General features: G+C 74.6%; 43 protein-coding genes. 14 read left to right on the forward strand and 29 right to left on the reverse strand.

The features are described from left to right. Window positions 1-167: 167 nt before the first annotated feature. Both ACJOT3_RS06575 and ACJOT3_RS06580 read right to left on the reverse strand, forming a co-directional pair. On the reverse strand, window positions 168-1,034 hold the full coding sequence (locus ACJOT3_RS06575; protein WP_406969864.1) for a DMT family transporter: 867 nt from the start codon (window positions 1,032-1,034) through the stop codon (window positions 168-170). A gap of 156 nt (window positions 1,035-1,190) precedes the next feature. Then, the gene (locus ACJOT3_RS06580) at window positions 1,191-2,057 is read right to left on the reverse strand and encodes an LLM class F420-dependent oxidoreductase (protein WP_406969866.1); all 867 of its coding nucleotides are present in this window, start codon (window positions 2,055-2,057) and stop codon (window positions 1,191-1,193) included. A 177-nt stretch (window positions 2,058-2,234) separates the two neighbouring features. Between ACJOT3_RS06580 and ACJOT3_RS06585 the strand changes: the two genes are divergently transcribed. Next, window positions 2,235-2,435: a hypothetical protein gene (locus ACJOT3_RS06585; protein WP_406969868.1), complete on the forward strand. Its 201-nt coding sequence runs from the start codon at window positions 2,235-2,237 to the stop codon at window positions 2,433-2,435. A 34-nt stretch (window positions 2,436-2,469) separates the two neighbouring features. Here the strand turns inward: ACJOT3_RS06585 and ACJOT3_RS06590 are convergent, their stop codons facing one another. After that, window positions 2,470-3,918, reverse strand: coding sequence for a glycoside hydrolase family 30 protein (locus ACJOT3_RS06590; RefSeq protein ID WP_406969870.1), 1,449 nt, complete (start codon window positions 3,916-3,918; stop codon window positions 2,470-2,472). 213 nt (window positions 3,919-4,131) lie between these two features. On the opposite strand from ACJOT3_RS06590, the gene ACJOT3_RS06595 reads away from it, so the two are divergent. Together ACJOT3_RS06595 and ACJOT3_RS06600 are read left to right on the forward strand one after the other, a co-directional pair. Continuing rightward, entirely contained in the window at window positions 4,132-4,761 is a 630-nt protein-coding gene (locus ACJOT3_RS06595) for a TetR family transcriptional regulator (protein WP_406969872.1), read from the forward strand. Beyond that, window positions 4,758-5,456, forward strand: coding sequence for a hypothetical protein (locus ACJOT3_RS06600; RefSeq protein ID WP_406969874.1), 699 nt, complete (start codon window positions 4,758-4,760; stop codon window positions 5,454-5,456). Before ACJOT3_RS06595 ends, ACJOT3_RS06600 begins: the two co-directional genes overlap by 4 nt. Before the next feature lie 62 nt (window positions 5,457-5,518). Here the strand turns inward: ACJOT3_RS06600 and fusA are convergent, their stop codons facing one another. From fusA to ACJOT3_RS06680, 16 genes are all read right to left on the reverse strand, one after another. Next, window positions 5,519-7,624, reverse strand: a complete 2,106-nt coding sequence (fusA, locus tag ACJOT3_RS06605; protein ID WP_406969876.1) for an elongation factor G — start codon at window positions 7,622-7,624, stop codon at window positions 5,519-5,521. A 168-nt stretch (window positions 7,625-7,792) separates the two neighbouring features. Then, entirely contained in the window at window positions 7,793-9,139 is a 1,347-nt protein-coding gene (gene accC, locus ACJOT3_RS06610; protein WP_406969878.1) for an acetyl-CoA carboxylase biotin carboxylase subunit, read from the reverse strand. A 2-nt stretch (window positions 9,140-9,141) separates the two neighbouring features. Then, entirely contained in the window at window positions 9,142-9,690 is a 549-nt protein-coding gene (locus ACJOT3_RS06615; RefSeq protein WP_406969880.1) for an acetyl-CoA carboxylase biotin carboxyl carrier protein, read from the reverse strand. Then, a complete protein-coding gene (locus tag ACJOT3_RS06620; RefSeq protein ID WP_406969882.1) occupies window positions 9,687-11,432 on the reverse strand; it encodes an acetyl-CoA carboxylase carboxyltransferase subunit alpha in 1,746 nt (581 codons plus the stop codon). The genes ACJOT3_RS06615 and ACJOT3_RS06620 overlap by 4 nt, the downstream gene beginning before the upstream one ends. A gap of 82 nt (window positions 11,433-11,514) precedes the next feature. Further along, complete coding sequence (locus tag ACJOT3_RS06625; RefSeq protein ID WP_406969884.1) at window positions 11,515-12,252, reverse strand: 2-hydroxychromene-2-carboxylate isomerase; 738 nt, start codon at window positions 12,250-12,252, stop codon at window positions 11,515-11,517. After that, window positions 12,249-13,373: a beta-ketoacyl synthase N-terminal-like domain-containing protein gene (locus tag ACJOT3_RS06630; protein ID WP_406969886.1), complete on the reverse strand. Its 1,125-nt coding sequence runs from the start codon at window positions 13,371-13,373 to the stop codon at window positions 12,249-12,251. The genes ACJOT3_RS06625 and ACJOT3_RS06630 overlap by 4 nt, the downstream gene beginning before the upstream one ends. After that, entirely contained in the window at window positions 13,370-14,575 is a 1,206-nt protein-coding gene (locus ACJOT3_RS06635; protein WP_406969888.1) for a beta-ketoacyl-[acyl-carrier-protein] synthase family protein, read from the reverse strand. The genes ACJOT3_RS06630 and ACJOT3_RS06635 overlap by 4 nt, the downstream gene beginning before the upstream one ends. Further along, entirely contained in the window at window positions 14,575-14,832 is a 258-nt protein-coding gene (locus ACJOT3_RS06640; protein ID WP_406969890.1) for an acyl carrier protein, read from the reverse strand. Before ACJOT3_RS06640 ends, ACJOT3_RS06635 begins: the two co-directional genes overlap by 1 nt. Window positions 14,833-14,927: 95 nt before the next feature. Then, complete coding sequence (gene fabG / locus ACJOT3_RS06645; RefSeq protein ID WP_406969892.1) at window positions 14,928-15,668, reverse strand: 3-oxoacyl-[acyl-carrier-protein] reductase; 741 nt, start codon at window positions 15,666-15,668, stop codon at window positions 14,928-14,930. After that, window positions 15,665-17,086 (reverse strand): MFS transporter, encoded by a 1,422-nt coding sequence (locus tag ACJOT3_RS06650; RefSeq protein ID WP_406969894.1) that lies wholly within the window; start codon window positions 17,084-17,086, stop codon window positions 15,665-15,667. The genes fabG and ACJOT3_RS06650 overlap by 4 nt, the downstream gene beginning before the upstream one ends. Continuing rightward, complete coding sequence (locus ACJOT3_RS06655) at window positions 17,083-17,865, reverse strand: thioesterase II family protein (protein ID WP_406969896.1); 783 nt, start codon at window positions 17,863-17,865, stop codon at window positions 17,083-17,085. Before ACJOT3_RS06655 ends, ACJOT3_RS06650 begins: the two co-directional genes overlap by 4 nt. Further along, a complete protein-coding gene (locus tag ACJOT3_RS06660; protein WP_406969898.1) occupies window positions 17,862-18,314 on the reverse strand; it encodes a MaoC/PaaZ C-terminal domain-containing protein in 453 nt (150 codons plus the stop codon). The genes ACJOT3_RS06655 and ACJOT3_RS06660 overlap by 4 nt, the downstream gene beginning before the upstream one ends. Next, window positions 18,311-18,715 carry an FAS1-like dehydratase domain-containing protein gene (locus tag ACJOT3_RS06665; RefSeq protein WP_406969900.1) on the reverse strand — a complete coding sequence of 135 codons (405 nt, stop codon included), beginning with the start codon at window positions 18,713-18,715 and terminating at the stop codon, window positions 18,311-18,313. The genes ACJOT3_RS06660 and ACJOT3_RS06665 overlap by 4 nt, the downstream gene beginning before the upstream one ends. 40 nt (window positions 18,716-18,755) lie before the next feature. After that, entirely contained in the window at window positions 18,756-19,898 is a 1,143-nt protein-coding gene (locus tag ACJOT3_RS06670; RefSeq protein ID WP_406969902.1) for a beta-ketoacyl synthase N-terminal-like domain-containing protein, read from the reverse strand. Then, window positions 19,895-21,112, reverse strand: a complete 1,218-nt coding sequence (locus ACJOT3_RS06675) for a beta-ketoacyl-[acyl-carrier-protein] synthase family protein (protein ID WP_406969904.1) — start codon at window positions 21,110-21,112, stop codon at window positions 19,895-19,897. The genes ACJOT3_RS06670 and ACJOT3_RS06675 overlap by 4 nt, the downstream gene beginning before the upstream one ends. After that, entirely contained in the window at window positions 21,105-21,374 is a 270-nt protein-coding gene (locus ACJOT3_RS06680) for an acyl carrier protein (RefSeq protein ID WP_406969906.1), read from the reverse strand. The genes ACJOT3_RS06675 and ACJOT3_RS06680 overlap by 8 nt, the downstream gene beginning before the upstream one ends. Before the next feature lie 216 nt (window positions 21,375-21,590). On the opposite strand from ACJOT3_RS06680, the gene ACJOT3_RS06685 reads away from it, so the two are divergent. From ACJOT3_RS06685 to ACJOT3_RS06715, 7 genes are all read left to right on the forward strand, one after another. Beyond that, window positions 21,591-22,571, forward strand: coding sequence for an AfsA-related hotdog domain-containing protein (locus ACJOT3_RS06685; RefSeq protein WP_406969908.1), 981 nt, complete (start codon window positions 21,591-21,593; stop codon window positions 22,569-22,571). Then, window positions 22,568-23,233, forward strand: a complete 666-nt coding sequence (locus ACJOT3_RS06690) for an HAD family hydrolase (protein WP_406969910.1) — start codon at window positions 22,568-22,570, stop codon at window positions 23,231-23,233. Before ACJOT3_RS06685 ends, ACJOT3_RS06690 begins: the two co-directional genes overlap by 4 nt. A 35-nt stretch (window positions 23,234-23,268) precedes the next feature. Further along, window positions 23,269-23,739 (forward strand): ester cyclase, encoded by a 471-nt coding sequence (locus tag ACJOT3_RS06695; protein ID WP_406969912.1) that lies wholly within the window; start codon window positions 23,269-23,271, stop codon window positions 23,737-23,739. A gap of 92 nt (window positions 23,740-23,831) precedes the next feature. Then, on the forward strand, window positions 23,832-24,818 hold the full coding sequence (locus ACJOT3_RS06700; protein WP_406969914.1) for an ACP S-malonyltransferase: 987 nt from the start codon (window positions 23,832-23,834) through the stop codon (window positions 24,816-24,818). 52 nt (window positions 24,819-24,870) lie between these two features. Beyond that, a complete protein-coding gene (locus ACJOT3_RS06705) occupies window positions 24,871-27,033 on the forward strand; it encodes an MMPL family transporter (protein ID WP_406969916.1) in 2,163 nt (720 codons plus the stop codon). A gap of 77 nt (window positions 27,034-27,110) precedes the next feature. Then, the gene (locus ACJOT3_RS06710; RefSeq protein ID WP_406969918.1) at window positions 27,111-27,890 is read left to right on the forward strand and encodes a hypothetical protein; all 780 of its coding nucleotides are present in this window, start codon (window positions 27,111-27,113) and stop codon (window positions 27,888-27,890) included. A 22-nt stretch (window positions 27,891-27,912) separates the two neighbouring features. Next, complete coding sequence (locus ACJOT3_RS06715) at window positions 27,913-29,124, forward strand: lactonase family protein (protein WP_406969920.1); 1,212 nt, start codon at window positions 27,913-27,915, stop codon at window positions 29,122-29,124. A 58-nt stretch (window positions 29,125-29,182) separates the two neighbouring features. Here the strand turns inward: ACJOT3_RS06715 and ACJOT3_RS06720 are convergent, their stop codons facing one another. The 5 genes from ACJOT3_RS06720 to ACJOT3_RS06740 form a co-directional block, all read right to left on the reverse strand. Then, window positions 29,183-29,839, reverse strand: a complete 657-nt coding sequence (locus tag ACJOT3_RS06720; protein ID WP_406969922.1) for a MerR family transcriptional regulator — start codon at window positions 29,837-29,839, stop codon at window positions 29,183-29,185. A 55-nt stretch (window positions 29,840-29,894) separates the two neighbouring features. Next, window positions 29,895-30,650 carry an AfsR/SARP family transcriptional regulator gene (locus ACJOT3_RS06725; RefSeq protein ID WP_406969924.1) on the reverse strand — a complete coding sequence of 252 codons (756 nt, stop codon included), beginning with the start codon at window positions 30,648-30,650 and terminating at the stop codon, window positions 29,895-29,897. Between the two features lie 149 nt (window positions 30,651-30,799). Continuing rightward, window positions 30,800-31,441, reverse strand: coding sequence for a response regulator transcription factor (locus ACJOT3_RS06730; RefSeq protein WP_406969926.1), 642 nt, complete (start codon window positions 31,439-31,441; stop codon window positions 30,800-30,802). Beyond that, window positions 31,438-32,601 (reverse strand): sensor histidine kinase, encoded by a 1,164-nt coding sequence (locus ACJOT3_RS06735; RefSeq protein ID WP_406969928.1) that lies wholly within the window; start codon window positions 32,599-32,601, stop codon window positions 31,438-31,440. The genes ACJOT3_RS06730 and ACJOT3_RS06735 overlap by 4 nt, the downstream gene beginning before the upstream one ends. A 543-nt stretch (window positions 32,602-33,144) precedes the next feature. Then, entirely contained in the window at window positions 33,145-33,339 is a 195-nt protein-coding gene (locus ACJOT3_RS06740; protein WP_406969930.1) for a DUF1918 domain-containing protein, read from the reverse strand. A gap of 190 nt (window positions 33,340-33,529) precedes the next feature. On the opposite strand from ACJOT3_RS06740, the gene ACJOT3_RS06745 reads away from it, so the two are divergent. Continuing rightward, window positions 33,530-34,447 carry an ATP-binding cassette domain-containing protein gene (locus ACJOT3_RS06745; protein ID WP_406969932.1) on the forward strand — a complete coding sequence of 306 codons (918 nt, stop codon included), beginning with the start codon at window positions 33,530-33,532 and terminating at the stop codon, window positions 34,445-34,447. After that, window positions 34,444-35,244 carry an ABC transporter permease gene (locus tag ACJOT3_RS06750; protein WP_406969934.1) on the forward strand — a complete coding sequence of 267 codons (801 nt, stop codon included), beginning with the start codon at window positions 34,444-34,446 and terminating at the stop codon, window positions 35,242-35,244. The genes ACJOT3_RS06745 and ACJOT3_RS06750 overlap by 4 nt, the downstream gene beginning before the upstream one ends. A 42-nt stretch (window positions 35,245-35,286) precedes the next feature. Here the strand turns inward: ACJOT3_RS06750 and ACJOT3_RS06755 are convergent, their stop codons facing one another. From ACJOT3_RS06755 to ACJOT3_RS06770, 4 genes are all read right to left on the reverse strand, one after another. Beyond that, a complete protein-coding gene (locus tag ACJOT3_RS06755; protein WP_406969936.1) occupies window positions 35,287-36,555 on the reverse strand; it encodes an alpha/beta hydrolase family protein in 1,269 nt (422 codons plus the stop codon). A gap of 89 nt (window positions 36,556-36,644) precedes the next feature. After that, on the reverse strand, window positions 36,645-37,322 hold the full coding sequence (locus tag ACJOT3_RS06760) for a response regulator (protein ID WP_406969938.1): 678 nt from the start codon (window positions 37,320-37,322) through the stop codon (window positions 36,645-36,647). A 10-nt stretch (window positions 37,323-37,332) separates the two neighbouring features. Then, window positions 37,333-38,937 (reverse strand): sensor histidine kinase, encoded by a 1,605-nt coding sequence (locus ACJOT3_RS06765; RefSeq protein ID WP_406969940.1) that lies wholly within the window; start codon window positions 38,935-38,937, stop codon window positions 37,333-37,335. 10 nt (window positions 38,938-38,947) lie between these two features. Beyond that, window positions 38,948-39,409, reverse strand: a complete 462-nt coding sequence (locus tag ACJOT3_RS06770) for a MarR family transcriptional regulator (RefSeq protein ID WP_406969942.1) — start codon at window positions 39,407-39,409, stop codon at window positions 38,948-38,950. Between the two features lie 72 nt (window positions 39,410-39,481). Between ACJOT3_RS06770 and ACJOT3_RS06775 the strand changes: the two genes are divergently transcribed. Continuing rightward, entirely contained in the window at window positions 39,482-40,030 is a 549-nt protein-coding gene (locus tag ACJOT3_RS06775) for a hypothetical protein (RefSeq protein WP_406969944.1), read from the forward strand. Here ACJOT3_RS06775 and ACJOT3_RS06780 read toward each other — a convergent pair. Beyond that, window positions 40,011-40,844, reverse strand: a complete 834-nt coding sequence (locus ACJOT3_RS06780; RefSeq protein WP_406969946.1) for a class I SAM-dependent methyltransferase — start codon at window positions 40,842-40,844, stop codon at window positions 40,011-40,013. The two genes, ACJOT3_RS06775 and ACJOT3_RS06780, sit on opposite strands and share 20 nt — an antisense overlap. A gap of 60 nt (window positions 40,845-40,904) precedes the next feature. Between ACJOT3_RS06780 and ACJOT3_RS06785 the strand changes: the two genes are divergently transcribed. Beyond that, window positions 40,905-41,564 carry a TetR/AcrR family transcriptional regulator gene (locus tag ACJOT3_RS06785; RefSeq protein ID WP_406969948.1) on the forward strand — a complete coding sequence of 220 codons (660 nt, stop codon included), beginning with the start codon at window positions 40,905-40,907 and terminating at the stop codon, window positions 41,562-41,564. The last annotated feature ends 233 nt before the right edge of the window (window positions 41,565-41,797 follow it).

Consider the following 41,797-nt stretch of genomic DNA (forward strand, 5'->3'; position numbering starts at 1 on the left):
CCGCGCGCGAACGCGCGGGCCGCGGCGGCGTGTGCCATGGCGGCGGGCGCCCCGGCGGCGGCGTGTGCCGCGGTGGTGTGCACGGCGGCGAGGTCCAGCGGCCCCGGCCCTGCCGTGTGCGGCGGATCTCCCCGCGGACCTCCGAGCGGAGCACTCGGACGGAGCACTCAGGCGGGCCGCGGGGCGGTCAGGTGGAGGCGGGCGGTCAGGAGGGCGATGCCGTAGGCGCAGCCCGCGGCGGCCAGCACCGCCGGGACGAGGCCGACCGGCCCGCCGAGGAAGGACTCGCCCATGAAGGCGATGGCGACCACGGACGCCGCGACCGGGTTGACGACCGTCGTCACCCCCAGCGGCGAGCCCAGCTCCATGCCCTGGTAGGCGGCCTGGGCGAGGAACACCCCGAGGACGGCGATGACCGCGGTGCCCGCGGTCGCCGGGTGGGCGAACGCGGCGGCGCCGTCGGTGCCGAAGACGGTGACCGTGGTCTTGGCCAGCGCGGAGGAGACACCGAAGGCGACGCCCGCCACCGCGGCGAGCAGGTGGCTGCGCCAGGTGGCCGGGCAGCGGCCCGCCGCCCAGGCACCGGCGACGAGCAGGGCCAGGGTGCCCAGGGTGACGGTCGACCCGTCGGCGACGGTGAGGGGTTCGCTGCGGCCGTCGGTCACGGACAGGCCGAGCAGCACCGCCACCGAGGCCACGACGAGGACGGCGCCCCAGGTCTGCCGCCGGGTCAGGCGCAGCCCGCCGAGCCGGGTCGCCCAGGGGATCGCGAAGACCAGGGCGAGGACACCCAGCGGCTGCACCACGGTGAGCGGGGCGAAGGCCAGGGCGGCGACCTGGAGGACGGCCCGTCCCCCGTTGAGGAGGACCGAGGACCACCACAGGGGGCGTGCCAACAGGGCGGCGAGGGGGCCGCGCTCGACCAGCGGTTCGGGGACCAGGACCGCCAATCGCCACTGGGACACCGCGGCCGCCGCGTAGGCGACGCAGGACAGGGTGCCCAGCAGGGCACCGAGCCACACGTAGGGATCCATATCAGGGATCCTTGCGCGGTCGCGGGGTCCGTGTCGTCCTACCGAGGGATGACGGTGGGTGACTTCGGTCTCGGGACATCCGGTGGGCACGGGGAGCGGACACGGGCCTCCTCGGTGAGGTGCGGGCGGGTCGCCGCGGCGGCACCCGGCGGCGGGTCAGGCGTCGACGACCTCCGGGAGGATCGAGGCCAGGTGGTCCACCGCCGCGCGTGGGTCGGAGAAGCCCTGGCCGAACGCGTAGACCGCGGTGATGCCCGCCCCGCGCAGCTCCAGCGCCCGCTTGACCAGGTCGTCGCGGTCGCTGCCGGCGTCGAACGAGATCGTCGCGGTCTTCTCGACCTCCGCGTAGTCCCGCCCGACGTCCTCGCAGTGGCGCTTGAGCACGTCGAGCTTGTGCGGCACCTCCGGCCCGCCGAACAGGTTGCAGGCGTCCGCGTACCGCGCCACCAGCCGCAGGGTGCGCTTTTCGCCCATCCCGCCGATCAGCAGGTACGGGTGCGGCTCGGACGGCCCGCGCGGGTTGTCGAGCATGCGCTCCAGCCGGTAGTGCTCGCCCTCGAAGGAGCCCTCCTCACCGCTCCACATGCCCAGGCAGATCCGCAGGGTCTCCTCCAGCCGGTCGAACCGCTCGGCCACCGGCGGGAACGGCAGCCCCAGCCCGCGCGCCTCCTCCTCGTACCAGGCGGCGCCCAGGCCCAGCCCGGCACGGCCGCCGGAGAGCGTGTCCAGGGTGCTGATCTGCTTGGCCAGCACCCCGGGCGGGTGGTACACGACCCCGGTGACCAGGGTGTGCAGCAGCACCCGCTCGGTGTGCGCGGCCAGGAAGCCGAGGGTGGTGTAGGCCTCCAGCATGGCGTTCTCGGGCGGCCCGATGGCGCCGCCCAGCTGCCAGTAGTGGTCCATCACGGTGATCCGGGAGATCCCCGACGCCTCGGCGTGCCGGGCGGTGTCGGCCAGGCGGCCGCCGATCTCGGGGTCGCCCCCGTCCCAGGTGAAGTCGGCGATGTGCAGCCCGAGTTCCATGTGCCCTCCCACGGACGACGAATGTGCCGGGAATCCCGACCAGAACCCAGTTTCGTCGCCGGGCCGGGCCGACGCCAGCACCTTTCCGAACCTGTGGAAAACCCACCGGGAGGGACCGGCCGGGGGTTCGGTTAGGATGCGCGGGATGTCCCGCACCGCACCCCTGGGAGCCCGCCGATGAACGCCTCCACGATCGTCTCCTGGGTGCTCTTCGTCGCCGTGTTCGCGCTGACGCGCGCGCTCACGCGGGCCCCGTACGCCGACCTGCTCGGGCCCGGTGTCGTGGCGTCGCTCGCCTCCTTCGGGACCGCCGCCGCGCTGGGCCTGCTGGTCCTGTGGGCGGTGCAGCGGTTCGCCGGGCGGTCGCACCCGGAGTGAACCGGGGCGCCCGGCCGGGCGCCCCGGTCGCGGCTCAGCCCTGCGGGGTCCACACGAACGTGGCCACCGCGCCCGCCGGCAGCGTGTACGGCAGGTACGCGCCACCGTCGCCCAGCGAGAACGTCCGCTGGGAGTCGGCCGTGTTGACCACGTACGCGGTGCGGGTGCCGTCCGGGTTGTCGAACACCACGTTCTGCACCCCGTCGGCCACCTCGGACCCGATCCGCCGCGCACCGGCGTCCACGAACCCGGTCAGGTGCCCGAGCAGGTAGTACTCGGCGTTGTAGGCGACCCGGCCGCCGTCGATCTCCACGACCCCGTTGCACCGGTCCTGGCAGTTGCCCTGGTGCGGGCCGCCGCCGGCGTCCAGCGCCAGGTTCCACAGGATGACGGTCTCACCGCCGCTGCGCAGGTTGCGCACCACCAGGTTCTCGGCCTGCCAGCGCAGCGTGTCCCGGAAGGTCGCCTCGGGGGTGTCGGAGTCGGTCCCGGAGCACTCGGTGAAGAACACGTGCGCCCCGGTGTCGGCGACCTGCTGCTGCGCCTCGGGCCGCCCGCCGTAGCAGTGGAACGCGGCGCCCCGCACCCGGTCCAGGTCGGCGGTGGCGGCCAGCACCTCCAGCGGGTAGTCGGGGCGGTCCCAGTTGTGGTCGTAGGTGTACAGGCCGGTGTCGAGCCCGGCCGCGCCCAGCGCCCCGTCGAGTTCGCGCAGGAACGCGGCCTGGTCGGCGGCGGACATGTACATGGACGGGTAGATGGTCTCGAACAGCGGCTCGTTCTGGACGGTCAGCTCGCTGAGCACGATGCCCTCGCCCGCGTACTCCTGTACGGCGCGCACCAGGTAGTCGGCGTAGTCGCCGTGGTTCTCGGCGCGCAGCGAGCCGCCGTTGAGCGAGCCGTTGTCCTTCATCCACGCGGGCGCCGACCAGGGGCTGCCCATGAACCGGATGTCGGGGTTGTGGTCCAGCGCCCGCCGGACGACGGGGATGATCTGCTCCCGGTCGCGGTCTATGGAGAACTCGCCCGGGGTGTCTTCGTAGGTGTAGAAGCCGCCGCTGTTGAAGTCGGTGCTGCCCAGCGGCTGGCGCAGGTAGTTGAGGCCGATGCCGTCCTCGGGCGAGAACAGGTCGCGCAGCAGCTCCTCGCGCTGCCCGGCGGGCAGCCCGGAGATCAGGTGCGCGGACGCCTCGGTGACCGAGGCCCCGGCGCCGACGAACTCCTGGCCGCGCCATCCGGGGTCGACGGCCAGCCGGGTGCCCTGCGGGTCGGGGGTGAAGGCGACGTCCTCGCGCTGTTCGAGGGTGCTGGACCGGTCGGGGGTGGTCACCCACACCCGGGCCACGGGGGCGGCGGTGTCGGCGGCGGCGGTCGCCTGGCGGGGGCCGGCGTCCGGGGCCAGCAGGCCGGCGCCCAGGGCGAGGGCGCCCGCCCCGGCCAGCAGGGGGACGGCTCGGGTCCGTCGTCGGGGGGCGGTGTGTCTCATGGTTCTCCTCCACGCGTGAGCGGGTGCGTTCGGGGAAGGTCCGCCGCCGACGGCCGTGTCGGTGGCGTTACGGCGGCATGAAAACACACTTAACGACCATTCAGCCAGACCCCTTGGCGGATTTATCTACCAAGTACTCGGTAGGTAACGGAAAAGCCGCAGCCCCAGGGGTTGTGGATCTTTCCGCGGCCGAAGGACCGTAGACTCCTGCGGGTGAGCAGAACGAGCCCGGGTCGGCGCCGGGCACCGCGGGGCGATCGCGACCGGCGGCGGGAGGAGATCCTGCGGATCGCGATGGAGACCTTCGCCACGCGCGGCTACAACAAGGCGTCCCTCGCCGAGATCTCCGACCGGGTCGGACTCACCCAGGCGGGCGTCCTGCACTACTTCCCGTCCAAGGTCGACCTGCTCACCGGGGTCCTGGACCTGCGCGACGCCACCGCCGAACACGGCGGCGCCGACCGCCCGCGCGGACTGGCCTTCCTGCGCCACCTCGTCGACACGATCCGGCACAACACCGGGACCGCGGGCATCGTCCGCCTCTACGCGGTGCTGTCGGCGGAGAGCGTCACCGAGGGCCACCCCGCCCAGGAGTACTTCCGGGGGCGCTACGACGGACTGCGCGAGATGGTCGCCGCCGCCCTGGCCGAGGCCCGCGAGGACGGGGAGATCACCCTCGACCTCGACCCGGGGACGACCGCCGCCGCCATCGTCGCGGTCATGGACGGACTCCAGGTGCAGTGGCTGCTGCGGCCGGACGCCGTCGACATGGCGGCCGCCACCGCCCACACCATCGGCCGCCTGACCGGCGTCGAGCCGTTCACCGGGGAGGGGGAGCGGTGAGGGAGGCGGTCGAGCGGCTGTACGCGGTGTTCGCGCGCCATCGCCTGGCGGCCCGCATCAACGGCTGCCCGCACTGCGTCACGGACGAGGACCAGCGCCTGCTGCGCCGCTCGCCGCTGCGCGAACTCGGCGAGGACGACCTGCGCCGGTTCGTCGCCAAGGCCCTCACCACCTGGGGCGGCGTCGACGACCTGCGCCACTTCCTGCCGCGCATCCTCGACCTGGCCCTGCCCGGCGACGGGGTCATCGACATCGACACGGTGGCCTCCAAACTGGACCTTGCCCGCTGGTCGCAGTGGCCCTCCGACGAACGCGCCGCCGTCCGCGCCTGCTTCGTCGCCCTGTGGCTGCGCACCCTGGACCGCGAACCCGAGGACCGCCCCGCCGTCCTGATCCTGGACACGCTGGCCACCGCCTTCGACGACCTGTCCCCGTTCCTGGACACCTGGGCCGACCGGTTGCGGCACTGGGCCGACCACCCCCGCGCCCTGCACCAGTTCGCCGACACGGCGGGCACCGTGGTCGCCACCTCGCCGGCCGTGCGCCACCCCCAGGTGGTGATCTGGCTGCTCGACCTGATCCCCCTGATGGAGACGCTCTTCAAGGAGCTGGAGGACGTGGACATCGGCCTGGCCGAGGCCATCCTGGACACCCACGACCAGCTCGTCCTGCTGCGCGCCACCTTCACACCCTGACGCGCCCTGCCCGACGGCCCCCCGCGCGCGAAGGCCCCGCCCCCCGAGGGGACGGGGCCCGCCTACCGGCCGATCACCGCCGCGGCCACCGCGTCAGGCGCCTGCGCGTAGGAGTCGAACTCCATCGCGAACGTCGCCCGGCCCGAGGTCCGGCCGCGCAGGTCGCCCACGTAGCCGAACATCTCCGCCAGCGGCACCGCCGCCGAGACCACCCGGGCCCCGCGCCGCTCCGCCAGCGACCGCACCCGGCCGCGCCGGGCGTTGAGGTCGCCGATGACGTCGCCCATGCAGTCCTCGGGCGTCGTCACCTCCACCGCCATCACCGGTTCCAGCAGCGCCGGGTCGGCCTGCGCCAGGGCGTCCCTGACCGCCTCCAGCGCCACCGCCCGGAACGCCAGGTCCGAGGAGTCCTCGGTGTGGAACGCCCCGTCCAGCAGGCGCACCCGCACCCCGGTCACCTCGTACCCGGCCAGGACGCCGAGCCGCAGCGCGTCCCGGCATCCCTTGTCCACCGCGGGGACGAACTCCCGCGGCACCCGGCCGCCGGTCACCTCGTCCACGAACTCGTACCCGCCCTCGAACGGCTCGACGGCGATCCGCACCCGGGCGAACTGCCCCCGGCCGCCGTTCTGCTTGCGGTACGTGCGGTCCAGCGCCGCGACCGCCCGCCGGATGGTCTCCCGGTAGGCGACGCGCGGCCGCCCCACCCGGGCGTCCACGCCGAACTCGCGCAGCAGCCGGGCGATCTGGATCTCCAGATGCAGCTCGCCCATGCCGCCCAGGATGGTCTGGCCGCTCTCGGCGTCGGTGTGCACCCGCAGCGACGGGTCCTCCTCCGACAGCCGCACGACCGCCGACGACAGCCGGTCCCGGTCGGACCGGGACCGCGGCTCCACCGCGACCTCGATGACGGGGTCAGGGAAGTCCATGGCGTCCAGCACGACCGGGTCCGCCGCATCGCACAGGGTCTCCCCGGTGCCGGTGCGGCGCAGCCCCATGACGGCGACGATGTCGCCGGCGACCGCCGCGGGGATCTCCTCGCGGGTCGCGGCGTGCACGCGGTAGATCTTGCCGATCCTCTCCTTCTCTCCCCGGAGCGGGTTGTACACCCGCTCACCGGTGGTCAGCCGGCCGGAGTACAGCCGGACGAACGTCAGGCGGCCCAGGTGCGGGTCGCCCGTGATCTTGAAGGCCAGCGCCGCCAGCGGCGCGTCCTCGGACGGAGGGCGTGCGACCGCGGCGCCCGCGTCCCCGGGGCGGACCCCGGCCACCTCCCCGGCGTCCAGCGGGGAGGGCAGATAGCGGACGACGGCGTCCAGCAGCGGCTGCACCCCCTTGTTCTTGAACGCGGTGCCGCACAGCACCGGCGTCACCGTGACGGGGCCGTCCACCGATCCGACGGTCAACCGCCGGATCGCCGCGTGCAGCTCCGCCTCGCCGGGTTCCTCGCCCCGGACGTACAGCTCCATCAGCGCTTCGTCGTGCTCGGCGACCGACTCCAGCAGGCGGGCGCGCCGGCGCCGCGCCTCCTCGACCAGTGCGTCGGGGACGGCGGCGACCTCGTACTCCTCGCCCAGGTCGGCGTCGGCCGACCACACCAGGGCGCGCATGCCGACCAGGTCGACCACGCGCCGGAAGCCCGCCTCGGCGCCGATCGGCAGGTGCAGCACCAGCGGCACCGCGCCCAGCCGGTCGCGGATCATCTCGACGCACCGCGCCATGTCCGCGCCGACCCGGTCCATCTTGTTGACGAAGCAGATGCGCGGAACGCCGTAGCGGTCGGCCTGGCGCCACACCGTCTCGGACTGGGGCTCCACCCCGGCGACCGCGTCGAACACCGCGACCGCGCCGTCCAGGACGCGCAGGCACCGCTCCACCTCGACGGTGAAGTCGATGTGGCCGGGGGTGTCGATGAGGTTGAGGGTGTGGACCGCGCCGTCGACCGTCCACCGGCAGGTGACCGCCGCCGAGGCGATGGTGATGCCGTGTTCGCGCTCCTCGGGGAGGAAGTCGGTGGCGGTGGTGCCGTCGTGCACCTCGCCGACCTTGTGGGAGGTGCCGGTGTAGTACAGGATGCGCTCGGTGGTGGTGGTCTTGCCCGCGTCGATGTGGGCCATGATCCCGATGTTGCGGACCGAGGCCCGTCCCATCCTTGTGGTGGTGGCCATGTGTCCGTTCCTCTCCGGCTCGTCGGGGCGACCATCGGGCGGTGCGCGCATGCCTTGTGCGGCCGTGGGTACGGCCTGCCGCCTGCCGGGAGAGTACGGGGCGGGAGAGCCCGCGGGCCAACGGTTTTCGTGCGTCGGACCGTGTTCCGGGCCGGGGGAGCCCGCCGGTCAGACCGTGTGCCGGGCCAGGAAGTCCGTGGTGGTGTCCCCGGCCCGGAACACCTCGTGGCCGATCAGCCTCCGGTGGAACCCCAGGGTGGTCCGGGTGCCCGGGCCCTCCACGCGGAACTCCTCCAGGGCCCGGCCCATCCGGTTCAGGGCGGCCTCCCGGTCCTCGCCCCACACGATGACCTTGGCGATCAGCGAGTCGTAGTGGGGCGGCACCCGGGTCCCGGCCGTGCAGTGGGTGTCCACCCGCACCCAGGGGCCGCCGGGCTGGTCGAACCGTTCGAGCAGCCCGGGGGCGGGGGCGAAGTCCCGCTCCGGGTCCTCGGCGTTGATCCGGCACTCGATGGCGTGCCCGGTCATGCGCACGTCCTCGGCGGAGAACGACAGCGGGGCCCCGGCGGCCACCCGGATCTGCTCGACGACCAGGTCCACCCCGGTCACCATCTCGGTCACGGGGTGCTCCACCTGGATGCGCGTGTTCATCTCCATGAACCAGTGGCGGCCCTCGGAGTCCAGGAGGAACTCCATGGTCCCCACGCCCCGGTACCCGACGGCCTCGCAGGCGCGTACGGCGTCCCGGCCGATGCGCTCGCGCAGCTCCGCCCCGACCACGGGGGAGGGCGACTCCTCCACCAGCTTCTGGTTGCGGCGCTGCACCGAGCAGTCCCGCTCGCCCAGGTGGACGACGTTCCCGTGGTCGTCGGCGATGACCTGCACCTCGATGTGGCGGGCGCCCTCCAGGTACCGCTCCACGTACACCGACGGGTCGCGGAACAGGGCCTGGGCGTCGGCCCGCGTCGTGCGCAGCGCGCGGGGCAGGTCGGCGGGGTCGCGGACCACGGTGATGCCCCGCCCGCCGCCGCCCGCGACCGCCTTGAGGACGACCGGGTAGCCGATGCCGTCCGCGACGCGGGCGGCCTCCTCGGCCGAGGCGACCGGTTCGACCGTGCCCGGCAGCAGGGGCAGCCCGGCCGCGGCCATGATCCGCCGGGCGCTGGACTTGTCCCCCAGGTCGGCCATGACGTCGGGCGGCGGGCCGATGAAGGACAGCCCCTCATCGGCGCAGATCCGCGCGAAGTCGGGGTCCTCCGACAGGAACCCGTACCCGGGGTGGACCGCGTCCGCCCCGGTCATGAGCGCCGCCCCGATGATGTTGGGGATATCGAGGTAGCTGCGCGACGGCGCGGCGGGACCGATGCACACGGCCTCGTCGGCGGCGCGTACGGCCGCCGAGTCGGCGTCCGCAGCCGAGTACACCGCCACGGAGGGGACACCCAGCTCGCGGCAGGCGCGGATCACGCGCAGGGCGATCTCGCCCCGGTTCGCGACGAGGATCTTGCGGAACACGGTCACTCCACCTCCAGCTCGAAGAGCACGGCGTCGAACTCGACCATGGCCGCGTCCTCGGCGACGATCCGCGCGATCGTGCCGTCCCGGTCGGCGACGATGGGGTTCATCAGCTTCATGGCCTCCACGATGGCGAGCTGCTGCCCTTGGGAGACCCGGTCGCCCACCGCCACGAAGGGCTCCGCGCCGGGCTCCGGCGCCAGGTAGACGGTGCCGACCAGCGGCGCTCGCACGGTGGGGCCGGCGGGGGCCTCCGGTCCGGCGGGCGGGGGCGCCACAGCCGCGGCGGCCGGGACCACCGCCGGAGCGGCCGGACCGCTGGCGGGGACCGCCGGGGCGGCTGTGTCTTCGGGGGAGGCCAGGTCGATCTCCACCGCGTTCACACCCGCGCGCAGGCTCACCCGGCGCACCGGGGAGCCCAGCCCCGAGATCAGCAGCTCGGCCTCCTCGCGCAGTTCGGACAGGGTCAGCTGCCGGTTGCCCGGCGCCGGATCGGGCAGGACCCGTCCCAGGACCCGGTCGGTGCCGTTGTGCTCGATCGCCGATGTCATCTCTGTACCTTCGTCGGGTTTCCGAAACGGGCGAAGCGTTCGTGCCTCAGGGCGACGACACGGTCGGCCGGGACGCCGTCGAACTCCGCCAGGGCCGAGCGCAGGGCGGCGCCCAGGGCCTCGGCGGTGACGGCCCGGTCGGTGTGCGCACCCCCGGGCGGCTCGGGGACGATGCCGTCCACGATCCCCAGGCACAGCAGCTCGGTGGAGCCGATCCGGAGCTGTTCGGCCGCCTTGGCCGACTCCGCGGCGGACCCGAAGAGGATGGTGGAGCACCCCTCGGGGCTGATCACCGAGTAGTAGGCGTTCTCCAGGATCAGGACGCGGTTGCCGACCCCCAGCGCCAGGGCCCCGCCGCTGCCGCCCTCGCCGGTGACGATCGCGACGGTGGGCACGGTCAGCCGGGCCATGCCGAGGATGCACTCGGCGATGGCGGCGCCCTGGCCGCGCTCCTCCGCCTCGATGCCGGGGTGGGCGCCGGGTGTGTCGATGAACGCGACCACCGGCATCCGGTGCCGTTCGGCGTGCTCCATCAGCCGCCGGGCCTTGTGGTAGCCCGAGGGCTGGGGCATCCCGAAGTTGCGCCGGACGAGCTCGGCGGTGTCGTGCCCCTTCTGGTGGCCCAGGACCACGACCGGGCGCCCGTCCAGGGAGGCGACCCCGGCGACGATCGCGAGGTCGTCCCCGCTCACCCGGTCGCCGTGGAACTCCAGGAAGTCCTCGAAGACCAGCCCGCAGTAGTCCAGGGTGGTCGGCCGCCCGATGTCCCGGGCCAGGGCCACGGACTCGGCCGCCGTGCGCGCGGACGACCCGGACGGCCCTGACAGCGCGGACGGCGCGGCCCGGGCGACCCGTCCCCGCGCTCCTCCCGCTTCCCCTGGCGCCACCGCTTCCTCCGGTGCCGCCGGGGCGGCGGATCCGCCGCCCCCGGAGCGGTCGGTGTGCAGGGCCAGCAGCCGGGTCAGCGTCGACCGCAGCTCGTGGCGGGGCACCACCAGGTCGAGCAGCCCGTGGGAGCGCAGGAACTCCGCGGTCTGGAACCCCTTGGGCAGCTCCTGCCGGATGGTCTGGCGGATCACCTGCGGCCCGGCGAAGCCCACACGCGCCCCGGGCTCGGCGATCACCACGTCCCCGAGGACGGAGAAGGACGCCGTCGCCCCGCCGTAGGTCGGGTCGGTGTTGACGTTGACGCTCAGCACGCCCTCCTCGCGCAGCCGCCCCAGCTCCTGCGCGGTCTTGGCCAGCTGCATGAGCGAGAGCGTCCCCTCCTGCATGCGGGCGCCGCCCGACGCCGACACCAGGATCAGCGGTGTGCGGGTCTCCAGCGCGTGCCGGGCGGCCCGGGCGATCAGCTCGCCGGTGACGGCGCCCACGCTGCCGCCCATGAAGGTGAAGTCCAGGCAGGCCAGGACGACGGGGTACCCGCCGATGGCGCCGGTGCCCCACACCGCGGCCTCCGCGCGCCCGGTCGCCTCCCGCGCCGCCGCCAGCCGCTCGGTGTAGGGCTTGCGGTCGACGAAGCCCAGGGGGTCGTGGGTCGTGAGGTCGGCGTCGTACCGGCGCAGGCCGCCCGGGTCGAGCAGGGTCTCCAGCCGCTCGTCGATCCCCAGCCGCAGGTGGTGCGAGCACTCCTGGCAGACGCCGAGGTTGCGGCGCAGTTTGGGCAGGTACAGGTGGCGGTTGCAGGAGGGGCACAACGACCACTGCGCCGGTGCGTCCCTCTCCGCGGGTCGGGTGGTCAAGGTCGGTCCTTTCGCTCGGTGGTGGGGGACCGGACCGCACGGTTCCGGGTCCGTGCGGTCCGGGGTCCGCCGGGGGCGGGCGTCAGCCGCATCCCCCGGCGGAGTCGGAGTCGAGCGGGACCGCCTCCGGGACCCCGGCCCCGGCGGGGACGGGCACCCGGGCCAGGGCGGGCAGCTCCCGAGCGTCCCCGTCCCGCGCCGCGTCCCCCTCCCGCGGATCGAGCACGTCGAGGAACGCCGCCAGCCGGTCCAGCCCCCAGAAACGGTGGCGGCCGACCCGGAAGTAGGGGACCCCGAACACGTCGTCCTGGTACAGGTCGTGCAGCGCGGCCAGGGCCTCCTCGCGCAGGTCCGGGTCGGACGCGGCGGACGCCGCGGCGTCGCCGTCCAGCCCGGCCTCCGCGGCCAGCTCCCGCACCAGGGCGGGGTCGCAGACGTTCTCGCCCCGCTCCCACCGGGCCTCGGTGACGAGGCGGTAGAACTCCCGCTCCCGCCCCTGCCGCCGCGCGTACAGCCACGCCAGGTGCGGCACCTCCCACCACGGGTCGACGTCCACGGGCCACGACATCGTGTACCCGAGGGAGGCCGCCAGCCGCTTGGTGTCGTAGAGGATGTACAGGTGCTTGGCCTTGCTCATCGGCGTGTAGGGGAACTCCCCGCCGCCCGCCCGCAGCCGGGCCAGCAGGTCCTCGTCCGGCTCCCAGAAGGGGCGGAACTCCACGGTGTCCGCCGCCTGCGGGTACAACTCCTCCAGCCGGCGCAGGGCCATCCACGAGAACGGGCTGCGGAACGCGAAGTACAGGCGCGGCGGTCGTTTCACGACTCCCCCTCCGCCCCGGCCCGGTGGTACCCGCGGACGACGGCCGCACCGGCCGCGCCGTCGGACGACACCGAGGTCAGTACGGACACCCGGCCGTCCAGCGCGGGCTCGATCCGGTGCCGGGCCAGGAGCGCGGCCAGCTGGAAGGGGCCGGAGGAGCTGTTGCACTCGCCGACCAGGGGCTTGATCCGCACCCGGACCGGCCCCTCGCCCAGGGCCGTCCGGATCCCCTCGTCCTCGGCCGTGTCCGTCCCGTCGACGCCGTGCTCGCCGCTGGAGACCCCCCACACCTCGTCGGCGCCGACCCCGGCCAGGGCCAGCGCCCGGCCGATCGCCGACTCCAGGGTGCGCGCGGTCTCCTCCGCGGGCCCGGTGCCGAACGCCGAGGCCAGGACCTCCGCCTCCGGCAGGCGGCCCTGCTCGCGGACCCGGGCGGCGTCCTCCAGGGCGAACACCCCGGCGCCCTCGCCCAGCGGCACGTCGCGGCCGCCGGTCACGGCCCGGTGCCCCCAGGCCATGTGCGGGCTGAACTCCTCGACGCCCCCGGCCAGCAGCACGTCGGAGTGCCCGCCGCCGATGAGGACGGACCCGTAGCGCAGGACGTTGAGCCCGGCCATGCCGCCCCCGGCCACGGTCGCGTTCACCCCGCGCAGCCCGTGCCAGATGGCGCTGCGCCCGGCCGGGCAGTTGATCGTCGCGCTGGGGAACTTCACGGGGTTGACCAGGTAGGGCTTCTCCTGGACGAGGGTGTCCCGGCTGAACTCGCTGGTGGTGCGGATGCTCCCGGCCATGGTGCCGAGCACGATCCCCACCCGGTCCTCGTCCCGGTCGCCCGCCCCGGACTCGGCCAGCGCGAGGGCGGTCCCCACGACGGCCAGCGCCGTGCTGCGGTCCAGGTGGCGGGTGCCCTTGCGGCCCAGGTGCGCGGCCGGGTCGAACCCGGTGATGGCGTGCGCCCGCATCGGGGGCAGCGGCGCCTCGAACATCCCGGCCGGGTCCGACTCCCCGGACCTGCCCTCGCGCACCGCCTCGGTGAACTCCCGGGCCCCGGTGCCGATCGGCGACACCACCGACCAGCCCGTGATCGCCAGGGCCGGGGCCCCGGTCGCCGCGCCGCTCATGACAGCCTCCCGAAGACGGTGATGGCGTTGTTGCCGCCGAAGGCGAACCCGTTGTTCTGCACGATCCGGGGGTCGGCCGGTCGGGCCCGGTTGGGGACCGGGTCGATGCCGCCCAGCTCCGGGTCGTGTTCGGTGAAGTTGACCGTGGGCGGCAGGAACCCCTCCCGCATCCCGATCAGCGAGGCGATGGCGCCGAACGCGCTGGAGGCCCCCATGGTGTGTCCGAGCATCGACTTGATGGAGCTGATCGGCGGGGGAGTGTCCCCGAACACCTCCCGGGTCGCGGTCGCCTCCGCCAGGTCGTTGGCCGGGGTCCCGGTGCCGTGGGCGCAGATGTAGTCGACGTCCGCGGCGCTGATCCCGGCGTTGGCGTGGGCCCGGCGCATGCACGCGGCGATGCCCTTCGGGTCGGGGGAGACCATGTGGTCGGCGTCGCAGTTCAGCCCGTACCCCAGGACCTCGGCGTAGATCCGGGCCCCGCGCGCCACCGCGTCGTCCAGGGACTCCAGGACCAGGGCGGCCCCGCCCTCGGCGGTGATGATCCCCGAACGGTCGCGGTCGAACGGCGAGCTGACGTGCTCGGCGACGGCGCCCAGCCGGAAGAACCCGGCGTGCGCCCAGCGCAGCACCGAGTCGGCTCCGCCGGCGATCATCACGTCGGCCGCGCCGGTGCGCACCAGGTCGTAGGCGTAGCCGATGGCGTAGTTGCCCGCGGAGCAGGCGGTCGCCAGGGTCATGGCCTCACCGGTCAGCCCCAGCTCCCGGTTGACCGCGTAGGCCAGCCGGGAGGCGGGCACCTGGCCGGGCAGGTGGGGGCTGAGGCTCTCCCAGCCCCCGGCGACCTCCTCCTCGGTGAGCCGCTCGATGATCTGCGACTCGCCGCTGGTGGTGCCCATGACCGACCCGGCCCGGCCGGGCGCGAGCGCCTCCGGGTCCAGGTCGGCGTCGGCCACCGCCAGCCGCGCCGCGGCCGCTGCGAACAGGCTCGCCCGGCCCCACTCGGCGGGGTCCAGCCGCTCCACCGCCTTCTCCGGCACGAAGTCGTGCACCTCGCCCGCGTTGCGGTGCGGGAACCCGGAGGCGTCGAAGGAGGTGATGGGGGAGACCCCGGACCTCCCCTCGCGGACGGCGGCGCCGAACTCCGACGCCCCCGTCCCCACGTTGGACACGGGCCCCAGGCCCGTCACGACGACCCGGCGCATCAGGCGTTCGCCTCCGCGTACCGGGAGACGACGCGGTGGACACCGGAGAGGCTGCCCATCTCGGGCAGCTCCGACTGGGGGACGGCGATCCGCAGGTTCTTCTCGATGCGGGCCAGGACCTCGATGGCCTGGAGGGAGTCGGCCTCGTGCTCCTCGGAGAACAGGCCCTCGTCGGTGATCTCCTCGGGCTCGACCTCAAGGACGTCGGCGACGATCTCGCGCAGGGCGTTGACGAGGTCGGTGTCGGTCAGGGACATGGCGGTGCTCCTCTTCTCGGTGTCCCGGATGTTCCGGGTGCTCGGGGTGTTCGGGGGGTTCAAGGGGTTCGGGGCGGTGCCCGCGGACGCGGGGGTCACAGGACGACGCCGCCGTCGACCTGGAGGATCTGGCCGGTGATGTAGGAGGCCCGGTCCGAGGCCAGGAACGACACGAGGTCGGCCACGTCCTCGGGGGTGCCCAGCCGGCGCAGGGGGACCTTGGCCAGGGCGCCGTCGCGCACCTTGGGCGGCAGGTCGCGGGTCATGTCGGTCTCGATGAAGCCGGGGGCGACCGCGTTGACGCGGATGCCGTACCGGGCCACCTCCTTGGCCAGGGACTTGCTCAGGGCGTTGATCCCGGCCTTTGCGGCGGCGTAGTTGGCCTGCCCGGCGTTGCCGTACACCCCCATGACGGAGGAGATGTTGACGATGCCGCCCCGGCGGTTCTTGATGAAGTCGAAGACGGTGGCGTTGCAGAAGTTGAACGTGCCGGTCAGGTTCGTGTCGATGACCGCGCGCCACGCCTCGTCGGCCATCGTCGCGACCGAGGCGTCGCGCAGGATCCCGGCGGAGTTGACGAGCAGGGCGGGGTCGCCCAGCTCCTCCTTGACCCCGGCGGTGAAGGCGCGCACCGCGTCGGGGTCGGAGACGTCGCAGACGGCGTGGTGGCAGCGGGCCCCGGTGCCGCGGATCTTCTCGGCGCTCTCCGCGGCGGCCCCGCCCGCGCTCTGGTAGCAGAACGCGATGTCGTGGCCGTCCTCGGCGAGCCGCAGGGCGACGGCGCGGCCGATGCCGCGCGATCCGCCGGTCACGATCGCCACGGGTCGGTCGTTCATGGGATGTCCTTCCGTTCGTGGGTGGGGATGGGTACACGGGCGCGCGCCGCGGCGGGGCGTCCGATGAACAGGGCCGCGACGGCGCCCAGCGCGGTGACGGCGGCCCCCAGCAGGACCGCGGGCCGCAACGCCGCGACGAAGGCGGCGTCCGGGTCGCCGACCTGCGGGTGCATGACCACGAAGATCGCGCTGATCGCCGCGATGCCCAGGGAGCCGCCGAACTCGCGGACCGTGTTGTTGACACCGGAGGCGGTGCCGTGCCGGTCCTCGGGCACGGAGGCGATGACCATGACGGGGTTCGCGGCGAAGACGATCCCCATGCCGACCCCGGCGGCCAGCAGGGCCGGGAGCATCGCCGGGTAGGGCAGGTCCGTGGTGGCGGCCAGGGCCAGCCAGCCCAGCGCCCCGGCCTGGAGGGCGCACCCCAGGGCCTGGAGCGGGCCGCCGCCGACGCGGTCGACGAGCGCGCCGACCAGCGGGACGACGAGCATGGGCGCGGCCGTCCACGGCAGGGTGAGCAGTCCGGCGGTCAGGGGGTCGTGGCCGAGCGGCCCCTGCATGTACTGGGCGAGCAGGAAGACCGACCCGAACACCCCGAAGTACATGGCCAGCGACACCACCAGGCTCAGCGTGAACCCGCGCTCGCGGAACAGCCCCAGGGGCACCAGGGGCGCGGCCGCCCGCCGCTGCCAGAGCACGAACCCGGTCAGCGCGGCCGCCGCCACCGCGAACAGCACGAGCGTGCGCGGTTGCGACCAGCCGTGGTCCGCCGCGGTCACCACGCCCCACACGGCCGCGACCAGGGCGCCGGCCGCCAGGACCGCGCCGGGCAGGTCGAAGGACCCCGAGCCGCCCCGGCTCTCCCGCACGCACCACAGCACCACGGGCAGGAGCAGCAGTCCGACGGGCACGTTGACCCAGAACACCCAGTGCCAGCTCAGGGCCTCCGAGATCGCCCCGCCCACCAGCGGGCCCAGGGCGATGCCCAGCCCGTTGATCCCGCCCCAGAGGCCGATGGCCGCGCCGCGCCGCTCGGGCGGGACGGCGGCCGCGGTCAGGGTCAGCGAGAGCGGCAGGATCGCGGCGGCCCCGGCCCCCTGGAGGGCGCGCGCGGCCGTCAGCTCCGCGATCGACGAGGCCGTGGCGCACCAGACGGAGGCGAGGGTGAACAGCACCATCCCCCCGGCGAACACCCGGCGGCGGCCGAACCGGTCGCCCAGCGCCGTCGCGGTCATCAGCAGCCCGGCGAACGCCAGGATGTAGGAGTTGGCCACCCACTGGAGCCGGGTCTGGTCGCCCCCGAACTCCATCCGGATCTGCGGCAGGACGTGGGTGACGATCAGGTTGTCCAACGCGACCATGAACATCGGCGCCGCGACGGCGGCGACGGCCGCGAACCCTCCGGTGCGCCGGTTCATCGGACCGCCTCCCGCCCGGCCGCCGCGGCGACCTCGCCGGTGATGGCCGCGATGATCCGCTCCCGGTTCCCGGCCGGGTAGAAGTGGCCGCCGGGGAAGACCCGCAACCCCCGGGGGCGCTGTGCGAGGCCGGCCCACCCGGCCACGTGTCCGGGGCCCGCCACCGGGTCGTCCTCCCCGGCGAACAGGGTGAGCGGCACCGGCTGCGGGGCGGGCGGGCCCTGCGCCCGCCAGGCCCGGACCAGGGAGAGGTCCGCGCGCAGGCGCGGTTCGAACAGGGACCACAGCGCGTCGTCGGCGGTGATCGCGTCGGGGAGTCCGCCCAGCGCGCCCACACGCGCCCGCAGTTCGTGGGACGACAGCCGGTCGAGGCGGGCGTCGGGGACGTCCGCGACGGGCGCCGGGTGGCCGGACATGCCGAGCCAGACCGCCCGGGCGGCACCGGAGGCCGCCAGGGAGCGGGCCGTCTCGTAGGCGACGGCCGCGCCCATGCTGTGGCCGAAGAGGCCGACGGGGACGTCGGACAGCGGCGCGACGGCCGCCGTGATCCTCCCGACCAGCGGGTCCATCGCCGTCGCGAAGGGCTCCTCCGCCAGGTGCCCCCGCCCCGGGGACTCGACCGAGTACACCTCCCAGCCCTCGGGGAAGCGGCGGCCCCAGCCGCGGAACGCGGTGTGCGCCCCGCCCGCGTGGTGGAACAGGAACACCCGCGCGACGGGGGAGCCGACCGGGCGGACCCGGACCAGGGGGGAGGCGTGGACGACGCCGTGTGCGCTCATCGGACCGCGGTCACCACCGCTCGGGCCCGCGCCAGCACACGCTCGCCGCCGCACACGGCGGTGAGCACGACCCGGCTGCGGTCCCCGTCCGGGACCGCGTCCACGCGTCCGGAGACGACCAGTTCCACACCCTCCCCGGGCGGGACGACCACGGGGCGGGAGAACCGGGTCTCGTACTCGGCGACGTGCGCGGCGGGGCCGAACCAGTCGGTGAGCGCCGTCGCCGCCAGCCCCATGGTGAGCATGCCGTGGGCGATGACGCCGGGCAGCCCGATCCGCAGGGCGGTGTGCTCGTCGTAGTGGATGGGGTTGAGGTCGCCCGAGGCCCCGGCGTACCGGACCAGGGCGGTCCGGGTCAGCGGGAACCGCCGCTCGGGCAGCTCCAGGCCGACCGGGCCCGCTCCGGGCACGGCCACCGGCGCGGGGGCCGGGTCATGGGTGAGGGTCATGGGGATTCCGCCCAGGTGATGAGGGTGGTGGTGGCGACGCACACGACCTCTCCGTCGGCCGCGCGCAGGTCGCTGCGCAGGGCCACCAGGTCGTTGCCGCCGAGGGTCTCGATCCGGGTGATGACGACCTCGGTGGTGAGCACGTCGCCCGGTCGCAGGGGTCGGACGCTGCGGAAGGACTGGTCCCGGTGGATCACCCGGGAGAAGTCGAAGCCCAGCTCCGGGTCGAGCACCGCCGCCTCCTGCGCGCTCATCGCGAGCACGATGGGGAAGGTGGGCGGGGCCTGGTCGCCGTCGGGGGCGGCCACGGCGGCGCGGAACTCGCGCACCTTCTCGCGGCCCACCTCGTAGGTGTCCGCGCCCCGGTACACCCGGCCGACCAGGGCGTCGTTCAGAGCCATCCCCCGCACCTCCCCGGCATCCCGGTCGCTTCGGCGGGCACTAGCGGCCACCGCCCTCGCGCAGCACCAGCGCGCCGAGGCCGCCGTCGTGGCCCAGCGCGGTGACCAGGGCGGTCCGGGGGCGGTCGGCGGGTTCCCGGCGCCACCGCGCCAGCGTCCCGGCGACCTGCATGGCGCCCGCCGCGCTGTAGCACTGGCCCACCGCGCCCGACACCTCGTGCGCGGCGGGGACCCGCCCCAGGGCGGCGGCGACGCCGCGGCGCTCGGCCCGCTCCAGGCCCACCAGGCCGGTGGAGCCGTACGACACCTCGGTGACGTCGTCGGGCGAGAGCCCGGCGGCCTCCAGGGCGCGCGCCGCGTACCCGGCCAGGGCGCCGGCCCGGTCACCGCGCGCGGCCGGGTGCAGGCCCGTCTCCACGGACGCCACCTCGGCGTGGACCCGGGCCCCGGCGGCGACCGCGGCCTCGGTGGTCATGACGGTGAAGGCGACGCCGCCCTCACCGACCGCGGTGCCCCCGGCCAGGGCGCCGGCGGCGTGCCAGCCCCAGGCGAGCGCGGCGCTCAGCTCCTCCACGCCGCCGACCACCAGCCGGTCGGCGCGGCCCAGGGACAGCGGCAGCCGGGCGTGCCGGAAGGCGTTCAGCCCCGAGACCTGGCCCGCGGCCAGGGTGATGTTGGGGCCGCGCAGCCCGTTCCAGATGGCGATCTGCCCGGCACAGCAGTTCAGCACCGTGTTGGGGAACCGCGACGGGTTGACGAGGTAGGGGCGGTCCTGGAGCAGGGTGTCGCCCGCCAGGTCCACCAGGCTCTGCGTGCTGCCGGTGCTGGTGGTCATCACCACCCCGGTGCGGTCGGGGTCGGTCTCCTCGACGGCCTCCGCCAGGGCGGCCTTGGCGGCCACCAGCCCGAACCCGGTCAGCCGGTCCAGGTTGCGGGTGCCCTTGCGGCCCACGTGGTCGCGCAGCCGGAAGTCCGCCACGGACCGGACCGCGATGGGCGGGTACCGGTCGGCGTCGTCCCCCTGCGGGGCCGCGTGCCCGGCGCCGCCGGACGAGAGCAGCCCGCCCAGGGCGTCCAGTCCCTGCCCGGCGGCGGAGACGACGCCCACGGACGTGATGGCCAGGGGCTGCGCCGGGCGGACGGACGCGCGCGCCGGTCCCGGCTCCGTGGTCAGGGCGGTCATTCCGGCCTCCCGAAGATGGTGATGACGTTGTTGCCGCCGAAGGCGAAGCCGTGGTTCTGCACGATCCGCGGGCTCGCGTCGCGGCCGCGGCCCGGGACGACGTCCAGGCCCGGGCCCAGCAGCGGGTCGACCTCGGAGACGTTGGCGGTGGGCGGCAGGAAGCCCTCGTGCAGGGCCTTGCAGCACATGACCGCGCCGAACCCGCTGGCCGCGCCCATGGTGTGGCCGATCATCGATTTGATGGAGCTGATCGGCGGGAGGTCGTCGCCGAAGACCTCGCGCACGGCCTGGACCTCGGTGGCGTCGTTGGTCGGCGTCCCGGTGCCGTGGGCGCAGATGTAGTCGACCTGGTCGGGGGTGATCCCCGCGGAGGCGTGGGCGTCGCGGATGCAGGCGGCGATGGTCTCCGGGTCCGGGTGCACCATGTGCCGGGCGTCGCAGTTGACGCCGTAGCCCAGCACCTCGGCGTAGATCCGGGCACCGCGCGCCACCGCCGACTCCAGCGGCTCCAGCAGCAGGGACACGCCCCCCTCGCCGGTGAGGATGCCCGCGCGGTCCTTGTCGAAGGGGCGGCACACGTCCGGGGCGAGCGCCCCCAGCGCGTGGAAGCCCGCGTGCGTGAACCGGTTGACGGCGTCGGCGCCGCCCGCGAACATCAGGTCGGCCTCGCCGGTGCGCACCAGGTCGAAGGCGTGCCCCAGCGCGTAGTTGCTGGCCGAGCAGGCGGTCGGGATGGTCTGGACGTCCCCGCTCAGCTCCAGTTCGACGCCGACCGCGGCCGCGATCTGGCTGGCCGGGGCCTGGGCGACCAGGCGCGGGGAGAACTCCTTCATCCGCCCCGACACCCACTGCTCGCCGAGCACCGAGGACACGGTGGCCTCACCGCTGGTGGTGCCCATGACCGCGCCCGAGCGCAGCCGGGAGACCAGCTCCGGGTCGAGTCCGGCGTCCTCCAGGGCCAGCCGCGAGGCGGAGGCGGCCAGCTGGCCGCTGCGCCCCCAGTGGTCGGGGTCGGCCCGGCGCAGGATGTCGCGGGGGGAGAAGTCCCGGACCTCGCCGGCCGTCCGGAAGGGGAACCGGGAGGCGTCGAACGAGGTGATCTCGGAGGTGCCGAGGCTCCCCTCGCGGATCGCCGACGCGAAGGCGCCGGCGCCGATGCCGACGCTGCTCACCGCCCCCAGGCCGGTGATCACCACTCTGCGGGGCTCAGGCACCGTCCACCTCGCCGTATTCGCGCACGGCGGCGGCCAGGCGCTCGAAGTCGAGCAGGTCGTGCAGCTCGGACTTGGGGATGACCACGCCCATTTCCTTCTCGATCCGCGCCACCACGGTGATCAGGGAAAGTGAATCCCCCTCGTATTCCTCGATGAAGTGCCCGGTCGGGGTGAGCTCCCCCTCCTCCAGCTCCAGTTCCTGGGAGACGATCTCTTCGAGTTTGTCGATATCGATATCTGCGACGGTGGTCCTCTCGGCCATGCCAGTGGCCCCTTTCGGTCCGGCGGTCCCATCGTTCGGGTCGTTCAGGATCCACCTTGGGCGGGCAGGAAGAGGAAAGCAACGAAATTGCCTCTTTGTGCTCCCCGTCTTCTACCAAAGTGGTATGCGCCCTCGTTTTATCGAGGATTGATCGCCTTTTTAGCCGACCGCGCAAGGCTGGAGCCGGAAAGAAATGAGCGAGCGAGAGGAGGCGCGATGACTTCCGTTATGGAAACAGGGGGTCCCCCGGCGGACCTGGGCTTCGAGACGACGCTCGACCGGACACTCGTCCACCGCAGGGCGGTCTCGGAGGTCTTCGTCACCGACCTGCGGCCGCGGTCGGAGACCGACGTGACGGCCGCCGCCCAGCTTCCCCTGAACCACGGCTACTTCAGCGACCACACGGTGCACCCACCGGTCTTCGACACCCTCCTGGTCCTGGAGGCCGGCCGGCAGGCCGCCATCGCCGGGACCCACGCCCACCTGGGCGCGCGTCCGGGCACCCAGATGATCGTGGACCGGTTCTCCATCGAGACCGACCCGGAGGCCCTGCGCTGCGGCGACCGCCCCGGGGAACTGGTCATCGACAACCGCTTCACCATCGTGCGCCGCAAGCGCGACCGGGTGCGGGCCGGACGTGTGGACCAGGTCTTCTACCGCGACGGGGCCCGGGCGGGGAGCCACACCATGGACGTCCTGTTCCTGACCCCGGGCGAGTACGAGGCGGTCCGGCGGGCCCAGCTCGACGGGACCGTCCCCGACACCGCGGGCCGGGCGACCGAGCCCACCGACGTCGTGCCCGCCGACGTGGGCCGGACCCACCCGCTCAACGTGGTGCTGTCCGGTCCGGCGACCTCCGGCGGGGAGTTCACGGCGACGGTCCGTCCGCCGTGGGACAACCCGTCCCTGTTCGACCACTCCTACGACCACCTGCCGGCCGCGGTCCTCACCGAGGCGGCCCGGCAGCTCGTCCTGGCCGCACCGGTCGCCGGGCGCCCCGACCGGCTCCGTGTCACCGGCGTGGACGCCGCCTTCACCGGTTTCGCCGAACTCACCTCGCCGGTGACCGCCACCACGCCCGTCATCACCACCGCCACGGGGGAGCGGCGGGTCCGCTTCGACCAGGGCGGAGCGGTGATCGCCGAGCTCACCCTGACCGTCGCGCACGTTCCCACCACCCAGGAGAAGCGCCCATGACCGAGCCCCGCGTCACCGCGGTGTGGACCGACTTCGGCGGGGTCCTCACCCCGCCCATCGCCGAGACGATGCAGAACTTCTGCGCCCGCCTGGACATCGACGCCCACGCGCTGCTCACCGTCATCGGCGAGGTCACCGAGTCCTTCGGCACCGACGACTACATGGAGCCCATCGACACCCCGATCGTCACCGAGGCCGAGTGGCTCGACCGCATCGGCGTCCTGCTGCGCGAGCGCCACGGGATCGACCGCCGCCTCACCACCCTCGCCGACGACTGGTTCAAGGACCGCGAGACGAACCGCGTCTGGGCGGACTACCTGGAGGAGCTGCGGGCACGGGGCGTGTTCGTCGGGATGCTCTCCAACATGGTCCCCACCTGGGACGCCCACTGGCGGCGCATGGTGGACCCCGCCGCGCTCTTCGACGACGTGGTGCTGTCCTTCGAGGTCGGCACCCGCAAGCCCCGGGCCGACGTCTTCGAGCTGGCCGCCCGCCGCGCCGGGGTCCCCGCCGAGCGGTGCCTGCTCGTCGACGACAACGAGCGCAACTGCGAGGGCGCCCGCGCCGCCGGCTGGCACGCCGTGCACTTCCGCGACACCGCGGCGGCCGTCGCCGAGACGGCCGGACTCACCGGCGTCCCCGCCGGACTCCCCGCCACCTGATCCGAAACGCGCACACGCACACCGAAGGAGTACGCATGACCCAGGCCGAGACCACCCTCGACATCGCCCACAAGATGGGCGACATCTTCAACGACCTCGACGCCGAGGTCGCGCACAGGTACGTGGCCGCCGACTTCGTCGACTACGAGGCCCCTCCCGGCACCCCCGGCGGCCCCGACGGGTACCTGGGCACCGCCAAGTGGATGAACAGCATCTTCGCGGACGCCAAGTGGGAGCGCATCGACAGCTTCGCCGACGGCGACAAGGCCGTCATCCACCTGCGCTTCACCGGTCGCCACGTCCGCGACTTCCTCGGCATCAAGGCCACCGGCGCCGACGTCGCCCTGGAGCACATGCACATCTACCGCGTCCAGGACGGCAAGGTCGTCGAGCACTGGGGCTGCCGCCAGGACCTCTTCCTCATGCTCCAGATCGGCGCGATCCAGCTCGACCTGCGCCCCTTCAGCCCGGAGGAGGAGTCCGCCGGGGAGACCGTCTCCCCGTGACCCCCGCCCTCCCGTGACCCACAAGGGGCCCGGGCCGACCCCGGGCCCCTTCCCGTTCCCGCCCCGCCCCCGTCCTTGAAGGAGGACCCACCGTGACCAGGATCGCCTACGTCTTCCCCGGCCAGGGCTCCCAGCAGCCGGGCATGGGCGCCCCGTGGACGCGCACCCCCTCGTGGCGCCTGGTCGCCCGGGCGTCGGAGGCGAGCGGCCGGGACGTCGCCGGGCTCCTCCTGGACACCGACGCCGACACCCTGCGCCGCACCGACAACGCCCAGCTCGCCACGTTCGTGCTGGCGTGCGTCGCCCACGCGGAGATCCGCGAGGCGCTGCCCGGCGCCGCGCCGGCGGCCGTGGCCGGGCACAGCCTCGGCGAGTACACCGCCCTGGTGGCCGCGGGGGTCCTCGATTTCGAGGACGGGGTGCGGCTGGTCGCCGAGCGGGGCCGCGCCATGCGCGACGCCTGCGCCACGGTGCCCGGCACCATGGGCGCCGTCCTGGGGCTGGACACCGGCACCGTCGCGCGCACCGTCGAGGACGTGCGCCGCGACGGGGCCCGGGTGTGGGTCGCCAACATCAACTCCCCCCTCCAGACCGTCCTGTCGGGCACGGTCGAGGGGGTCGCCCGCGCCTCCGACGCCGTCCTCGAACGCGGTGCCTCGCGGGTCGTGGGCATCCCCGTCGGCGGCGCCTTCCACACCCCCCTCATGGCGCCCGCCCGCGAACGCCTGGGCCTGGCCCTGGACCTGGTCGTCCCCCGCCCCGCGGCCGTCCCCGTGGTGGCCAACGTGGACGCCGCCCCGCACACCGACGCGGCCCCCTGGCCCGCGCTGCTGCGCGAACAGCTCACCGCCCCCGTCCGCTGGCTCGACACGGTGCGGACCCTCACCGGGGCCCTCGGCGCGGACCTGCTGGTCGAACCGGGACCCGGGCGCGTCCTGTCCGGGTTCACCCGCCGCATCGCCCCCGCCGCCGGACGGGTGAGCGTGGGCACCCCCGACGACATCACCGCCCTGGCCGAGCGGACCGGTGTCCTGCGCGAGGACGGCGCCCCCGTCCCCGTCTCCCCCGGAAGGGCCTGACCATCCCGCCGGGACGGGTGACCCCGCCGCCCGGCAGCACGAAGGAGTACGAGTGTTCACAAGCATCGGCGGGCTCGCGGTCCGCCACCGGTGGTGGGTCGTCACCGCCGCGATCGCCGTCGCGGTGTTCGGCGGCGTCTGGGGGACCGGCGCGCTGAGCGCCCTCACCGGCGGGGCGGGCTTCGACGACCCGGCCAGCGAGTCGGTGCGCGCCGACCGGATCCTCGCCGGGGAACTGGGCCGCAACGCGGTCGACGTGGTCGTCCTCTACGAGAGCGACGACCTGACGGTGGACGACCCCGGGTTCGGGGACGCCGTGGCGCGGACCCTGGAGGCGGTGCCCCGGGAGGGGATCGAGAGCTTTGACTCCTACGCCTCCACCGGCTCGGAGGACTACGTCTCGCAGGACCGGCACGCCACCTACGCCGCCGTCCAGTTCGACACCTCCGACGACCAGGAGCGCGTCGCCCTGCTCGACTCCCTGGCCGACGACTTCGAGGTGGCCGGGCTCGACGTGCGCTTCGGCGGGGTCACCGCGATGACCCAGCAGGTCAACGCGCTGACGGGGTCGGACATCGCCCGTGCGGAGATGCTGTCCCTGCCGGTCCTGGTGATCGTCATGGTGCTCATCTTCCGCAGCCCCGTCGCGGCCTCCCTGCCCCTGGCGGTCGGCGCCGTCACCGCGCTCGGCTCGTTCGTCGTGCTGCGCGTGCTCACCTACTCGGTGGACATCGCCGGATCCGTCATCAACGTCATCACCATCCTGGGCCTGGGGCTGGCCATCGACTACGCCCTGTTCATGGTCAGCCGGTTCCGGGAGGAGCTGGCGGCCGGGCTCGACGTCGAGGAGGCCGTGCGGCGCACCACCGCGACCGCCGGGCGCACCGTCGCCTTCTCCGGGCTGGCGCTGGCCATCTGCTTCGTCGGGCTCATCCTCTTCCCGGCCCGGTTCCTCAGCTCCATGGGCTACGCGGGCGTGGCGGTGGTCGCCTTCGCCGTGCTGAGCTCCATCACCCTGCTGCCCGCGCTGCTGTTCCTGGTCGGCCGCAACGTCGACCGGTGGCGCATCCCGTGGCCCCGCACCCGGCCCGCGGGCGACCGCGGCCGCTGGTACCGGATCGCGCACGCCGTCATGCGGCGGCCCGTCGCGGTCACCCTCCTGGTGGTGGGCCTGCTGCTGGGCCTGGGCGCCCCCTTCCTCACCGCGAACTGGGCGCGCCCCGGCGACTGGGTCCTGCCCGCCGACTCCGACGCACGCGTGGTCGACGCCGCCCTCTCCGAGCGGTTCCCCGACGACCCCGACCGGCTGATGACGGCCGTCGTCGTCCTGCCCGGCCCGGCGGCGGACCGGCGGTCCGAACTGGACGCCTACGCCGACCGCCTGGGCGGGGTGGAGGGGATCGACACGGCCGAGGTCACCGGCACCGCCGGGAACGAGGCCCGGATCACCCTGACCTACACCGTGGAGCCCATGTCCCCCGAGGCCCGCACGATGGTGGAGGACCTGCGCGCGCAGGCCGCCCCGCGGGACGCGGAGGCGCTGGTCACCGGTATGCCCGCCTCCCGGGTGGACATCGTCGACATGATCGGCGAGCGCGCCCCCTGGATGCTGCTGTTCGTCGCCGTCGTGTCGTACGCCGTGCTGTTCATGGCGTTCGGGTCGGTGCTGCTGCCGCTGAAGTCGATCGTCATGAACCTGCTCTCGCTGTCCGCGGCGTTCGGCGCGATCACCCTGATCTTCCAGTACGGCTTCCTGTCCGGCCTGCTGGGCTTCGACGCGGTGGGGGTGGTCGACGCCAACTTCCCGGTGCTGATCGTGGCCATCGCGTTCGGCCTGGCCATGGACTACGAGGTGTTCCTGCTGTCCCGCATCCGGGAGCAGTGGGAGCGGGGCGCCGGGGTGGAGGAGTCCATCGCGGTCGGGCTCCAGCGCACCGGCGGCATCATCACCGGGGTCGCCCTCCTGATGATCATCGTGGTCTCGGGCTTCATCACCTCCTCGATCGTCTTCATGCAGATGATCGGGGTGGGCCTCGTCATCGCGATCGCCGTCGACGCCACCCTGGTGCGCGGCCTGCTGGTGCCCGCGACGATGCGGATCCTGGGCGCCCGCGCGTGGTGGTCGCCCGCCCCGCTGGCGCGCTGGTGGAACCGCTACGGGTTCCGGGAGGACGAGGCGCCGGAGCCGGTCCCGCAGAGAGAGGCGGTCGGATGACGGGCGCGACGGTGACGGGAGGGCCGGTCCGGGACACGCCCGGACCGGCGCGGCCCGGGCCCCGGGGGCCGGGCCGCGTGCGGGCGATCGCGGCGGCCGTGGCCGTCGCCCTCACGGCCGGCCTGTTCGCGGACTGGGACACCCTGACAGGTCCGCTGTCCGGTGCGTTCGCCGGGTGGGGCATGCCCTGGCCCGGCCGGGTCACCGCACCCTGGCCGGACGCGGTGGCGCTGGTCGCGATCGCCGTGGCCGCGGTCCACCCGCCGCCGCGCGGGCGCGGACCGCTGGGCGTGCTGGCGGGCGCCTGGTCGGTGCCGGTGACCGCGTTCGCCGCCGCCGGCGCGGTCGGGGCCCTGCTCGGCCTGCTGGCCGGGGGCTCGGCCGGGGGAGCCGCCCAGACCGTGTGGCACCTGCTCGCCCAGACCGGGCACGGCGCCCTGTTCGGCCTGCTGTTCGGCGGACCCGCGGCGATCGCGGTCGCGGCCGTCGCGCTGCGCACCGGCGAGCGCGCCCGCCCGGACGGCCCCCGCGCGCCCTACGCCCCGCTCACGGCCGCACTGCTCCTGCTGCCCGCCGCGGCCGCCGCGGCGGGCGTCCACCTGCTCGACGCCGCGCCCCCGGCGGACTGCTCACCCCTGGCCTGCGCCTCGCCGCGGGACGAACTGCTGCTCAACGGCGAGGTCGGCCTGCGGCTCCTGCTGCCCGGATGGGCGGCGGCCGTGCTCACGATCGCCCTGCTCAGGACGGTGCCCCTGACACGCCGGTGGCCCGGGTGGGCCCACCTGATTCTGGGGACCGCCGCCACCGGCGCCGCCGTGGTCCTCCTCTCCGGGCTGATCGTCGGCTCCTCCGTGTGACCCCACGACCCGAGGACGGACCATGACCATCGACGACACGGCGGCCCCCGGCGGGCCGCGCCCCGCCGGGATCGACCGGCGGACGCTCCTGTCCGCCGCGATCGCGGCCGGGGCGGGCGCGCTGGCCTGGGCCGCCGTCCGGCCCGCCGCGGCCGCCCCGCCCCGGCCGGCCGCGCGCCGGGCCTACATCGGGGGCTTCACCGTCGGCGAGTACGGACTCCCCGGGCTGCCGGGGATCGGGCTGGCCGACATCGCCGGGAACGGCGCGCTGACCGTCCGCGGCTACCACGAGGGCATCGACAACCCCTCCTACCTCGTCCTGGGCCCCGGCCGGGACGTCCTGTACGCGGTGTCCCAGACCGGCGACGGACACGTCCACGCCCTCCGGATCCTGCCGGACGGCGGGCTCGAACCCCTGGGGGCCGCGGCCACGGAGGGCGCCACCCCCGTCCACCTGTCCACCGACCCGGGCGGGCGGTTCCTCATGACCGCCAACTACGACTCGGCGAGCGTCGCCGTCCACCGGCTCCTCGACGACGGGTCCCCGGGCCCTCTCACCGACCTGGTCGAGCACGACGGCGGCGGCCCCGACCCCGCGGAACAGGCCGCGCCGCACCCGCACATGTGCCTGCCCGTGCCCGGGACCGACGAGGTGATCGTCCCCGACAAGGGCAACGACCACGTGTACGTCTACTCCCTGGACCCCGACACCGGACGGCTCACCGAACGCCACCGCGTCCTCGTCGGGGAGGGGGCCGGACCCCGGCACGCCGCCCTGCACCCCTCCGGGCGCCACCTGTACGTGTCCAACGAACTCGGCTCGACGCTCACCGTCTGCTCCTACGACCCCCGGGCCCGGACCCTGGCCGTGGCGGGGTCGGTGTCCGTGGCCTCGCCCGGCGCCGACCCCCGCAACGCCCCCTCCGGCGTGGTGGTCGACGCCGAGGGCCGGTTCGTCCACACCGCCGACCGGGGCCTGGACACCGTCGTCTCCTACCGGGTGGAGGAGGGCGGGGCCGGGCTGTCCCTGGTGGAGTCGGAGGCCGTGACCACCAAGGCCCCCGGGACCCGCTGGCCCCGGGCGATCGCCCTGGACTCCGACGGGCGCCACCTGTACGCCGCCAACCAGGCGGGCCAGTCCGTCACCGCCCACCGGGTCACCGGGGAGGGGCGGCTCGCCCCGATCGGCGCCCCGGTACCGGTGGCCAGCCCGTCGTGCGTGCTCCTGTACTAGGCCGTGCCGCCGTACCGGGGCGTGCCGCGCCGGCCGGGCGTGCCCGGCCGGCGGGCGGTCACAGCAGGGCGCCGCGGTCGGCGGGGGAGAACTCCCGGTCGAACCTGCGCCGGGAGACCTCCTTGCGCGCGATCCGGCGCAGCGCCGCCAGCAGCGGGTCCCCGAACACGGTCCACAGCACCAGGCGCTCGATGAGGGCGTCCACGTCCCCGTACAGCCCCATCACGTCGATCTCCGCCCGCGTCATGCGGTCCGCCGCCGTCGCGTAGGCCTCGACCATGGTCTCGGCGTCGGTCTCGTCCAGCCACAGCACGGCCCGCAGCAGTTTGAGCAGCTCGGACCAGTCGGCCGTGTCCGGGTCGACGTCCCAGCCGTGGCGGTCGGAGAGCCGCTCGGCCAGGGACCGCGCCGGGTCCTCACCGGGGTTCAGGGACACGTCGTCCCGCCGGGACGGGCCCTCCAGGGCGTTCAGGACCAGGCCGAACATCGCATGGGGCGTGTGGCCGTCGGCCGTCATGCGGTCCAGGAGTCCGCGGACCTCGCCCGGGCCCAGCCCGCCCACCTCGACCAGCACCCGGACCAGGCGCAGCCGCCGCAGTTCCCGGGGCCCGTAACCGTCCTCGTCGCCGGGGGGCTCGATCAGCCCTTCGCGCTGGTAGTACTCGACGGTCCCCACGGGCACCGACGCCCGTTCGCTCAGTTCCACGATGTGCACGCGCTCGGCCTTCCCCTCGGGCGGTGGTGTTCGGTGGGCGGGTCCGGGCCCGTTCCTACGCGCCGCCGAGGATGGTGCGCTGGAGGCGGCGCAGTTCCTCGGAGGGCTCCAGCCCCAGGTGTTCGTGCAGGGCGTCCCGGGCGTCCCGGAAGGCGTTCAGCGCGTCGCCGCGGCGGCCGGACCGGTGCAGGGCGTCGATGAGCCGGGCGTGGAACCCCTCGTGCAGCGGGTAGACGCTGACCAGGCCGCGCAGCTCGGGTAGCACCTCCCGGTGGCGCCCCAGCCGCAGGGACGCGTCCACGTGCATCTCCCGCAGGCGGGTGCAGACCTCGGAGATGCGGGCCACGTGGCCGGCCAGGACCCGCCCCGGCCGCACGTCCGCCAGGACCGGGCCCCGGCACAGCGCCAGGGCCTGCTCCGCGCGGTCGACGACCTCGGCGTGGCGCCCCTCCGCGGCCAGGACGGTGGCCTGTGAGACGAGCTGGTGGAAGGCCGACAGGTCCAGCTCCGCGGGGGACAGCTCCATCCGGTAGCCCGACCCGTGGGTGCGCAGGACGCGCCGGGCGGCCTCCGGGCCGCAGGCGCGCTCCAGGGCGCCGCGCAGGTGGTACACGTGCGTGCGCACGGTCTGGAGCGCCGTGGCGGGCGGCTCCCCGTCCCAGAGCTCCTCGATGATGGTGTCCACGCCCACCGTCTGGCCGGCTCGGACCAGGAGCAGGGAGAGCAGCCTGTCGACCTTGGGGCCGCGGCGCAGCCCCGTTCCGCCGTCGGCCTTCAGCAGGAGCGGACCGAGGATCTCGAAACGGGGCATCTGCCTGTCTCCTCGCTGGTGTGCAGGGCCGGGGTCGGCCACCGGGTCGCACTTCGAAACTAGGACGGTGTGTGAGCACCGACAAGCGGATTGTGCTCTAGGGGTGACCCCTTCTGCCTCCAAAGAGGTACCGGGGGCCGCGCCCGCGCTCAGAGCTGGGCCTCGCCCTTGCCCCGGTGCGGCGAGAGCACCCCCGACTCGACGGCCTTGTTGACGGCGTCGATCCGCGAGACCGCCCCGAGCTTCTCGAAGACGTTGCGCAGGTGCCGTTTGACCGTCCCCTCGGTGATGTCCAGCGAGCGGGCGATCTCGCGGTTGCTCATCGCCTCGGACACCTTGCGCAGCACCTCCTCCTCGCGCCGGGTGAGCGCGGTGGCCGGCTCCGGGCGCTGCCAGTGCGGCGAGGAGACCACGACGGTGGTGCGGTCGGGGTCGCTCAGCCCGCGGATCGCCGCCACCAGGGTCACCAGGTCGACGGTCTTGTGCAGGTAGCCGCGGACCCCGAGCGAGAGCAGGTCGTTCACGAGGGTGCCGTCGTCGTGCATGCTCAGGATCATCACGTTGACCCGGGGCGCCCGCGCCAACAGCTCCCGCACGGTGCGCCGGGGGTCGTGCCCGGGCATCTCCAGGTCGAGCAGGACCACGTCGGGTGCGGCCGCGAGCAGATCCGGGACCAGGGCGCGGACGGAGCCGATGCTGGCCACCACCTCCAGTCCCGGCTGCGTGCGCAGGAGGTCGCACAGGGCCTCCCGCAGGAGGTGGTGGTCGTCGACGACGGCGACCCGTGTCATCGGGTGGTCTCCGCTCTGATGGAAGGGGTGTCGATGGGCACGAGGATCATCGTGCGGGTGCCGTTCTCCGGGGAGCTGAGTAAGCGCACGCGTCCGCCCAGCGCCGTGATCCGCTCGGTCAGCGACAACAGCCCGGAGCCGCCCTCTCCCCGGGCCGCCCGCTCCAGCCGGTCGTCGACGTCGAACCCGGCCCCGTTGTCGGAGGCGATGGCGCGGATCTCCGTGCGCTCGAACCGCACGGCGACGTGGACCCGGTCGGCCCCCGAGTGCCGGACGGAGTTGCGCAGGCACTCGCGCAGGACCAGGAAGAGCTCGTCGAGGAAGTGCGGGGGGACCCACGACTCCTCGCCCGAGATGTCGACCTGGGCGTCGATCCCGGTCAGGTCCAGCGATTCGACGTAGGAGCCCAGGGCGATCTCCAGGGACCCGGCCCGCTCGCTGCGGCGCTGGTCGGAGATGAGGTCGCGGAGCTGGCGGTTGAGCTCGTACAGGGCGGTCTTGAGAGCGCGCAGCCGGCCGTCGGCGTGCACGTCGGGGGCACGGACGGAGAGCAGTTCGTACAGCTCCAGCTGGCGGTTGGCGAGGCTGACGGAACCTCCGATGCGGTCGTGCAGCTCGCGGGCGAGGAAACGGCGGAACTCCTGGTTGGCGTTCTGCTCCTGGGCCAGGAAGCGCGCCCGCTCGCGGATCAGGGCGGCCTCCATGCGCAGGGTGGTCTCGTGCTGCGCGGTGGTGAGCGCGGCCTTGGCGAGCGGGAGGGGCAGCCCGTCGGGCAGCGCGTCGGAGATGAGCTCGAAGAGCAGGCGTGCGGCCTGCCCGGTGTGCCGGGCGTGGTCGGCCCAGGCGGTCTCCTCCAGTTCGGCCCAGTAGGTCTCGGACATGAGGCCGACGCGGGGGCACGGCTCGGCGTGGTGCAGGCTCCAGGCGCAGTCGCCGATGACGGAGAGGGCCCAGGCGGTGAAGTGGGGCCAGACGTCGGGATCGGTGCGCAGCGGGTTGTTCTCGCGGTCCAGACGGGTGGCCAGCAGGTCCAGCAGCGCGGGTGCCGCGCGGAGAAGGGAGTCGGCCGGAGAGCCTTTCGGGAACGAGGGGGTGACGTCGTATCCCCCGCCTTCTGTGAGGGAATCCTTGACATGCATGGATCGATCGCGTTCGTTCATGCGATGAATTTCCGTGACAGGATCATCGTGGGCATCGATTTGTGTTCGAGTGATCACTCTCGGGAACCGAATAGGGGCTCGTCGGTCGGCGGAGCTGCCCATGCCGGTGAACGTTCGCGCCACCCCCGATCGGCGATCATCGTTGTCCGCGCCCGAGTCCGGGGCGCTTCCCCAAGCGCTGGTCTCCGTGCGGACGCCGGGGGCCGAGGGCGTTTCGCGTTCGCCCGCGTGCTGCCGAGAGGGAGCTGCGCCGTAGTCCACTCGACCCACCGTTAATGTTTTGTAGCGTATGTGATGCGTCGTGTGATGGAAAGGTTCCCGGCGTCCGCTTCCGGTCAATTCCGGAGTGTGAGTATTCGCAGGTGGAGATTGTTTTATTCCGAATTACCGGATAGTGAACTATGTCACACGGTGGCTGTTCTGGTGGTTTCCTCGAATGTCCGAATGGCGTGCTGTGCCGATCGGTTCCGGGTACCGGAAAGGGCGGCGGGCCCGCGCGGGCCCACCGCCCTTTCCCGGTACCGTGCCGGTCCCGGTGCCGTGTCAGTCGACCGGGCGCCGGGGTTCCACCACCGTGTTCGGCCCCGGGTAGACGAGCCGCTCCTGGCCGTCGGGGAAGCGCACCAGGAAGGGCGGGCCGTCCTCGGCCCCGCGCACCTCGACGATCTCGCCGGTGTGCTGCCCGTCGCTGCTGGTGACCCCGTGCGTGTGGATGCGGTCGCCGACGCTCGCGCGCATGATCCCCCCGTTCCGGCCGGTCCCCCGCCCGGCCCGTACCCGGGGTCTACCCGGCCCCGCGCCGCCCCGAACCGGGCCCCGGGGCGACCCCTACGCACAAAGGGGTAGCCGGGTCCCGACGAACCTCCGATGCGCGGAACGGCCGCCGGGCAGCACGCTGGCCCGGACGGACGAGACGAGGAGGACGCGCATGCTGACGGTCCGGGATCTGACCAAGCGCTACGGGGATCGAACGGTGGTGGACGGGCTCACCTTCACGGTGGAGCCCGGCCGCGTCACCGGATTCCTGGGGCCCAACGGGGCGGGCAAGACCACGACGATGCGGGTGCTGCTGGGACTGGCCGCGCCCACCTCCGGGGAGACGCTGGTGGACGGCCGCCCCTACCGGGACCTGCCCCGGCCCGCGCTGCGGGTGGGCGCGGTGCTGCCCGCGGGACCGGCCCACCCCGGGCGCTCGGCCCGGGCCCACCTGCGGGCCAAGGCGGTCGGCACCGGCGTCCCGCGGAACCGCGTGGAGGAGGTGCTGGAACAGGCCGGGCTGGCCGAGGCGGCCGGACGCCGGGTGGGCGGGTACTCGCTGGGCATGCGGCAGCGGCTGGGCGTGGCCGACGCGCTGCTGGGCGACCCCGGGGTGCTGCTGTTCGACGAACCCGTCAACGGCCTGGACCTGGACGGGGTGCGGTGGATGCGCTCGCTCGTGCGGCGGATGGCCGACGAGGGGCGCACCGTGTTCGTGTCCAGCCACCTGATGAGCGAGATGGAGGCGGTCGCCGACCACCTGGTGGTGATCGGGCGGGGACGGCTGATCGCCGACGCCCCGCTGGCCGAGGTCATCGGCGCCTGGTCGCGCACCCACGTGGAGGTGCGCACCCCCGACCCCGCACCCCTGCGGGAGCACCTGGAGCGCAGCGGCCCCGCGGTGCGGGTGGAGCCCGGCCCCGGCCTGCTGCGGGTGTTCGGCGCGTCCGCCGCCCAGGTCGGGGACCTGGCGCACGCCGCCGGGGTCCGCGTCCACGCCCTGCTGACCAGGGAGGCGTCCCTGGAACAGGCCTACCTGGAACTCACCGGCGAGGCCGTGGAGTACGCGTCCGAGGGGAGCGCCCGATGAGCGGCACCCGGATCCGGTACCCGGTCGAGCTGGGCCGGGAGACCGCCGCGGAATGGATCCGCCTGGCCTCGCTGCGCTCCACGTGGTGGACGGTGGCGGCGGCCCTGCTCGGCATGGCCGTGTTCGCCGCGCTGATGGGGATCACCGAGCTGTCGCGGATCGCCGAGAACCCCGACGAGGCCGACTCCCTGGCCTACGCCCGGCTGCTCTCGCAGGGGCACTTCTACCTGGTGCAGTTCACGGTGCTGACCCTGGCCGCGCTGGCCGCCACCGGCGAGTTCGGGGACCGGGGCGTCACCGGGACCCTGCTGGCCCGGCCGGACCGCTCCCTGGTGCTGACCGCGCGCACCCTGGTGGTGGCGGCGCTGGCCGGGGCGGTCGGCGTCCTGGCCACCGCGGCGGGCACGGCGGTCCTGGCCGGGTTCGTCGGCCGGTACGCGGCCCCGGACCCGCTCACCGTCACCGGGACGGCGCTGGGCGCGGGGCTGTGCATGGCGCTGTTCGGCGTCCTGTTCACCGGGGTCGGAACGGCGCTGCGCAGCGCCCCGGGCACGTTCGTGATCGGGTTCTTGCTGCTCCTGGGGCTGCCGCTGGTGCTCCAGCTGTCCGGGAACCCGGTGCTGGACGACCTGGCGGCGCTGGCCCCGGGCACTGCCGGGATCGAGTTCTACGCGGGCGGCGACGTGGGGTTCTACACCGCACCCCACGACGGGCCGGTGAACATCGTCGTGGTCGCGGGGTGGGCGGCCGCCGCCTGGATCATCGCCCGCGCGGAGTTCCGGATCCGCGACGTGTGATGGGCGGGCCCCCGCGCCGACGGGCGCGGGGGCCGAGCGCCGTCAGTGCTCCACGGCCTCGGTCACCGCCGGCGCCGGGTCGGGCAGCGGGGACGCCCCGCCGCGGAGGTGGTGGTCGAAGAACGCCGTCAGGTGCGCGCGCTGGGCGGCGATCGACGCCTCCGGGTCCACGGTGCCCAGGCCGCCGCGCACCGCGTTCCGCCAGGCCGCCGAGGACGGCGCCAGGGCGTCCTCCAGCTGCGGGGCGATCCACTGGAGATCGGTGAACGCCGTGTGCTCCCCGTCGGGCATGTACACCTCCAGGACCGGCGCGCTCGACGCCTCCACGAACATCCGCCAGTCCGGGGAGTGGTCGGAGCGGTGGGGCAGCCCCTCATCGCCGCTCACCCCGGCCCCCATCAGGGCGAACGGGCGGGACGCCCCGGCCAGGGTGGCGTCGGACCACTCCCGGTCGCCCACGTGGTAGGCCATGCTGCCGTCCATGTTCACCCCGGCGTCGACCCGCCCGTCCACGAGCATCGTCTCCGCCGCCGTCACCCCGCCGAAGGAGTGGCCGAACATGCCCACCCGCTCCATGTCCAGGGCGGCGGCCAGGCCCCGGGGCAGGGGGTGCCCGGAGTCGTCGGCGGTGTCCTCCCCGGCGGCGAACCCCTCCAGCCGGTCCAGTACGAACCGGGCGTCGGCCAGGCGCACCCCCGCGGCCAGCCGCCGGTTCTCCGTGTCGTCGGCGGGAAGGGCGGTGCGCAGGACACGGCCGTCGGGCAGGTCCACGACGAGCGCCTCGTAGGGGTGGTCCATGACCACCGTGGCGAACCCCCGCGAGGCCAGGTCCTCGGCCAGGGCGGTGAACTGGAAGCGCGACATGCCCAGCCCCGGGGACAGGAGCAGCACCGGCAGGCGCGCGTCCGCGGCGTCGGCGTCGAGCAGCGAGGCCGTCCGCGCACCGGCCGCGTCGACGGCGTCGCGCGGGATCCCGTACTGCTCGAACTCCCGCTTCATGGATTCCGCGAAGGACGCCGGGACGTACGGGGCGGGCTCCCCGCCGCCCTCGGCCGGATACCAGACGTCGACCACGACGTCGCGGTCCTCGGCGGCCGGGACCCAGGGGTGCCCGCGGCCGGGGTCGACCAGGTGCAGGGTGGTGCGGCCGGTGGTGTGCGGACCGGTGGGCGCCGGTGGCGCGAGGGCGACCGGGTCGGGGCCGGTGAGGGCGGACAGCGCGGTCGGGGCGGCCAGCGAGGCCGCCAGGACCAGCGCGGCGCACAGCAGGGCGCGGGTCCGGACGGCGCGGGGCGTCGGTGAACGTGTCATGTCCGCATGCTCCGCCGCGCCCGCCCCCGGCCGCATCGCCCGGACGGCGGCGGCCGCCTAGGCACAAAGGGGTAGGGGGTTCCCCGGGGTCAGAGCAGCCCGGCCTCGTAGGCCAGGATCGCGGCCCGCACCCGGTTGCCCACGCCGAGCCGGGTCAGGATCGACCCCACGTGCACCTTCACGGTCCCGGCCGCGATGCCGAGCCTGCGGGCGATCTCGTCGTTGGAGCAGCCCTGGCCGACCAGCTCCAGCACCTGGCGTTCGCGGGCGGTGAGCCGGTCCACCCGCTCCCGGGCCCGCGCGGTGCGGGTCCGGCGGGGCGAGGAGTCGTCGAGCAGGTCGACCACCCGGCGGGCCACCTCGGGGGACAGGTAGGCGCCGCCGTCGGCCACCGCCCGCAGCCCGGCCACCAGCTGGTGCGGGTCGCCGGTCTTGAGCACGAACCCGTCGGCGCCGCAGGACAGCGCCCGCTCGATGTAGGCGTCCTCGCCGAACGTGGTCAGCACGACCACCGACGTCTCCGGGCGGGCGGCCGCGATGGCCTCCGCCGCCTCCAGGCCGTTCATCCGCGGCATGCGCACGTCCATGAGCACGAGGTCGGGCCGGTGCTCGGCGGCCAGGGCCACCGCCTCGGCGCCGTCGGCGGCCTCGCCCACCACCTCGAACCCGGGGACGGAGGACAGGATGGCTCGCAGCCCGGCGCGCATCATCGCCTCGTCGTCGGCCAGCAGGACCCGCAGCGTCCCGGAGCCGTTCCCGGTTTCCACGCCGCACACCCTACTCGTCCGCCGCGGACTCCCGGTCGATCTCCTCCTTGGACACCAGGACCCCGTCGGCGAAGCACAGCCGGTACACCGGCGGCAGTCCGTTCTCGTGCCGCACCAGCTGGTAGCGGCAGTCGGCGCCGGGCGGCTCCGGGGGCGCGCCGTCCACGGACCGCTCGGGATAGGCGTACAGGGGCAGCAGCGCCTCCACCTGCGCCCGGGTGTCGCCCACCCGGATCCGCTCGTAGTCCTCGGGCGGCAGCACCGAGTTGCTGCTGGTCCACCACAGCAGGGCGAACCCGGCGCCGACGACGGGCAGGGCGATGGCGACCGGGACCACGACCGCGGCGAACACGCTCCGGCGGGCCCCGGCGCGCGCCTCCTCACGAGCCAGCCGGGTGCGGGAGGGCGCGGGCTCCCCGTCCCCGGGACCGCCGTCGGGGACCTCGGCGCGCACCGCGAACCCGGAGCCGGTGCGGGGACCGGCGTCGAGGGTCCCGCCCAGGGCGGTGACCTCCGCGCGCAGCTCGGCCAGCCCGGTCCCGTCCTCGCGGCCGGGCACCGCGGGGGCGTCGGCGCCGGTGTCGGCCACCTCCACCCGGGTCGGCCCGCCGTCCCGGACGACCCGCACGGTGACCTCGGCGCCGGGGGCGTACCGGGCGGCGTTGGTGAGCGCCTCGCGGACCAGCCGCCCCACCGCCCGTCCGCCGGGCGTGCGCGGATCGGGGTCGGGGCCCTCGCGCAGCAGGCGCACGCGCATGCCCGCGTCGACCGCATCGGAGACCGATTCGGGCACCGTCACCGTGTCCTCGCCGACCGGTCCGTCGCGCAGCACACCGATGACCTCGCGCAGCCGCAGCGTGGTGGCGTGCGCGGCCTCGCGCACCCCGGCGGCGGCCGCGGCGTGCTCGGGGGAGTCCTGCGAGGCCATCTCCAGGGCGGCGGCGCGCACCGCGAGCAGGGCCAGGTCGTGGCCGAGGGAGTCGTGGATGCGGGCGGCGATCCGGGTGCGCTCCCGCAGCCGGGCGCGGTCGGCCTCGGCGGCCCGGGTGCGCTCCATCTGCTCGGCGACCTCCCAGCCGCCCCGGCTGAGGCGGCTGCGCCACATCAGGTGGCGGCCCAGCAGCCAGGGGACGACGAGCGCGCCGACCAGGCCGAGGGCCCCGCCGAGCGCGTCGACCAGACCGGACAGCAGGTCGCGGGCGTCCGACCCGGCCATCACGGCGGATCCGGTGTACAGGGCGAGAACGACCAGGGCCGCCGTCACCGCCATGGAGGCGATCGGCCCGGTCCGGCCGGAGCGCCGCCCGGCCAGCAGGGCCAGCACCGCCAGGGAGACGAGCGGGGAGAACAGCAGGGTCTCGGCCAGGCGGACGCCCACAGCGGCCATCTCCGCGGTGGCGGCCGTCAGGGCGATCGCCACCGCCGTGTGGGGGCGGCTCCGGGACAGGCCCACGGCCAGGGCCAGGACGGCGAGCAGGGCGCCCGCCTCCCACCAGGGGAGGCCGTCGCGGAGGTCGGAGATTTCGAGGACGGTGAGGCCGCCGAGGGCGGCCCACAGCGCCAGGTCGGTCGCCACCGGGCGCGGGGCGGCGGAGCGGTCGGCGGGCGTGCTCATGGCCCCGAGCCTAGGCGTCGGCGTCGCGCAGGCGGGCGGTCTCCTCCTCCAGGAGGCGGCGGGTGAGGGCGATGTAGTCCAGGACGGCGCGGCGCTCGTCCTCGCCGAGTCCGGCCATGAAGGCCGCGGTCTCCCCGCCCAGGCGGGCGTAGGCGTCCCGTTCGGCGGGGGCGGCGTCGGAGAGCGGGCGGACCAGGACGCGGCGGCGGTCGCCGGGGTCGCGGAAGCGCTCGACCAGCCCGGCGGCCTCCAGCCGGTCGACCACGGCGGTGGCGGCCCCGGCGACCACGCCGAGCCCGGCGGCGATCGCGCTCAGGGTCATCGGCCCGTTGCGGCGGAGCAGGCCCAGGGCCTTGTGGTCGGTGGCGCCCACGCCCAGGCGGGCGCCGAGGGCGTCGTGGAAGAGGACGACGGCGGTGCTGAGGTCCCAGCCCTCGCGGTCGCCGACGGGTTCCTGCGGTGCGGCGGTCACGGGCCCACACTACCGCGATCCTTCACCGCGTCGTATAGTTCAAATCAATGAACTATTCAAAGAGGTGAAACGATGCTCGCCACCGCCCGCGCTGCACGCGCCGCCCTGCTCTGGGCCCTGCGCGCCTACGCCCGCCACGCCCCGCTCGTTCTGGGCCTGTCCCTGGTGCCCACCGTCCAGCGGTTCGCGCTCATCGCCCCCGGCAGCCCGCTCACCGGAGGGCTCGGGGCCGCCTCCGAGGCCGTCGCCCAGGGCTCCCGGCTGGTCCTGCTCGGCGCCCTGCTGTGGATCGCCGCCCGCGAGGTCCTGCCCCCGGGGCGGCGGACACCCGCCGGGGCGTGGGCCGCCTTCGCGGCGGGCATCACGCCCCGGCTCGGCCTGTTCCTCGGCCAGTTCGCCTTCCTGGCCGCGGCCTTCGTGGTCTTCGACCTGCTGCCCAACGCGGCGATCGGCCTGTGGGTGCCCGCGGCCGAGCGGCCCTGGGTGGTCGCGGCCGTGGTCGCCGCCAAGAACCTCACCGTCATCGCCCTGACCTTCGCCTGGCTGGCCGGGGTGTTCCGCGAGTTCGCCCTCCTGGGCGAGGCCGACCGGGCGAACGGCGTCAGCGCCGCACCGCGGTGACGACGCGGCCCGGGTCCATCACCCGGACCCCCTCAGGGCCGTGGAAGGCCGCCAGGTCCGCCGTCAGGGCGGCCAGCGCCCGCTCGCGCTCCGCCGGGTCCAGGGCCTCCAGGTGCGGGCGGATCCCGGCCTGGCCGGTGAGGAAGGCGGCCGCGTCGGCCGGGTCCGAGCCCAGGTGCGACGGGGCGTGGACCAGTTCGTTCGCCACGTCGGCGAACCCGGCCCCCTCCAGGAGCCCGCGCACCAGGTCCGGGTCGAGCAGCGACATCATCCGGCGGCGGGTGGGTGTGGGGCCCGCCGTCATGTAGGGGTGCAGCGCGGCGGTGGCCAGTGTGTGGTCGTCCTCGGGGCCGGTCGGCGCGGGCAGCAGCAGGGACATCCGCCCGCCCGGTCGCACCGCGCGGGCGATGTTGGCGAAGGCCGCCCCGGCGTCGTCGAAGAACATCACGCCGCCCCGGCTGACCACCACGTCGAACCCGGCCTCCGGGAAGGGGTGGACCTGGGCGTCGGCGTGCTCGTAGGAGACGTTGGCGCCCGCAGGGGTGCGCTCCCGGGCGGCGCGCAGCATCGTCGCGGAGATGTCCACGCCCAGCGCCGATCCGCGTTCGGCCAGGGCGCCCGCCTCCCGGGTGAGCCGCCCGGTCCCGCAGCCCACGTCCAGGACGCGGGAGTCGGGGGCGATGCCGGCGCCCGCCAGGATCAGCGGGTTGAACTCCTGGAGCATGGCGTCGTAGCGGTCCGGGCCGGCCACCCAGGGCGCGCCCACCTCCCCTTCCCAGGCCCGCTTCTGCTCGGTGTTGGCGATGGCGGTCATGTCCCACTCCAATGACTAGAGTCGTTCACTAGTGACTTACTCTAGTAATAGACTTCCGCCATGGAGCGAGTCAAGACCGGAAAGCGCGCGGAGAAGGCCCGCCTCACCCGCGCCCGCATGATCGACGCCGCCCGCGAGCTCTTCGTCGCGGACGGGTACGGGGCCACCCCCATGCAGGCCGTCGCGGAGCGGGCCGGCGTGGCGGTGCAGACGCTCTTCTACACGTTCGGCACCAAGGGCGCCCTGCTCAAGGAGGTCGTGGACACCGCCATCGCGGGCGACGACGAACCCGTGCCGACCCTGGAGCGCCCCTGGTTCCGGAAGGCCGTCGGCGCCGACGACGCCCACACCGCGCTGGCCCGGTACGTGGCCGGGACCGGCCGCGTGCTGGCCCGGGTCGCCGCCGTCACCGAGATGCTTCGGGTGGCCGAGGCCACCGACCCGGCCGTGCGCGACCTGTGGGGACCCGACGCGCCCGCAGACCCGCGGTACACGGTGTGCTCGGCCTTCGCCTCTGCGCTGGTCGCCAAGCCCGGGGCCGCCCCCGGGGCGGACGCGGGGCGGGCCGCCGACGAGCTCTACGCCCTGCTGGCCCCGGAGCCCTACCTCGCCCTGACCCGCGAACGCGGCTGGCCGCACGAGCGCTGGCAGGAGTGGGCGGGCGACATCCTCACCGCCCGCCTGTGCGCGGCCCCGGGCCCGGCCGGCGGCGGCCGGTAGCCCGGTCCCGGGCGAGGGCCGGGCGCGGCTCGCCGAACACCACGTCGAACCGGACCCTCCCGGCGGGCGGCCCCCCGGCGCGCCAGGGGGCGCGCATGCGTTCTCTCGTCCTCGGGGGAGGGGGTCAGCGGGGGAGGAGGCCGGTGGCCAGGACTTCGATGATCCCGGGCAGCAGGGCGTCGACGTCCTCGGGCGCGGCGGTGGAGTTGAGGACCGCGAACCCGTGCAGGGCC

Origin of the sequence: Nocardiopsis protaetiae (assembly GCF_045446735.1) — a bacterium.
Classification (GTDB): Bacteria; Actinomycetota; Actinomycetes; order Streptosporangiales; family Streptosporangiaceae; genus Nocardiopsis; species Nocardiopsis protaetiae.

Coding starts and splice junctions, on each gene's coding strand:
- ACJOT3_RS06575 (WP_406969864.1), bottom strand. CDS start 1,034: ATGGATCCCTACGTGTGGCTCGGTGCCCTGCTGGGCACCCTGTCCTGC.
- ACJOT3_RS06580 (WP_406969866.1), bottom strand. CDS start 2,057: ATGGAACTCGGGCTGCACATCGCCGACTTCACCTGGGACGGGGGCGAC.
- ACJOT3_RS06585 (WP_406969868.1), top strand. CDS start 2,235: ATGAACGCCTCCACGATCGTCTCCTGGGTGCTCTTCGTCGCCGTGTTC.
- ACJOT3_RS06590 (WP_406969870.1), bottom strand. CDS start 3,918: ATGAGACACACCGCCCCCCGACGACGGACCCGAGCCGTCCCCCTGCTG.
- fusA (WP_406969876.1), bottom strand. CDS start 7,624: ATGGCCACCACCACAAGGATGGGACGGGCCTCGGTCCGCAACATCGGG.
- ACJOT3_RS06615 (WP_406969880.1), bottom strand. CDS start 9,690: ATGACATCGGCGATCGAGCACAACGGCACCGACCGGGTCCTGGGACGG.
- ACJOT3_RS06630 (WP_406969886.1), bottom strand. CDS start 13,373: ATGAGCGGCGCGGCGACCGGGGCCCCGGCCCTGGCGATCACGGGCTGG.
- ACJOT3_RS06635 (WP_406969888.1), bottom strand. CDS start 14,575: ATGCGCCGGGTCGTCGTGACGGGCCTGGGGCCCGTGTCCAACGTGGGG.
- ACJOT3_RS06640 (WP_406969890.1), bottom strand. CDS start 14,832: ATGTCCCTGACCGACACCGACCTCGTCAACGCCCTGCGCGAGATCGTC.
- fabG (WP_406969892.1), bottom strand. CDS start 15,668: ATGAACGACCGACCCGTGGCGATCGTGACCGGCGGATCGCGCGGCATC.
- ACJOT3_RS06650 (WP_406969894.1), bottom strand. CDS start 17,086: ATGAACCGGCGCACCGGAGGGTTCGCGGCCGTCGCCGCCGTCGCGGCG.
- ACJOT3_RS06655 (WP_406969896.1), bottom strand. CDS start 17,865: ATGAGCGCACACGGCGTCGTCCACGCCTCCCCCCTGGTCCGGGTCCGC.
- ACJOT3_RS06660 (WP_406969898.1), bottom strand. CDS start 18,314: ATGACCCTCACCCATGACCCGGCCCCCGCGCCGGTGGCCGTGCCCGGA.
- ACJOT3_RS06665 (WP_406969900.1), bottom strand. CDS start 18,715: ATGGCTCTGAACGACGCCCTGGTCGGCCGGGTGTACCGGGGCGCGGAC.
- ACJOT3_RS06670 (WP_406969902.1), bottom strand. CDS start 19,898: ATGACCGCCCTGACCACGGAGCCGGGACCGGCGCGCGCGTCCGTCCGC.
- ACJOT3_RS06680 (WP_406969906.1), bottom strand. CDS start 21,374: ATGGCCGAGAGGACCACCGTCGCAGATATCGATATCGACAAACTCGAA.
- ACJOT3_RS06685 (WP_406969908.1), top strand. CDS start 21,591: ATGACTTCCGTTATGGAAACAGGGGGTCCCCCGGCGGACCTGGGCTTC.
- ACJOT3_RS06690 (WP_406969910.1), top strand. CDS start 22,568: ATGACCGAGCCCCGCGTCACCGCGGTGTGGACCGACTTCGGCGGGGTC.
- ACJOT3_RS06695 (WP_406969912.1), top strand. CDS start 23,269: ATGACCCAGGCCGAGACCACCCTCGACATCGCCCACAAGATGGGCGAC.
- ACJOT3_RS06715 (WP_406969920.1), top strand. CDS start 27,913: ATGACCATCGACGACACGGCGGCCCCCGGCGGGCCGCGCCCCGCCGGG.
- ACJOT3_RS06725 (WP_406969924.1), bottom strand. CDS start 30,650: ATGCCCCGTTTCGAGATCCTCGGTCCGCTCCTGCTGAAGGCCGACGGC.
- ACJOT3_RS06730 (WP_406969926.1), bottom strand. CDS start 31,441: ATGACACGGGTCGCCGTCGTCGACGACCACCACCTCCTGCGGGAGGCC.
- ACJOT3_RS06735 (WP_406969928.1), bottom strand. CDS start 32,601: ATGAACGAACGCGATCGATCCATGCATGTCAAGGATTCCCTCACAGAA.
- ACJOT3_RS06740 (WP_406969930.1), bottom strand. CDS start 33,339: ATGCGCGCGAGCGTCGGCGACCGCATCCACACGCACGGGGTCACCAGC.
- ACJOT3_RS06745 (WP_406969932.1), top strand. CDS start 33,530: ATGCTGACGGTCCGGGATCTGACCAAGCGCTACGGGGATCGAACGGTG.
- ACJOT3_RS06750 (WP_406969934.1), top strand. CDS start 34,444: ATGAGCGGCACCCGGATCCGGTACCCGGTCGAGCTGGGCCGGGAGACC.
- ACJOT3_RS06755 (WP_406969936.1), bottom strand. CDS start 36,555: ATGACACGTTCACCGACGCCCCGCGCCGTCCGGACCCGCGCCCTGCTG.
- ACJOT3_RS06765 (WP_406969940.1), bottom strand. CDS start 38,937: ATGAGCACGCCCGCCGACCGCTCCGCCGCCCCGCGCCCGGTGGCGACC.
- ACJOT3_RS06775 (WP_406969944.1), top strand. CDS start 39,482: ATGCTCGCCACCGCCCGCGCTGCACGCGCCGCCCTGCTCTGGGCCCTG.
- ACJOT3_RS06780 (WP_406969946.1), bottom strand. CDS start 40,844: ATGACCGCCATCGCCAACACCGAGCAGAAGCGGGCCTGGGAAGGGGAG.
- ACJOT3_RS06785 (WP_406969948.1), top strand. CDS start 40,905: ATGGAGCGAGTCAAGACCGGAAAGCGCGCGGAGAAGGCCCGCCTCACC.